This is a genomic window from Pseudoflavonifractor sp. BSD2780061688st1 E11 (genome assembly GCF_005844125.1).
GTDB lineage: Bacteria > Bacillota > Clostridia > Lachnospirales > Lachnospiraceae > Sellimonas > Sellimonas catena.
Genome location: NZ_SPHM01000009.1, coordinates 55,433 through 104,304, shown reverse-complemented (window position 1 = coordinate 104,304; position 48,872 = coordinate 55,433). Strand labels below are relative to the sequence as shown.

Here is a 48,872-nt window from a genome sequence, read left to right as displayed (position 1 = left end):
GAGATTGTATAATAGGCGTACCCATCCGCGTAAAAATTGGACGGCTCGCCGTTGGGTTCCAAGGACAGGGATACCGCACCCGGCATAGCCACCGGCGTCCCAAAGGTCACCTCCCCGTCATCATCTACTGTAATCAACGCGTAATGCACGTTGCAGATATTAAATTTTACCTTATTCTTCTTCGCAGACATTTCCTGCTCCCTCCATTTCCTTATCCGTCCTGCCCTGCGCTTTCCCCGCCTGCCGGCATCTCAAACATATACAGGACTTCATACAGCTTTTCGCTGTCGATCCAGGTCTCCGATTTCTCATAAAAAATACCGCAGGCATCCAAAGCATCTTCCAGCTTTCTCTCCGCGGCTAAGTCCTTCTGGTCCGTATATAATTCCACCCGCACCTCGCTGATCCGGTAATAAACCTTTCCATCCGCGGAAAAGTTATCGCTCCCCGGCAGCAGGTAACAGAGGAACGGCGGATCCGGCGCCTCCCCTTCCGCGAAATGGTCATAAGCATAGGGGAAGCCGGTGCTTTTCAAAATATCCAGAAGTTTATCCATGTCTCAGGCTCCTTTCGATCTCTTCTTCCAGCTGCCGGATTCCCTTCTCCTCCGCCGGGGCGATATGGGCTTTGCCCTCCACCCGTCCGCCGTCCCGTTTTGCATGGCCATACTCCAGCAGATGGGCCAGCTGATAGCGGTTTTTGGAATGGACAGTCAATGTCAGGCTGTTGGATGTCTCTTTTGTCTTTTTCACCGCCCAGCTTTTGGCGTAATCCCCGGTATCCTTCGGGGCGTTGGCACGGATCTCCTTCCTTACCGTCTCCCCGGCATCCCTGACCGCCTGCTTCACATCCTCGGCAGCCAGATCCGCGTATTCCTCCAAAGTCTCCATAACAGTGTCCGCCAATTCCCCGATCTGTACCGTCTGTCCCATGGTCACCGCCTCGCTTTCTCACACCGGAACTTCAGCGCTTTCTTCTTATAGTTCATGTGGTCCACAGCCGCGATGTTGTAGATTTCCCCTTGAAACAGGATACGGAAACCGTCCGCTGTCACCTCCGCCGCCCGTTTGCAGAAACGGATAGTAAAAGCAATGTCAGAATCTACGACCGTCAATCCGGCGGCAGCCTTTTCCCGCCCGCCTTCCCCGCTGACCGTGGCATGACAGGTATAATAATCCTCCCAGACATTTCTTCGGTTTCCGATATCGTCCGCAACGACGGAGTTTTTCTGGAAGGTCACTTTTACATTCAGAAGAGCGATCTCCATCAGAACGCCTCCTTCCGGCTGCCGAAGAGCAGAGAGCGCAGCGTCAGGACCAGGGCATGGTGGTCAGCTTCCTCCCGGTGTTCATACAGATAGGCCACGGTATACATCACCGCCGCTTTTCCGTTTTCTGCCTCCTGCAGGCCGCTTTCCTCGTCCGTCCGCAGGATATCCATGCACATCCGCTCCGCTGACGCCAAAAGCGTGGTGATCAGCCCATCGTCTTCATCGTCATCCACCCGGAGATAATTTTTCATTTCTTCCAGCGTCACCATCATCCCATTGCCCTCCTTCCTTACCAGCGGCGCCCCTACATAAAAAGACGCCGCCCGCTTTTTCCCATCAGAACTATCAAGCGCTGGCCTTCTGCGCCAGTACCTTCACCGCTTCAGACAGCACCAGCTTCCCATCCACCCTCTGGGATCCAAGGAAGCCCACCTGGCCGTTGGCGGCATACAGTTCATTCAGCCGCTTAAAGGAACGTCCCTGCCGGTCCGCGATCCAGTAATAGCTGAAATCGCCGAAGGCAATGGTCTTTGCCCCCGCCGCGATCACCGGCATATAGGCGGAGGTCTTCACCGGCCTGCCAAGGATCGTGTCCGGCGTACCGGCCGCAAGGGAAGGCTGCCACAGGTACTGCCCCGTGGAATCCTTCAGTTTCCGCACCGCCTTGATGGTGGAATCGTTCAGCACCCATACCGCCTTCTTCCGGTACGGGGATTTCAGGGAATAGAACAGGTCCATCAGCTCATCTGCTGTTACCGCCGTAGAAGACGCAGCTGTCACCCCGGTCTGGGCGCCGCCGGTGGCCGCAAGGATGCCCAAAGGCTTCCCGGAACCGTCCCCGCTAAAGAACGCCTCTTCCTCCTTCGCCCCGATCCGGCGGGCAAATTCCTTCGCGATATAGGATTCCAGGTCAAAGACGCTGTCGTTTAAAAGTTCCTCGGACACCTTGATCATGGTACCCACTTTGTATGCTCCGATAGATACCTGGCCAAAGGAATCATCACTCTCCGTATAGGCCCCTTCCTCATCAATCCAAGAGGCCGTCCCTTTCGTTGCCACCACCGGGATCTTCCGGTCGCCGCTGGAAGTGCGGATCACGTTTGCCAGCTGGCGGAACACGTTTTCCTCTTCCAGGGCTTCCACCAGAGTGCGCTCATACTCATCCGGCACCAGGTACCCGCCCTCGGAATCCGTTCCTTCCTCCAAAGCATTGACCACACTGGGAAGCGGCACCTTGGAGCGCATGGCGTTCCAGAAGTTGGCCTTGTATTCCTCCGAAGCCCTCCCTGTCTTTTCCTTTCCCGCGCCGCCGGATGCCGGACGCCCGGTCAGGGGCGTATTCACCGGCTGGGACAGTTCCCTCTCAAAGGCTTCCTGCCGCTCCATCCGGGCAATCTCTTTTCCCAGATCCGTGATTTCCTGCTCCATGCGGGTATAGGCGGCGTCATCCTCCGCAGACAGCACACCTTTTTCATTCCTGTGGGAATCCAGAAAGGCTTTCGCCGCCTCCCACGCCTTCGCCCTCTTTTCTCTCAGTTCTAAAATCGTCATCGTCATGTCCTCCTCTAATTCTTCAATAAATTAAGCCGCTCGTAGAGACTGTCTACGCTGCGGCCTGTCGGTTCGGTTTTCTGTTTTGTCCTGCACTTTGCCGCGATCTTATCCATTAAGGAATTGACCGCGGCGGCTTCGGAATAGAGCATGGATACCGCGGGCGGCTCCATGTCATCCGGAACTTCAGAACGTTTCAGGATCCCGTCGGCAAATCCCAGTTCTACTGCTTTTCCGGCATCCATCCAGGTTTCCGCGTCCATCATGTGGGACAGCTTTGTCCGGGATAGGCCGGTCTTGATCTCATAGGCGTTGATGATGGAATCCTTCACGCTTTCCAGCATCTCAATGGCCTTCTGCATTTCTCCGGAATCTCCCCAGGCGATCGTTGCCGGATTATGGATCATCAGCATCCCCACCGGCGAGATCAATACCTTTGTTCCTGCCATGGCGATCACGCTTGCGGCAGACGCCGCGATCCCATCAATCTTTACCGTGACATTTCCTTTATAATCCATCAGCATGTTGTAGATCTGCGCCGCGGCCACACAGTCCCCGCCGGGGCTGTTGATCCAAACCGTGATATCGCCGCTTCCCGCCATCAGCTCTTCCTTAAAAAGAACCGGCGTGACTTCATCGTCATACCAGCTCTCCTCCGCAATCGTCCCATTCAGGAACAGCACTCTCTCAACGTTCTCTTCGCCGGAATCCTGATCCCGGATCTTCCTGCTTTTCCAGTTCCAAAACTTCTTCATCGGATTTCTTCCTCCTCTTTATTTCCTGCTGCGAACAATCCGGCATCCGCAAGCTTCGTCATGTTCCCGTTGATCAGGTACAGATCCCCGCCCTGCTCCGCCGGGATCCGGTCCAGGTTTTCCAGTTCCCGGATATCATTGGCGCTCATCCAGCCGTTCTGCCTTGCCGTGGCGTAGCCGTTCATCCGGCTTTGGTAGTCCCCGCGAAGCAGGCCGTCCACGTTGAACTTAATGAAATACTGCTTTTTCTCTTCCCTGGACAGTAAAGAACGCACCATGGACTGCTCCCACCGGGACACCCAGGGATCCAAAGTATACTTCACGAATTCCAGGGACTGCTGCTCGATATTGTTGAAAGACGACTTTTCCAGATCCCCGATCATATGGGGCGGAACCCGGAAGATCCGGGCGATCTCATCCAACTGGAACTTCCTTGTTTCCAGGAACTGTGCCTGCTCCGGCGAGATGGAGATGGGCGTATACTTCATCCCTTCTTCCAGCACCGCCACCTTGTTGGCGTTCCCGGATCCGCCAAATGTCCTCTGCCAGCTTTCCCGCACCCGGCTGGGATCCTTGATGGTCCCCGGATGTTCCAGCACCCCGGAAGGCGCCGCGCCGTTGGCGAAAAACTTCGCCCCGTATTCCTCGCAGGCCATGGCCATGCCGATGGCGTTCTTCGCCATGGCGATGGGCGAATAGCCCACCAGCCCGTCAAAGCCCAGCCCTGGGATATGCAGCACCTCATAAGGGGAGAGCCGCACCACAGATCCCTTCATGGTCGGGGCGTCATCGGAACACAGCGTATATTCATAGTACAGCTGCCCTTTCTCATCTCTATCCACATACATCCGGTCCGCCATCAGGGGATATAAGGCCACCACCTCGCCCCTTCCATTCCGGATAATCTGGGCGTAGGCATTGCCCCACAGAAGCAGGTGCGTCATCAGCGTCTCCCGGAACACGAAGGACGTCATCTCCGGGTTCGGCTCGTCATGGAGCAAAAAATAAAGCGGATGTTCCACCGCTTTTTCTTTCCCGCCATCATCGGTATATCTATAGAATTGTAATGGCAGGCTGGCCACCGCCTCCGACAAAATCCTCACGCAGGAGTACACCGCCGTCATCTGCATGGCCGTCCGTTCATTCACCCGCTTCCCGGATGTGCTCCCTCCCATAAAGAAGGCATAGCCGCTGCCAGACGTCCGGTTCTCCGGCTTATCTCTGCTCCTTCCAAATCCAAACAAACTTAAAATTCCCATGAAAACCTCCTGATCCTGTCAAAACACCAGCAGTCCTCTGGTATCGTAAACAGATTCCCTGGTATCATTCCCGCACCGGATCGCCCGGTCCAGCCCCATGATCGCCGCAATCGCTCCATCGATCTTCTCCGTGGACTTTTCCTTATCCGCCTTGATGTTCCCCGCCGGATCCGTACGGATAAAAATGTTGTCCATCATCCACCGCAGTACCGGATGCCCGCCGTGGGCAATCCTTTGCTCCAATGTCAGCTTCATCAGTTCCTTGGTGGGCGGCGACATATCCTTAAATCCCTGGCCGAAGGGAACCACCGTGAATCCCATGCCTTCCAGGTTCTGGACCATCTGTACGGCACCCCACCGGTCAAAAGCGATCTCCCGGATATTGAACCGTTCCCCCAGGCGCTCAATGAATTTCTCAATATAGCCATAATGCACCACATTCCCCTCTGTGGTCTGCAGGAACCCCTGCCGCTCCCACACATCATAGGGGACATGATCCCTGCGCACCCGCAGATCCAGCGTCTCTTCCGGGATCCAGAAATACGGGAGCAGCTGGAATTTATCTTCCTCATCCAGGGGCGGGAATACCAGGACAAACGCCGTAATGTCCGTAGTGGAGGAAAGATCCAGACCGCCGTAGCAGACCCGCCCTTCCAGTTCCTCTTCATTGACCGCGAAAGCGCATTGATCCCATTTCTCCATAGGCATCCAGCGCACCGCCTGCTTCACCCACTGGTTCAGCCGCAGCTGCCGGAAGGAGTTTTCCTCTCCTGGATTCTGCTTTGCTGACTCGCAGGCTGCCCTCACCTTGTCCATCCCCACCGTGATGTCCAGAGACGGGTTGGCCTTCTTCCAGACCTTCGGATCAGTCCAGTCGTCACCCTCATCCGCCCCATAGATCACCGGGTAAAAAGTCGGGTCGATCTTCCGGCCTTCCAGGATATCCTTTGCCTTCTGGTGCGTCTCATAGCAGATGGAGTTGGTATCCGTCCCCGCTGTAGTGATATAAAAGAACAGGGGCTGCATCCTTGCGTCACCGCTGCCTTTTGTCATGACATCAAACAGTCTCCTGTCCGGAGCTGCGTGCAGTTCATCATAGACCACCCCATGGATGTTGAATCCATGCTTGGAATAGGCTTCCGAACTGAGTACCTGGTAAAAGGAATTGGTCGGCAGGTAGATGATCCGCTTCTGGGATGCCAGGATCTTTACCCGCTTGGAAAGCGCCGGACACATCCGCACCATATCCGCCGCGACATCAAACACAATCGTCGCCTGCTGCCGATCCGAAGCGCAGCCATATACTTCCGCACGCTCTTCCCCATCCCCGCAGGTCAGCAGCAGGGCCACTGCCGCTGCCAGTTCGGATTTCCCCTGCTTCTTAGGGATCTCAATGTATGCCTGATTGAACTGTCGGTACCCATTCTCTTTGATCGTCCCAAACAGGTCCCGGACAATCTGCTCCTGCCAGTCAATCAGTTCAAACTTCTTTCCTGCCCATTTCCCTTTCGTATGGCACAGGCTCTCAATAAACGCCACCGCGTAGTCCGCAGCCTCTTTGTCATAATGGGAACCCTTCGCCATGAACCTGGTCTGCTTATACTTCTTCAGTTTTCTCACGGCTGTACCATCCCCCCTTACACGTATTTCAGCCACTGCCTGTACACCTCATTGGCAATGTTCGCCATCATCACCGGCGGCACGCTCATCCCGCAGACATAATTGACTTCCTGATCCATGAAATCATAATCTTCCGGAAACGTCTGTGTCGCCACATAATCATGGACGGAATATTTTTCCCCGTCACAGAACCTGGTTACAATCGCGCAGGCGGTATTGGTCGGCGCCACCCGGCAGTCTTCCACAATGGCATTGTTGAACATGGACAGTTTTCCGCGTTCCCTAATGGAGATATCTGCGAAACAGGTATCCCCCTTCTTCCTTTTCGCCACCAGCTCCGTCATTAGCGCTTTCTGGTAGGGAATCCCATGCTCGCTCCGCACTTCTCCGAAGCGGATCGACTTCTCATGGAAATCCAGCTTCAGCTTCGGCAGGTCCAGGTCATTGCGATGGGCAATAAAAAAGACACGTCTCCTCCTCTGCGGAACCCCCATGGTATGGGCGTCCAGCAGGAAGATCTGTGTCGCATAGCCCGCCGCTTTAAAGGCTTTCAGCAGTTCATTCACATAGCCCCTGGCGTTGCCTTTCAGCAGGCCGGAAACATTTTCCGCGATCACTGCCTTAGGCTTTAAAATCTCTGCTGTCCGGATGAAATGCAGGAACAGATCATCCAGCCGCTGTTTCTTCTGTCCTTCCCGGAATGCCTTTTCCTTTCCCCATGCCTTCTCCCGGTCCCCGGCAGTGGAGAATACGGAGCAGGGCGGCGACCCGTCCAGGATATCCAGATGCCTCAATTCCTCCGGGTAGACCTGCAGCTGATTGAATTCCCGGATATCCATCAGATACGGATATTTCGGATGATGGTTCCGCCTGTACAGCTTCATCATCTCCGGGTCAATCTCACAGTTCCCCAGCACCGTATACCCGGCAAGCTTATATCCCATGGAAGAGCCTCCGCCGCAGGAGAAACAGCTGAATACTGTTTTTCCGTTCTTTGGAACGTCCTTCAAATCATCCATCCGCCATTTCCATGGGAACCTGTGGTCAGTTGAATTTAAAGCCGCATCTTGGGCATTCGTGCGCGAATTCCTCATCTCCAAACTCCCCCTCGTCATACTCCTTATTGCTTCCCGTATCGTCCGGGTCCTCACGTACCGCAAACAAGTCTGTCACCTCGTCCTCACGGAAACCGGTCAGGGATACGTCAAACTCCTCTCCCTGCAGGCTTTCAATCTCGATCCTCAGAAGTTCCTCGTCCCATCCGGCGTCCATAGCCATACGGTTGTCCGCCAAGATATACGCTTTCTTCTGGGCTTCGCTCAGATGGTCCGCCAGCACACAGGGAACTTTTTCCATCCCTTCCTCCTGCGCCGCCAGCACACGCCCATGCCCTGCGATAATCCCGCAGTCCCCATCAATGATTACCGGATTAAGGAACCCGAATTCCCGGATGGATGCCCGCAGCTTCGCGATCTGCGCCGGGGAATGGGTTCTTGCGTTGTTGATATACGGTACCAGCTTCGCGGTCTCCACCATCCGCATTTTATTTTCTGTCTTCACGTCAATTCCTCACTTTCAATTAATCCACTTAATCACCGGATCTCCGGAAAATCCTTTTTCCCATACAAACCATGCATAAGCGACAGCACTTGAGGATATTTTCCCAAACTCCCCGTTTATCGCGCATACCAGCCTGGACGCGCTTACATATACCGTCCTCGGCGGGTTGTCCAGAAAAAACTGTTTGCGGGTTTTCCCTTCCAGGAACTGCAGCTTCAGAAACATCGCCACCTTTCTTCCCGGTTTGACACTGTCCAGTGCCTTCCTGACAAAATCCAGCGCATATTTATACGGCGGGTTTGTAATGATATCCCCGTCAAATAGTTGATTCGTCTGCAAAAAATCAACAGGTTCCGGGAAACCGAATCCTCTGTAAACCAAATCTGTGCTGACTACATGGTATCCGTGCTTTTCCAATACCTTCGCCAAATGCCCTTCTCCGCAGGCGCATTCCCAAACAGAAGGGGCAAATCTTTCTTCATGGAGCAGAAGCTCCATGGCCTTTGGCTCCGTGGCATAGTAGTCATCCTTCTGCCTGACACCTGGACTGTGATTCGATGCTCCCAGAATGGTATAAATGCTTTTGCAGTTTCCAATCCAGTCTTTGTCTGCTTTTCCTCCTTTGCATTCTGCCTGCGTTCTGGCTCCCATCACAATCCACCCCTTGCCCGGAGCAGCCGCTCCATCACATCATCCTGGGGCGTAGACCCCTGCCACTCCACCGAGCAGTTCTCCTTCACCACCTGGTAGATCTGATACCAAATCTGGTTGACCTGCTTCATATACTGCTGGGACATGGAAACATACGGGGAAGCGATGGCGTTCCCGGTTGTTGGATGTTTTGCAAGGAAGCCATACTCTGAAATACATTCCTCGCACTGGATCCACCGGGATACGGACACCGCGTACTGCTCCACCAGCTGGATATTGACCAGCCTGTCACATCCCCGCTCCCTCAGCCATTTCCATGTCTCTTCATACATCTCTGCCGCGCAGAAGCTTTTTCCGCTTTTCTGCTTCGCTTTCAGGTAATCCTTCACCGGCGGCATTTCTTCCCCGGACATTTCCGAAGGCTCCGGCAGATCCAGGACCATTGCCGTGCCGCCGTCATTGATCCGGTCTGTCAGCGCTTTCTTTTTCCTTCCGGCGCCGACCCTTGCGCCGCCCCGGCCTGTCCCATCTCTGGCCATGGCCTTCACCTCTTTCCTTTCCGGGGGCAATACCCCCTTTGATTTCCATTTTTTGTACACGACACCCCCGCACCGTTCCCCAAGAGAAAGGCTGCGGAGATTTTGACCGCCCCTCCCCGGCTGAACTTTCACCGGTTATGCCAGCGGTCTCCATTCTCCGCGTGGATCTTCGCGTGGCAGGACCGGCACAGGGCGATCAGGTTGCTCCGCTCATGGGTGCCGCCTTGAGACAGCGGCAGCTTATGGTGGATCTCCTCGGTCTTCACATACCGCCCTTCCTTCAGGCACTGCTCGCACAGCGGATGCTCCGATGCGTATTTATCACGGATCCGTTTCCATGCCCGTCCGTATCTGCGGCGTACAGCAGGATCCCTGCCGTACTTCTCGTAGCGGCGGTTCTCTTCTTTCTGGTGTTCCTCACAAAACCTTCCCTCCGTCAGGTTCGGACATCCCGGCCAGGAACATGGCCGTTTCGGTTTTCTCGGCAATACTCCCACCTCCTTCGGGCATAAAGAAAGCCCTGGGGAATCGCTTCCTCAAGGCTCTCTCTTTTTATTTTCCGCATCTTAACAATATCACAAAGGCATACTGTAATGTACTTGATTTTACTGTATTGTTTCAGGAGTTTTGATTTCCGCAAGGGCTTTCCTGTGAAGCCGGAATACATTATCAATGCCATAGCCAAGCTCAATCGCGATTTCTTCCCATCTCATATAGGACAGGTACCGCAGTTCCAATACTACCTGAAGTTCCGCATTCTCCACAGCTTTTATTCTGCGGACAATTCCCTTCTTCAATTCCACCAGCTGAAGCATATCCTGGTTGATTTCTGATTCCAGGTCTATGATCCTGCAGACAGTATCTTCCATTCTGGAACCATCCCTGTTCGGACTCTTCGGCATATCTGAATAAGCCGCTGTGACCTTGGCCGCCAGATTATGAAGTTCCTCAATCTGATTCAGCTTGCTCTCAATCCGCTGGTTCAGCCCGAATGCCTGGGATAAATACTTCTTTGCTTCCTGCTGCTTTCTGTTCATAAGCCACCTCCGATTGAAATCTGTAAATAGTTCCCCTCGGATTGCCTCCCTTGATTGACTATGATGATCTTATCTCTGCCTGAAGTTTGCGGATCAAACACTCTCCATCCACAGAAGTTAGTGTCTGATACCAGCCGGAACGGAAAAAGCGCTCAATCCGCAAAGCTTCATTTACGGCATCCTTGTTTTTAGGGTGCGCTTTTATTTTCTTCAGCGCTGCTCTGTAATCCTCTGCCGCCTGCACAATGATCGCGTTCGCAAGATTCTCATAAGCATTCCCTGTCTGTTTGTTGACTGCTGCCACCTGCCATCACCTCCGCTCTCACAGCATCGATCAATGCCCTCTGTGTATGGTCTTTTGTTTCCAGCGCATGCATGATCTGCTCATCAATCGTCTTTGCCGCAAGGATGTGGATCACGGACACCGTCTTCTTCTGTCCCTGCCGCCAAAGCCTCGCCACCGTCTGCTGGTACAGTTCCAGGCTCCATGTAAGCCCGAACCACACCAGGATATTCCCGCCGCTCTGAAGGTTCAGGCCGTGTCCGGCGGATGCCGGATGGATCAGCCCCACAGGGACTTCCCCCTCATTCCACCGTCGGATATTCCGTTCCTGATCCAGTCTGGCGAAGCCGATCTTAAGTCCGGAAAGCCTGTCCTGGATCCGTTCCAGGTCATGCTGGTACCAATAGGCCGCAAGAACCGGTTTCCCGTTCGCCGCCTCAATGATATCCTCCAGGGCATCCAGCTTCCGGTCATGGATCTTCTCATAATCGCCGTCATCAGAATATACCGCCCCGTTTGCCATCTGGGACAGCTTCCCGGACAGCGCTGCCGCGTTCGCGGCTGTCACTTCCCCTTCCGGCAGCTGTAAAAGAAGGTTCCGCTTCATCCGCTCATATTTTTCAAGTTCCGGTTCATCCAGATGTACCATGTATCTGGAATTCACCAGTTCCGGCATCTTCAAATGATCCGCTGATTTCATGGAAATCGTGATATCAGAGATCCTGCCATAGATCGCTTCTTCCGCCCCCGGAAGGAGTTTATAGCTGTATACGACATGCCCGTTCGTCTTATCCGGCATGAAATACCGGCTCCGGTACTGCCCGATAAACCTTCCCAGCCTCTGCCCCATATCCAGAAGCTTATATTCCGCGAACAGGTCCATCAGCCCGTTGGAAGAAGGCGTCCCGGTCAGGCCAACAATCCGTTTCACCTTCGTCCGCACCTTCATCAGCGCTTTGAACCGCTTCGCCTGCCAGTTCTTAAAAGACGACAGCTCATCCACCACTACCATGTCATAATCAAACGGCAGGCCGCTCTTTTCCACCAGCCACTGGACATTTTCCCGGTTGATCAGGTAAAGATCTGCCCTTGCTTCCAATGCCGCCATCCGTTCTGTCTCTGTTCCCACTGCCACGCTGTAGCGGAGATCCGATATATGGTCCCATTTTTCGATCTCATCCGGCCAGCTCATTTTTGCCACCCGGATCGGCGCGATCACAAGCACCTTGCGAATCTCAAAACGGTCAAACATCAGGTCATAGATTGCCGTCAATGTAATGGATGTCTTCCCAAGCCCGCATTCCAGGAATACCGCCGCCGTCTCATGCTCCTTGATATATTCCGATGCGTAAACCTGGTAGTCATGCGGTTCGTATTTCATCAATGATCCCTCCAATCCGCTCCGGGTCATCCAGCACATACACCCGGTACCCTAAAGACCTCAGCAGCCCATGCCTGGACTCCTGCAATGGCCTTGCTTTCTTCCCCGGAGCCTTTACTTCCACAAATCCCATCCTCCCGCCCGGCAAAAGCACGATCCGATCCGGCAGGCCATCAAATCCAGGTGCCATCCATTTCGGGCAGATCCCGCCTGCTGCCTTCACTGCTTTTACCAGCTTCTGCTCCACTGTTTTCTCTCTCATATATCCTCCTCTCCCGAAACAACTGAACCAAAAATCCCTTACGCGCGTATATACATGCGCTGCACACGTCTTCTTTCTATCAAAAACACTATTTATTTGTACTATAAAGAAAAAGTTGTTTCGTTGTTTCATATCTGCTCCAAACCCTGCATGTTTCCATGTTTTTTCACTGAACAACCCGTTAGGAACGGAACAAGATGCTGTTCTGTTCCGACAGGTTGTTCACTAAAATCATTTCTCTCTTTTATAGATTCTCTGCCTTCCATAGATGGGAAGAATCTTTGCCTTCCCCGTTTTGCCCCAGCCAGCGATTCTCTCCATAATGGCGGAAATAGCGTAGCTGTCCGAAGGCTTCATATCCTCTTTCGCCTTTCCGAAGCATTCGCACCAAATCTCCATATTAGAGACTTCCATCCGGCGGACGATGCCGTCCGGCCGCATCGGGTCATCCGCGTCCCGGACATAGTCGCGCCGCTTATAGACATCCATAGAGTCCCAGGTATCCGGCAGGAGCATATCCAGGTATTCCTGCACCAGCCCTTCCCGGTCGTCCCGTTCCATCGCCGCCCGCTGCTCTTCTTTGGCATAAGCCTCCAGTTCCGGCGGAAGATACAGCTTCTCCCCGGCTTTGGCATATACCATGACCTCCGCCCAGACCTGCTTCACCGTATCCGCATCCATATCCCAGGGCTTGTACTTCCCGTTTCCCGGTACCTTCACATTCCAGTAACGCCTGTTGCCGGTAATGTCCCTGAGATACCCGTTCTGGCTGTTGGTGGTGCCGAAAAATACGCACTGCCTCGGATGGGGCGTTACCCTTCTCCCGAAGCTGGCCCGGTACTTATCATCCTGCCTGGAAATAAAAGCTTTTACCTTATCCAGGTCCGCTTTCCGCATCCCGGCAAGCTCCCCGATCTCCATGATCCAGTAGCCCTGCAGCTTCTCCGCCGCCGTCTTGTCATTCATGTCCGACAGGTTCAGGCTGTCCGAGTACCATTCACCGCCCAGCTTCGCGATCAGCGTGCTCTTTCCGATCCCCTGGTCCCCGTTCAGAACAATCATGCTGTCAAACTTGATTCCCGGATGGTACACCCGGCAGTAAGCCGCGCACAGCTCTTTCCTTGTAACTGCCCGTACATATGGAGTGTCCTCCGCCCCAAGATAATCGATCAGCAGCGTATCCACGCGCTCCACCCCGTCCCAATCAGGAAGCGTATCAAAGAACTCCCGGATCGGATGGTAGGACCGGTCATCCACGGCCTTCGTAACGGCGATATCATAATTCCTGGCAGAAAATGTCCCGTATGCCGCGTCCACATAGCAGATCAGCTGGGCGTCATCCGCGTCCCGCCAGAACTTGGCCGGATGCGGCCAGGGAACGTTTCCCCGGATCTCCATGCCGTCCGCCAGCTGGTTGAACACAATCCCCTTCAGGTTCTCATCATTCTCCAGGATCAGCATGAGGTTGTGCAGGTTATTCTTAAGTTCCATGCTCTTCTTTTCATACTGAAGCTGCTTCTTCCACGCGTCCGGATCCGCTTCGTCAAAATCCTCCGCTGCTGCCTGCCGCTTTTCCTCAAAGATACGGAGTTTCACCCGCTCATCCGCCACGGCGAATTCGGCCATGGCATTATAGGACTTTTTCGGGTCATCATCCGGGAACTTATGCACCCTCACCGCGTCAAAAGCGTTCAGCAGCTGCCCGCAGGCCGGATCCGTCGCGTGGAAGCTGTATGCAAACTTCTCATCGATGATGATGACGCCGGCGGAACTGTCTGCCGGGATATAGTCATATCTCCCTTCCATTGCCGACGGCGCGTAAACATCTGGCAAAAATTTTTCAATCGCTTCCCGGATCGGATAAGCACGGCAGAAAGCCCCCACCACGCCGGTCTTCGTAAGCGGATCCGCCTGCTGTTTCGCGGCTTTTTTCACCGCCTCCGATTCCCTGGACGATACCGGCCAGGTGGAAACGTCCCGCCAGTCATCGTACATTCCCAGGTAAGCGTCCGGATCCAGGATATCGCCGTCCATGACCCGGAACACATACTCCCCGTTTGAGGAAGTAGACGGCCAGTACATAAGCCGGTGCGGCTGGTATGTGGTATCATCAAACAGATCCATTCCAATCTCCTGAGCCACCTTGCGGGCAAGGGCCGGGTATTCCTCCTCGGACACATCCCGTTTCAGCGGGAAGATCAGCCGCAGCCGCGGCGCTTCCGGCGTATGCTTATGCGTAGAGTAGACACACATCTCATGGGAATGGAACAGGGAAAGCTCCTCCAGGATATCCGGCGTGCCGTGGTCCATGTCCAGCGTCAGCATGGACCGGCACAGAACCGTCCCGGTCTTTCTCCTGCCGCCCCGCAGGTGCCCGCCGACAAAACCGCCCACATCCTTGACAGCGTCCTGCTGGGGCTTTGTCATCTTCCTGTATTCCTCCACCGTTTCCGTGGTGGTCTGCGTGGTGCTCACCCTCCTGCAGAAATCATCCCAGGAGATCTCATTGTTCTTCCATCTCTTCTCCATACGGGAATTCCCATACGCGATCTTCATCCTGCCATCCCCTCCTTCTCCCGCAGGTCATCGGTAAAATACCGGATCTTCTTGCGCAGTTTCCTGGCCCTTTCAATCTCAGCGGCCATGCCTTCGGAGACCGTATCCCCGAACACCCAGACCTCTTCGCATTTCCCCATGAACACAATGCCCATCTTCAGCCCCAGCCACCGTTCTGTTTCCTCATCCAGGTACTGCGGGCAGAGAAGGTGCGGGGCAATCGGGATGCAGTGTCTCTCCACTGCGAACCTGGAAAATGCCCTTGCCCGGAACGTATTCTTCTCCACATCTCCCGCGTAAGGAGAACAGATATAGACCAAAGGGCGGTACGCGGCTGCCGCCCTAGCCGCGCGCTCTTCCGCCTCGATCCTGGTCAGCGCTTCATATACCACGGGATCGTAATACCCCTCGCTGTTATACTTGCTGATCCCCATGCTCAGTTCCCCCTTTCAATCAGCGGAAGGATTCCGTCCGCTTTCAGCAGGTCATAGATGAAAAGCCTTCCTTTCTGCGTCCAGTACGTATGCACCTTCGTATGCGTTGTCCCGTCATGCGCCGGATAAGCGTGTGTCTTCGTGCTGGTGTAGCCGCACCCGGCATATTTCTGGTACAAAAGCCAGATCTTTCCACCCTGCTTATACTGCACGCCTTTCTCATGCAGGTACTGGTTCATCCGCTTCGCGCTCCATCCATAATCTTTCGCGAATTCCGATACCGCCAGCAGGCTGGGGCTGTTCAGAACCACATCGTAATAGCTTGCCTTCGGCCTCATCTCCGCAAGCTGCTGCTTCTGCACGGCGGCCTCCTGTTCCAGCGCCACCCTCTTCAGCCGCTCGGCCTTAAACGCCTGCAGCGCTTCGATCAGAGCATCCGTGTTATTCACAATGTCATCCAGCGCAAATACTCCGTGCTTCCGGATCGCCGGAAGGACTTCAGAAGTCACCCACCTCTTGAAGCGTTTCGCGGACGGAAGCCTGCTGGAAAGGATCAGGCTGTAAAGACCGGATTCGTTGATAAGCACCGGCGTCTGCTCTCTTCCCATAGAGTCGCGAATCGCTACCCCATCCATTCTGTCCTCTGCATCCACATGCTTCGCAAGAGCATCCCTGGTATTTGCGTAACCAAGAATCTCCGCTACATCCTTACCAACAAAATACGGCTCGCCATTGACTGTGATACTGCGGACCGAGCCGAACTCCGCATTGCTGAATACCTGTAACTCACTCATGAATTACCCTCCTTGATATGAGATTTTTGAAGGGCCTGTTCCCTTCAAGTCACAGGCAGCAAAAAGGAGAGGATTTTTACCCTCTCCCGAAAAATTTCTAATCCTTTTTATAAAACTGGGTTTCGTACCCGTCCGCCCGGAGTAACAGCCCCTCCGCCCAGGGCGGCGTCCTTCCCATCTGCTCGCAGATCGCATCCAGGGAAGCATCCTTCCGGCACTCAATGATCAGTTCATCATGCACATGGGCGCAGATCCGGCAGTGTGACAGCGTCCCCATGGCGTAGCAGAGAATATCCCTGGATATGGCCTGCACGATGTTCTCCACAAACTTCGGGCCGTAGCTCTCGATCCGCTCCCACTTCTTTGTTCCTCCCACGCCTTCATAAGTCACAGATTCCCCGCCGAAACGGTTCTCACCGATCCTCGGCTTCACATAGGCAAGCCTTCTCCCGGAAGGCAGGGTAATGAACAGCATCCCGCTCCGGCACTCAAAACGGATCCCCCGCAGGACAGACGGTTCCCTCTGCTTCACTGCCTTTTTTACCGCCCGGTCCACATCCCACCAGAACCGGACGATATTGGGATTCGCCGTCCGCCAGGAATCCACCAGCGGCTGAAGTTCCTCTTCCTTAAGCCCCATCTCCAATGCGCCCATGGATTTCAGCGCGCCGACAGATCCGCTGTATCCCAAAGCCAATTCCGCGATCTTCCCCTTCTGCCGCAGTTCCGCGTTCCGTCCGTGTTTTTCCACCGCCACCCCGAACATCGCTGATGCTGACGCGCAGTAAATATCGCCATTCCCCGCAAACACTTCCATCCTCCACCGCTCCCCGGCAAGCCAGGACAGAACCCGCGCCTCGATGGATGAAAAATCCGCCACGCAGAACTTATATCCCGGCTGCGGCACAAATGCTGTGCGGATCAGTTCTGACAGAACCTCCGGTATATTCTCATACAGAAGTTCCAGCGCCTCATAGCCGCCGCACTTTACAAGGGATCGGGCTTCCGCCAAGTCAGGGATATGGTTCTGGGGCAGATTTTGCAGCTGTACAATGCGTCCCGAAAATCTTCCGGTTCTGTTGGCTCCGTAAAAAAAGAACATCCCGCGGCACCGGTCATCCTCACAAGCTGAATTTCTCATTGCCTGATATTTCTTTACGCTGCTCTTCGCAAGCTGCAGCCGAAGGGATAATACTTCCGCAATATCACCGGGAACCGTTTTTATCATAGCGGCCACTTCTTTTTTTCCAAGACTATCGGCCTCAATCCCGCGGTCCGCGAGATAACTTTTCAGCTGCTGAACCGAATTCGGATTGTCCAGTCCCGTCATTGCCTGTAATCTCGCCTTCAAATCAGATTTTGACTGCGCGTCTATCAAGAGCGCCTGATCCACCAATTGACGGTCGATCATAATGCCCCGGTCGTTGATCTCCTGGTCAAGGTGATATTCTTCCCAGACGCTTTCCGGTACCGGATAATTGGAGAGCCTGGCCTGAATGGCCATTTCCACTTCTACATCCCGGATATTGTATGTCTTAAATGCCTCCCACTTCTCCGGCGCGTCTGCCGGAAGGTTTCTGGTGCGTCCGCCATTGGACTTAGTCGGCGAGCAGGGCTGGCAGAAATACTTAATAAGGTTCTTTCCCTCCGTCAGCTTCTGCTTTTCCAGACCCAGCACGGTTCCAACGCCTTCCAGAGACAGCGGCAAACCCAGATAAGCCGCCCATACCATGGAGCAGCGCCAGGAGTCCGGCATCAGGTAATCCCCTGTCGGATAACCCAGATAGCGGGACAGGCAGACGCGCTCAAAGTTCGCATTGAAAGCCCATTTGGTGACCGTGTCATCCTCCAGGGCAGCGATGATCTCTGCCGGAATTTTCTCCCCGCAGGCAAGATCAACCTGCCGCACAGGACCGCCATCCACACTATAGGCAAAGAGAATCATTTCAAAATCCGGGGCGGAGGCATATTTATAAACGCCGCACTTGGTTAAATCCACATCCGAAAATGACTCAATATCAATTTCCAGGTTTTTTATTTCAGCCATGAAAAACTCCTCCCTGTCAATACTTTGCTGATTGTCTGGTGTGCCACTCCAAACATAAAACCAAGTTCCGTTGCAGAAATACCGCACCATGCGCCAAAACGGATCGCCTGTACATCATCCTCTGTTAATTTTCTCCAAGCTCTTCCTGAATGCAAAACATCCAGCACGTTTTCTGCCTGGGTATCGTACCGCAAATTTTCAAGTCGGTTATCCGCTGGGTTCCCATTGTTGTGACAGACTACCATTCCTGGAGGCCGTGCGCCTGCGAATGCCAGCATCACAAGCTGATGCACTAAACAGGATTTCCGGGGATCGTTTAAAACAACGCTAAGATGCCCCTCACGACTGTGTTGACCTGGCCTTAATACCCTCTCCTTTATTTGAAATTCAAACTCGCCATACTGATTTGAACTGTGAATTGTCCTGCTCAGACTCTTAACATTGCCCATGCTGCTCACCTGATATTTTCCTTCATATCCGGGTATGTCTTTCCAGATTTCCTCCATACCGCTTCACTCCCTCCTGACCTGAGGCGGCAGATTGCTCCGCCGCCCCAAAGCCCTTGAAATCAATCAAGAAAATCGTCCTCATCCGCTTCCGCGAAATCATCTTCCGCCCTGCTCTTGCCGCCAAGGGGCTCGCCGTCCCGGATCTTCTGCAGGTTGTTCAATCCGCAGGCAATCCCCTTGTTCCCGTTGCTGTTGAATGCGTAGAAATTGATGCTCGCCCTGCCGTACACCCCGGAATACACCTCGGAACGTTCCAGGATCGGGTTCCTGTCCGCATCCACGATTCCCGGCGCCGTGCCGCTGTTTGCGTTCACGAAATAAGAATTTGCGTAGGCCTCGTCATCCGGCCTTTCCGCATCGCCGTCACGCAGCGGTGTCTTCAGCGCGGAAAGCGCCGGTACGGATCTGCCGTTGCCTTTCAGCTTGCTCTGCCCTTCCTCGTAGGCCGCCTGGATCGCTGCCCGGATCTTTTCCAACGTCTTCGTGTCAGACTTCGGGATGATCAGGGACACGGAATATTTCGGCGCGCCGCCATTGATGGACTTCGGCTCCCACGCATTGACATAGCTCCATCTGGTATTGACTCCGGTAATTACTTTTGTAGGGTTATTAAACTTAGCCATAATTCTTTTCCTCCTTAATTTTCACTGAAATCTTCATATGCTGTATTGAGCGCCGGCCTCTTATCGGAATCCGGCACCAGCGCCGGCTTGCCCTGAGGCTTTACGATAAACGGGCCAAGCACTTCCTCAAACTTCTTTTTCCCCATAAGGGCAGTCATGGCGGTAATGCCGAGAAGTTTCTTCTCATAAGGATCATGTCCCGCAGATTCCGCCGCCGAAATGACTGCGGTCTCATCATTGTATTTCCGGTTCGACCTGCCTTCCACGACTTTGAACCCTTCATAATGCGTTCCGGATAGGGCTTGCTGCAGGGCATATTCCTTGACATCTGCCGCCCAGGATACCAGTTCATCGATCTTCGGCAGGATCGCCGCGATCTCGGTCTCTTCCAAAGCGGCAGGCATCTCAAAGTCATAACGGGCAAGTTCCAGGTTGTATTCCGCCCTCTTGCGGCATGCCGCTTTCACTTTGCAGAACCGGCAGTGTTCCCCTGCCTTGAATTCACCCTTGCCCTCATAAGCCAGGGCCGCCGTCGGCTTTAAGACTTCCTCCGCCCAGGCGAGCAGTTCTTCTTTTGCCATGGTACAGGTACTGACGTTCTCACGCCGGGGCTGGAAGATGGTCATGCGGACTTCTTTAATGTCATACAGGCCGTCAAACAATTCCAAAGCGCCCAGCGCGTAACACATCATCTGCGGGTTCTTCTCCGCGGATACAAGGACGCCTACCCCATGTTTATAGTCAATGACCTGCAGTGTCTCATCCGCCACGATCACACAGTCGCCGGTACCGAAACCGTCCTCCACCCATCGGGAAAAATCCAGTCTCTGCTCGATCAGCACCTGCGGATCCGGGCAATGCTTCTTTGCCGCCTCGATCTGTTCGTTGACATAAGAGCAATAGCTTTCCGCGCAGTCCCGCATCTCCTGATCGTAATAAGTAAGGTTTTCGGTCGGATCCGTCACATCCTTGCCCAGTGACTTTTCCACCAGATAAGCACAGAGTTCATGGCAGTCGGTACCCTGCTGCGCATAAGGGCTGGCTCTGTCTTCCTGCTCCGCGCACAGTTTCGCCGAAGGCGGGCATTCCAGCCATCTGTGGCTGGATGACGCCGATAAAAATGCGTGCTTTCCCATTATCCCAGCACCTCCGCTTCCGCCATCACCGCCGCGTATTCCCCTTTATCCAGCGCTGACAGCTTGTCCGCCCCGTGCGCTTCAAGGATCTTCCTGATCTCCGCGGTATGCCCTGCCCTGGACTTCTCCGCCAGGAATGCCCTTACCTCAGTAAAGGTATATTCCTTTGCCGACTCTGCGGGAGCTTCTGTCTTCTTTTCCCCTGTCTCAGAAAAAATCTCTGCCAGTTCATCTGCAATGTTCACCAGGCTCTCCCCGCACTTCTTCAATTCCTTAATCAGCAGGTTCAGTTCATTCATCTTTGACATGTTTCTGCTCCTCCTTCCTCAACTTCACGGATGTCTACGGATTCCACCGTCTGCCCCGGCGACAGGAGATACACCTGCGTAAACTCCCCAAACAGGAACTTAAGCAGCCTTGCCGGGAGTTTCACATCCGCGCCCTTCAGCACGTTCTCCTTACGCCCGCTGGAATCCGAGACGTTAATGACAATCTTATGTTTGACCGCCATTTTTTCTTCACCTCTCTTTCTGCAGGAAGCTGTCTTCCTTACATGTCACAGGCAAGAAAAAAGGGAGAGATTTTACCCTCTCCCGAAAAAACTTTAAAAATATTTCTTAATGCATTCGATCGCCTTATCATAATGGACCTTGGCCACCTTCACACTCACTCCCATAATCTTCGCCGCCTCTGTCCTGGAGTATCCTTCCAGGCCGATCAGCTGGTAAGCCTGTCTCTGCCGGTCCGTCATTTTAGTTGCCGCAATCTCGCGAAGCCTCAGCACCTCATCCGGCACATCCTCATCAAATGGATCATAACTGGCCCCGGCAAGCACGCTGCTCTTGTCCAGTTCCCCGTCATCCGTATCTCCGGCTATGTAATCCAGGGAAAGGTTCCAGTTCATATCAAACTTCTCTCCCGGATGCGCTTCTTCCCATTCTTTCTTCTCTGCCTTCTGCTCCGGCGCCAGTTTAGGATGCCCGTTTTTGACGTTATTAGCCACCTCGTTATCATCCATCCGGTGCAGATCCCGGATCCACACTTCAGTCACGCCGCCCTCGCCCGGTCTGACCACGTTATAAGATCTCCTGTAACCGCCTCGCCCGTCCGGAACATCCACCGAATACCTGTAAACACCTCTCTGATCCTGTCTCGTTTTTTTGACTCTCATAATTGCCTCCGTTCTGGCCTGGAGGCAGTGAGAGCAGGGTACCCGGTACGGACTTTTGACCAAAGTACCCGAAACCAACAAAATGCGCAGGAAAACAAGGGTACTTACACCCGTGTTCCGTCAGTTGTCTTTCTCACAACTGCTTTCCACGGTATGTCGTATCCTGCCTCACTGCGCACATGCGGCCGATATGAATTTTTATCTGAGCATCTTTGAGATACTCATCAGAACCGGCATCCAAAGATACAGGTTCTGGTCAATACCCAAAGTTTCTTTCTTCTTTCAGCCGGACCTTTTATCCCATCCTTTCCTAAGCGCCCTCGATGAAGACTTTTCCGGCCTGTCTATTTACTTCTTCTCCTTTTAAAAATGAAATTGTTCCATTTTTGTAAATCGCACAAAAAAAGAGCCTGACAAAATACAGATGTATTTTCACATCTATACTTCGTCAGGCTCTGGTCGCTATGATTGCTCATACGCCGATTCGCTCAGTACGAACCTTTTTTCTGTGGAAGCTGACCGCAATGACCGATTTGCAGATGGGGCATTTAATTTTGATGATGCCCTCTACTGTCTCCGGATCCGCGTCAAACAACCTTTTATTTTTACAACATGGACAAGCCACATGCACTTCCTGCATATCTTTTCGCCTCCCGCAAGAGGCCAGCCAAAAGGGAATGTCAAACTGACCGTTGGTAATTTTTTTTATTTTCCTCTGCACTGTTTGCCGTGACTTAAATCCTATGGCAGCGATAAATATAGTATATCGAACGTGTGTTCTGTTGTCAATAATTTTCGCGCTTCCAAGAAACCCTGACAAAGTTCTTATTCTGTTGAAATTTACATCGGGCGTTTATGATTCACAGTAAACCCATTCACAATTTGTGTTTTTATGATAACCATGGTATAATTTAGGATTGCCAAAGTGCATATGCTCTGCCCCTTTCCATGCCGCAAGTATAGCAATTTATCTTCTTAAAAATCAGGAAGTAACGGAAGCGGACGGAAGCAAACGGAAGTAGGTGATTTCATGACTTTTTCTGAGTATTTCAACGCTCTGTATCCATATCTGTCTGGCGGCGATAAACCTGTAGATTTTTTTGACAAAATGATTGAGCATTTTATACAAGTGGAGGCTTTGGAAACTTGCCACCTTCTGGATCGTCCACATGACACAAAGACTCGGTATATAAAAAAGAGCAAACCTAATAAAATCAAGCCTGAATATGCACAATACGTATACTCAAAACATAATCCGCAAAGATATCGTAAATGGCTTGACACCAGAATGTGCGCACAAGATACACATTACAAAATTGAAGAATGGCTGAATGATAAGGACATTGAGTTCTATGATGTCTGTGCCGCCTGTGATGATCTGCTGGAAAACATCTTCCTAAATATCGCTCACCCAGAAAACTCGGATGTTAAGCTTCCTGAAAAGGACATGGTAGAAGGCTCAGATACTTTGCAACTGTCAGATAATGATAAGGAGCTATTGAAGGATTTTCACATTGACTTCGACAGCATATTAGAGAAATGTGTCTCAAGTAACGAAGCGGAAGTCTGGTTCACCAACAACCTTGCCACAAAAATACATGGTCTGTACAACGAAAAGTGGAAAAACCGGATATCAGAATTTGAGGATCTCGGTCTTCAGTCAGATATTCTCAGTACCATTGCAACCCTGCAGGATTTCTGTAAAGCACTGGATCCTGACAGTGAATTAGTTCCAGGCTCTTCAGTGCGAAAGCTGAGAATAAAATTAAGAGATAACTACGTCAAACTTCACCCAGACAGCTACGCTGGTCTGTTCCCGTATGACGCATTTATTGACGACTGGAATGATAAAAATGAATTTGACATGTAAATACCAGAATAGAAACTTTTCCTGTTTCTGATTTGATTTGAAAGGACAGATACCTCATGCCTATAATCGATAATCAGATCAGGGTCATCGATGGGGCGATCTGTCGGTACCTTGATAATATAGACAATTCTACAAGAGCTGTAATATCGCAGGATATCCTTGCCCATCTGAAAAATCTGGTGGAGCATGTGATGTTAAAATACTACTCCCCTTACGCAGATATAGAAGATTCAGAAGAAAATATAGAAAAAGCGGCAGAGTACGCCCAGACAGATGGACATCTGAAGGTACTCTACCGCTTCAGGAATTATCTCGATATAGTTGCGTCGCACTACACCCTTGATGAGGATAGTTCCGAACGCTTAATGTTAAAATACTACGACTATATGCTTGAAACGCGGAATCTCCTGTACAGTGATTTCCGCATCGCTATCCTTCATAACCTGGATAAATTTCCGCTGAATCTGGATACTGCCCTGCAGGAGTATTATTCCAAAATCGCTGATAAGATCAGCCGATATAAATCACAGCTTGTCGGCGAAGGAGAAAAATACTATATACAGAAATTAAAGCCGTTCTATGTAAACGGTCGCAAATACTATGAGGTCACTTTCACGACCGCAAAAGACAGAGAGAATAAAGCCGGCCGCATAATTGCCTTCACCAGACTGCCGATCATAAGTAACTACGCCTCAAGGTTTTATCTGGTAAATGAAAATATAGAAATTCTTGGGAAAACCATGCCTGTACTTCTAATCACAGAATGGGAAGTGTCCATGCGCGGATGCGAATTCAAGAACTTTAATTCCATAATTACCGGTAGCAAGCGCGATATCCCATACGGAGAGCAAAAAACCGTTTGCCGCTACATAACAGAAAACCGCTTTACGCTCACTGAAATAATAGACTTTCCGGAATATGCCTATCAAAGGCTCATCAATTCCTGGCGTACCGAAAGTAAGACTGGCTACTTTTTTGATGCTTTGGACAGATGCCGCAGCATAATCAGAGGAAGGAGACCCGGTCAGAATATCCTTCGCTACCTTCTCTATGGAATGCATAACGCAATCATAAAGGATCAGCGGCAGGATGAAGCCAACAGTAACCTTTCCAATCTTTTTCTGAAAAACGGAAGTATTCCGTTTGACAAAATGCCATTTAATCAGTCGCCATTAAACCACAATCCCCGGCTTCATTCTTTATTTGAATGCATTCCGACTTATAACAGAAAGCATGAGCTTCTGGCACGGCAGCTTAGGAACAACACCGAGATTTCCGGCAGAATCTTCACTCCAGTTGAGGAGCTTACACACTACGGTGATATAAAGGGTCTTGCTAACACATATAACGCCACACTGTGGGTCGGTCATAAAGAAAGAAGCAAAATTGTCGTAAAAAACGATTATGCTTACATCAGAGAATACAAATTAGATACTTGCAGCATCATCAAAAAGCTGATTGAACTCAGTAAGATTGAGGATCCGGATTACTCCGGGGATGTTGAACTTTGGCTCATGCTTGATGATTATGAAGTTGACTGCCCGGAAAAGATAGACATCCTTACGCATATGTTTTCCAAATCAGCAGTCGCCGCAATCTACGGCTCCGCAGGAGTAGGAAAATCAACACTCGTAAATCATATCTCTCATTACTACGAGAATAAAGAAAAGTTATACCTTGCCCAGACAAATCCGGCAATCGATAATCTTAAGAGAAGAGTAACCGCTAATGAGGATTATTGCAAATTCTCAACCATCGCAAGCTTCCTTAAATACGGTTACGGCGACCCTGAGTACGATCTGGTTATAATAGATGAATGCAGCACCGTTAGCAACACCGATATGCAGAAACTCCTTGAAATGGTCAAGTTTAAGAAAATCCTTCTTGTAGGAGACACTTATCAGATCAACTCCATTCGTTTCGGGAATTGGTTCACGGCACTTCGTAGCTTTCTCCCTGAAACTTCAGTCTTTGAACTCACTACACCTTACCGGACGAAGAACCAGCGGCTCCTTATCCTTTGGTCAAAGGTGAGAGCTATGGATGACAATGTACAGGAGATCATTGATAAACAAAGCTGCTCCCTGAAGGTTGATGAATCCTTACTAACTGCTGCCGGAGATGACGAAGCCGTCCTTTGTCTCAATTACGATGGACTCTACGGTATCAATAACATTAACCGGTTTTTGCAGGAAAGCAATCCAAACCCAGCAGTTGAATGGGATGTCCAGCAATACAAGGTTGGAGACCCTGTTCTGTTTTTGGAAAACAACCGTTTTCACCCTGTCATCTATAACAATATGAGAGGCAGAATTGTAGGAATTGAAAAATTGGATGTGGGTAAACCGACAGAGCGAATCCAATTTGATATCGAGCTGAAAACGACTATAGATCCAACCGCCACCAGATTCATGCCACTGGAAGTGATTGAAAATCCTGATGGTAAAAACACCATCGTGCGTTTTTATGTTTATAGAGTCAAAAGCACCGATGATGACGATGACGGAAACACTGCCAGAACCATCGTGCCATTCCAGATTGCGTATGCCGTCTCTATCCATAAAGCACAGGGACTGGAATACAGTTCCGTAAAGATTGTCATCACGGATGAAGTGGACGAGCTTATCACACATAATATTTTTTACACCGCCATCACCAGAGCTCAGAAGGATCTGAAGATATACTGGACTCCGGAAGTGGAGAAAAAGGTTCTTGAGCGGATCCGTCCTCGGAATATTGATGCGGATGTTGAGATACTGAGAAATTTTATTAAAGAATCTAATTTAACTAATTAGCAATAATATTTTTCTTCAAACAACTGTAATTTCTATAACTATCCAGAGGTATACTCCAGATAGTACAGATTTTGTTGCTTATAGTCCGTTGTTCCAAACACCGTTTACCCTTATAATATTAAGTTGGAGGTAGGTGTGATGATTCAGGAAACACTCGGCAAACGAATACGTGAACTCAGGACCGGAAACACCGGTCTAAGCCAAGAAAAATTTGCCCATAAGATAGAAATGGACAGAACATACTTCGCTTCTGTCGAAGCCGGCAAGCGGAATATTTCAATATCAAACATCAAGAAGATTGCTGATGGTCTGGGGGTAACACTAAGTGAACTCTTCAACGGACTATAAAATGGAGGACGTATGTCAGAAATCATTACCCTTGACACAAACACCACATCGGTGCAGTACCTATGTGAAAGAGATAAAAGATTGGCCAAAGTCATCAGTATGGTCGGACCGATAACATATTCACCTCATGAAAACGATCCATATCGATTTCTGATACACGAAATAATAGAGCAGATGCTTTCTGTCAAAGCCGGCCAAAAGATATTCTCCCGTTTAGAAGAATTATGCGCCGGAGAAATAAATCCGGATAATATTTCTGCATTGACCAATGAACAAATACGTGGAACCGGAACCTCTAACGCTAAAGTGGCATATATTAGAAATCTGACAAACGCCCTTAAATCAGGCACCTTATCTTTTAGCAAGCTCGGCGAAATGCCTGACAATGACGTCATCTGCGAAATGACCCGGGTTCGAGGAATCGGAACATGGACAGCCAAAATGTATCTTATGTTTGTTCTCAATCGTCCAGATATACTTCCTGTAGAGGACGGTGCTTTTCTGCAGGTATATCGCTGGGCTTATAAGACAGATGACTGTAACCCGACGAATGTAGCAAAAAAATGTAAAAAGTGGAAACCATATTCCTCAATAGCCGCACGTTTTTTCTATCGCGCACTTGATATGGGAATAACAAAAGAGGCGTTCCACTTGTACAAATAAAGGAGGGAATCTAATGGGATTAAAAGAAACTGCAACAGACGTTCTCAATTCAGCATATGCAAAGGCATCTTCCGAACCAAATTCAAGCTGTGACCATAAGGAATTTATAGATTATGTGATTGACAATACCCATCTCACATATAAATATATTCTTTTCACAGCACTACTCTCAAAGGCTTCCGACAAGAACATTAATACACTTTGCCTTCAAAAACAGTCTGAACTTCCTGGGGCTTATGATGCAAGAACAGTGTGCCACAAGGTAATCGTTCCCTTTGAAATGGAAGTGTTAAAAAAGGCTCTTGGAGGATCAAATGAACCTTTTCTTAACAAGCCTGCCAGATTTCCTGAATTGAGTAAAACAAATGCTGTACGACGCGGTAACGATCAAGCAATCCTTGATTCTCTCTGTGATAACCTTCCAAAAATCGAATCATCTGACGATGCCTATAAGTGCCTTGTTTACTTATTGTGTAAGCTGATAAAAATACGTGACAAAAAAGAGCAACTTACGGTATTCTCCATTGAGGATGGCTCCAACCTTCCTTCAAAACTCATCCAATTTGTGAATGAAGCTCTTAAAATCAGTTGCGAAGGAGAAGTTCTCACATTGATGGTAGCTGGCATTTACCATCTCATGTATCTACATAACCCTGATGTTAATGTTGAGGTACATCCTGTGAATGAAAGTGGCGCTTCAAGCCGCGAAGTAAGCGATCTTGATATCTACATAAACGGAAAATTGATTTCTTCCAACGAATTGAAGGATAAAAACTATGCGGAAACAGATGTGCGTCATGCTGCCGATAAGGTTATGAATGCTGGTGGAAACCGTATGCTCTTTATTGAAGGGCCAAGGGGTTCCAGAGACAGCGATTTTGTTGAATCCATTCAGAGCGAATATATGTCAAGAAACTTTATGCTCCGAATCCTCTCGTATCAATTTTTCTTTTCGGGTATGATATCCTCATTAGAAACCATTGATTGCGAAGAATTCATACGTTTCATTCTAAAAACAGCACGAGACACTAAGTTTAAAGAAGAAACCATCTCTTACCTTGACGATCTTGCGCAGAAAATCTTTGGTTTAAAACATTAATATGTCATAGAGCCGTCAGTTCATTGGCGGCTCTGTTTGTAATAAAAAATATACTGCTGAATGATTCCGGCATGATTCCCATACAAATCGAACGGATCTTTTCCGTTGCAATCATCATTGATCGCACGAGATATCCAAACATCAACCGGAACACAGGCTGATCGCCCATATGAGAACAGTGCAACACAATTTGCCACCTTTTCTCCTACTCCACGAATACATTTCAAGTACTGAATCAATTCAGTATCTGGCAGTTGCGAAATCATGTTTAGATCCACCTCTCCGCTTGAAACTTTTGAGATTGCGTCCAGAATATATGCTGCCCGATAACCAACGCCACAACTTCGCATATCATCCTCAGATACATTAATCAGATCTGTAGCAGATGGAAATAAGTTCAATTTCTCATATTCCGTTTTCTGTACGGTTCCATACTTTTTCGCAATCAAGTCAACAGCTTTTTGAATTGCGGGAATACTTTTTCGCTGTGATATAATCGTGGACACTAATATTTCCCATGGATCCTGCCATAAGATCCTCAGACCACGTCCTGCGTTCATAGCTTTATCCACAAATGGATGCTTACCGTATTCTTTCTCAAATATATTTCTGTAGTTTCGATTCAAGTCAAAATATTTTACCCAAGTGTTCTGCCACTCATTGAATCCACAAGAGACGGAAAAGATTCCCTTTTCAGTCTCCTTCATATAAACTACATTATTACCGGTTACAAATCTGTAAATGTCATCATCAATCAGGGAAGCTCTAAAACATTGACCGCTCTCAACTATTTTTCTCAGGTTAAAATCATCTTGAATCTCAACACGCATTTCCCTTCAAATCGCCTCTTCTTTCTCTCTGAGATATGCTACAACGGCTTTTGCAACCGCTTCGGCAAGCTTACACGGAACAGCATTGCCAATCTGGGTATACACCATCCCTTTGTTTCCGCAGAACACATAATCGTCAGGAAATGTCTGGATTCTTGCCGCTTCTTTTACAGTAATACGTCGTAATCTTTCAGGAGCCTCCTTAAACTCAGGTACAATTGTTCCATCCATAAGCCCCTTATGATAATCTACTACCCAGTCGCTGGAAGCATTTCCATACAAATACTCTTCATCTACAAATGGCGTTTTGTTGCCACCCATCGAAGCTGGAAGCGTATTGGCATAACCATCAACATCTATCGGGCGGCCCTGACCATTAAAATACATTCCTGCATAAGGAGATTTACGCATTATGGGATGCGTAGCAAATGTAATCTTTGCCGTACAGGTATCAGGATTTTCTTCCGTACCGGCTTTTCCCAGAGATTTTAACAAAACACGAATTATCGGCGCTTCATTTTTCTGTGCCTCTATCAGTTCTCCAATACGATCCTGAAAAAAAGCATCTCCCTTGATTCCAATAAAGAAGACTCTTTCACGCTTCTGCGATACACCGTACTCTGTTGCATTAAGAATATAGGGAAAGCATACATATCCAAGTTCATTTGCTCTTGTTAAATATTTACTTCTAATAGCCCCCCACTTTTCTAATGCTCCCAATGCCTTAACATTCTCCATAACGAATGCCTTAGGTTGAATGCGTTCCACAGCATCAAGGAATGTAAAAATCAGCTTGCTGCGTTCATCATTCGGATCCATTTTCCCAGCCACTGAAAACCCTTGGCATGGCGGACCGCCAAACACAAGATCCACTCCCTTATACTTTGTTAAACTGTCAAGAACATTTTTTATGTCATCGTTAACCATCACTCCGCCAGGATGATTCGCCTTATAAGTATCTGCAGCGTCTTTCATCAGTTCATTTGCAAAAAGCACTTTAACGCCTGCATTTTCAAAGCCAACATCCATTCCGCCAGCCCCCGAAAACAACGATACAGCTGTTATTTCCTTACTCATCCTTAGCACCTCCATCTTCTTCCTTATGGACACGGAGAACCAACGATTCATGGTCAGGACTCATGTATATGTCAAATTTGGTACTTCCCTTTTCTACAGCCATATTGGAGAGAATTGCTTTAGGCATTCTTATTCTCATATCTTGCTGTAGTAAATAGGTGTCCAAATATGTTCCATCACTCATTCTAATCTTTCCTCCAATCGCTTTTGGGACTAATTGTACCCTAATTTTAGACTAAAATCAATCCGGTTTTGAAGCAATATCATGAAGTCATTCCATATTGTTGACTATCACCTTTTCCCTTTCATCTGCCATCGGTCATGCCCCTGTATGCTCCGCACCGCCTGCCGCAGCGTATTCGCCCTGCCATGCTGATGATACGGATGTGATGCCTTATGCTTATGAAAAATAATACAGCTGCCTTTCCCCGGATACTCCGGATTGTGGATATACCAGTAATGCCCCGTATTCCGGGACATTACCGTTACATCATATTCATCCGCAACGATGACAGCAAAATATTTCGTATCCAAGCTTTTCAATTCCTCTTTACTGAACAATATCCGCCGCCTCCTTCCGGAACCACGCTTCCAGTGCTTTTTCCACAATATCTGCCGCTTCTTTTGCCTTCCGGTCCGCAAAATACTTCTGGTACACTTTCATCGGAAGCTTGATACTGACCGCATCTTTTTTCTTCTGACTGGTCCCTGAATCTGCAATTTCCCGTATCTTCTTCTGCGTAATATTTCCAGACTCTGCCCTGATCGCCGCCGCATTTTTCGGATTCAGCTTCACCTTATCCTCTGACGCCGCAGCAGCAACAGCCTTCTGTTCTTTCTCCGATAAATAAGACAGATCCACGGCAGCAACAAGAGACAATGATCCATTATCCAGTTCCTCTTTAAATTCAGGGATCAGCTTATCCACCCTCATATATCTTGCGATATTCCTTCCCGTCATGCCATACTCGTTTCCCAGTTCATCCCGGCTCCTGGACTTGTGGACATCATGTCCACAAGTTCCTTCCTGCCCGTTCAGAGCCGCAATCTCCTGGAGGATATCATTGCGCTTGCCCTGGCTGCTGATCTTTTCATACCGCACCGCCAGGACAGCCGCTTTTTCTGACGGGAGCAGTTCCGAAAAAGACCTCTGGATCATATTGGTTTCAATCACATAGACAATCGCGTCTTCATCTGAAAGGTTTTCTTTCACAATGGCAGGGATTTTGTCAATTCCCGCAAGTATCGCCGCTTTCTGCCGGTTATGGCCGGAGAGCATCTCATACCCGTCTTCCTGTTTCCGGACGATCACCGGATTCAAAACTCCATGCTCCCGGATGCTCTGGACCATGTCTTCCAGCCGCTCCCCTTCATACATCCGAAAGGGATGGCCACGAAACGGACGGATACTTTCTGCCGGCAGCATCCGAACCGCATTCTCCGGAACCGCCTCGGCTTCTTCCATCTGATCCAGCAAATCAATCGCGTCATTAAAAATCTTTCTCTTTGCCCCATTAGCTTTCAATAGAAATCAACTCCTCCGCAAATTTTCTGTATGCAATGCCTGCACTTGCCTTCGAGCTGTACCGTTCCACCGGCATGCTGTAATAAATGCTTTCCCCCACCTTCACGGTATGGGGGATCCTCGTATCAAATATCCGGATCTGCCCCTGGAAACTTTCTGTCACCTGCTCCGTCAATGTCCTGCACAGGTTCGTCCTCGTCTCGCACATGGTCATCAGGATACCCGCGATCTTGAGTTTGGGATTGATCCGGCACCGGATCTTTGTCACCGTCCTCAGATAATCCTGCAGTCCCATCATCGCCAGAAGCTGCGGATTCACCGCGATAATGACCTCATCAGCTGCCGCAAGGGCATTGATGGTCAGCATTCCCAGGGAAGGGCAGGTATCGATCAGAATATAATCATATTTCTCCCTGAGCGGATCCAGGATCTCCGACAGGATCTTTTCCGCTCCCATTTCCAGCCGCAGCTTTGCGTCCGCCACAGACAGATAAATAGAAGAAGGGATAAAATCTACGCCGTCCTCTGTCCGGATGCACTTCTTCATAGCCGGAAGTTTTTCATCCTCTATCGCTGCCATCATCAGATGGCCTATGGTATTTTCCAGTTCCCCTGTATTTTCAATCCCATAACAGGCCGTCAGATTCGCCTGACTGTCAAAATCTACAACCAGCACTTTCTTCCCCTGTTTCCGCAGTGCGTATGCAAGGTTCAGGGTGGAGGTGGTTTTCCCCACCCCGCCTTTCTGTGATCCGATAACATAAATCTTTCCCATCATCAATACCGTCCTTTCTTTTCCGCAACCTTATCCGCCGTTTCCCTGCCGCTTTCCTCAAAAGCATTCACATAGCTTGCTTCCTCTCTTGGAACAATCACCAGCCGCCCCTCCTCACAAGTGACAGTGATAGATGTCCCGCAGTCAAATCCAGCTTCACGGAGCCATTGCCCTTTCAGCATGATGGCTGGTGTAGATTTATACTGATATCCGCTCTGCTCATAGACTTTCATATTTCTGAATTTTTTCATTGCCATAGATGTGCCTCCTTAAACCGTAAAATGAATATTTACTTTAGAAATGCCTTTGTCTTCCAGTCACTGGCCGTCAATCCAACGGCACCACCTCCCTTAAATCCGCTGCAACGCAAAAACAGCTGCCAATGCATTCACGCATCAGCAGCTGCCGATTTAAGTTCTGTGTATTATTTATTTGACTGTTTCTCCTGATCCTTGATCCTGTAATAGTCTTCCATATCCAGGGTCAGATCCACATGAGTATCAGGCTTTGATTTTCGGTTGCTCAAGAGGCACACAGTCTCCACATGGCTCGAGAGGACAGAATGAATGTCATTTGAGCGTATCCGTTCTCGGAAACATATCCACTACGTTTTTGGCACTATCGGTAGGCGGGAACATATCGACCTTCAACTATCACACCATTAAATGTGTTTAGTTAATAATATCGCCTTTGTTTTTAGCTAAATTTTCATGCCATTCTCGTCGCTTAGTAGCTGTCGGTTTCGTCCACTCTGTTTCTTCACCAATAATTTTTAAAGGTTCTTGTGAGCGATAAGAACGCGTTAAGTTACCAGGGAACTTTTTGTCAGTAACATTTGGGTCGTTTTCAAATTCACCTGTAGGTTCTACTATATAAACGCGTTCTCTTCCTTTTCCTTTTGCTAATGCTGCTGCAAGACCTGCCCCATTGACATTAGCAGTGAAATAAATATGGTTCATTTTAAGCCCAGGTTTGTAATTTGAATTTCCACCCGCTATCAGAAAATCACCAACTTTCAAATCTGCCTTTGTCCCATGGTAAAATGGGCCTTTATCTGTTAGTGCACCATTATATGATTTGGCCAATTCATAATTTCTAGTTGCCTGTTCAGAATCACCCAACTCCTCATAACAGTTGGCAATGTTTATATACAACGTGGAGTAAGCACTCTTAACGTTATCATCATCTATATTTTGTGCACACTGTAAGGATGTTTCCATCCATTTTAATTTATCTGTAATATTTTCTTGTATACGAGCTAAATGATAAGCTGCGATAAATCTTTCATAGTCATCCGTTGCTTCGTGCCATGCTTTATGAAACATCGCAATCGCACCCTCACTGTTTCCACAGTCCTCCAATCCCATCCCACTCATGCAGATTTTAATAATAACGTTATTTGGATCAAATTTTTTATTCATCTAATCTTACCTCCAAATTAATTGAATGTTATGATGAGTCAAAATCTCCGCCAGAATGTCCATTTTGTGGTATAATAATAATACCTCATTAAGTTTTAATTTTATTAAGTTTATTAGTATAGCAGCACCAGACTCGTTTTGGAGCTGCTCGTTTTTTTGACACCCATATGGAGGTGATTATTATGTTTAACTTGCCAATCATACCACACAATCTCAATCCTTATCTTGCCTACGTTTTCAGGTGGAAGCATATTCGGATTACCCAAAGGCCTTATTGTGCCCTTCGGTTTCTGATGCTGAAGATAAGTGGAAAGAATTGTGGGCGAGACTTCGCAAGGGAATTGTTCTCTCTCTTTAACAATCCCCCGGATAAAATCAAGGGGATGGAAATGAGAGCAACAACCCATGAAGGAATGCTTCAGCAACTTAAAAAGCTGGAGAAACGAGGATTAATAGAAATCCTCAACGTCAAAGAAGAAAGACAGCGTCTCTTCCTTTTAGAATTTCTTTTAATAGGGAATCGGAAAGAGGCTTTTAGGAGAAAAGGAGCTTATCAGGTTGTTTTTAAAACGACCGTATAGGCTCTTTTTTATGGAGAAGTATACAAAAGATGACATGAGGTATTATATGTTACTGGAAAACCACCTCCAAAGTAAATACCAATCGATTCCTGTGTAGATTTATTTGCCTCGGCATTAGAAATAAAATAAAAAAGATTCCGGATTCTAAAAAAGGATTGCTATTGATGAGTACATTAGCAGTCCTTTATATTAAATATCTATTTAATTTTAATGCTTCTGATTTCATTTAATCCCTCTTCATACCAATCCATATAACCATATTCCTTTCCATAGATAATCTTTTCGAACGACCAGTATTTTTCTTTCATCCTATATTTTTCCAAAACTGTCGGTATATCCTTATGTTTGTAATGGTTCAATATTTTTGATACAAATTCCATGCCGTATTCTTCATCATCTTCCATCAAACTTATAAAATCATTGTCGGGATCAGAAATAGCTGCATCTCCAAAATCGATTATTCCACAAATAGTATTTTTTTCGGTATCAAATAAAATATGATCACTGCTAAAATCGTTATGAATAAGACAAGGATAGTATTTGAAGTAGATTTCGTTCTCTAGAATATCCCTGTAAAAATCATCCACTTTCTTCATCTGGGGACCCTTTAATTCCCTGGATAGTAACTTTTTGATTTTTTTATTATCTTCATTTATCTTCTCTCGAAAATCTAATACCAGATTACTTTTGAATCCAGAGATGTTTATGCTGTGAAGTTCACTTAGAAATCGGGCCAGGTCCTTAGCTGCCTGATTTTGAGATTGCTTCGGCAGATTATTGAGTAGAAGAGGTGTCAATGGTACTCCTTTAATTTTTGTAAAACCTGCGAAAGACATTTGGTACGTTTCTGATGGCATTCCTGTAAAAACCACCTCCGGAATGGGGAGGGGTAATTTATTGTGGATTCTTTTGAGTATATTTACTTCATTAAAAAGATTAGTAGATCCTCTTGAATGCTTTGGAAATTTAAAAATGAAATCCCTGTTTATTTCATATGCAATACAGTCATTGCCTTCTCCTGAAATCTCTATTGTATTGATAGTAAAATCAGGATATAACTGCTCTATTGCCTTTTCTACCTGGTCGAAAGTATAAGTTCTCATGACTTCTCTACTCCTTTTAATCAAAAATCTGATTGACTGTAAATAAGAATTTAGTAATTATAGTTAATTCATTTTTGTTTCATGCTATTTCCATATAAAAATCTTGCATAACCTATCTCTGCAGCATTTTTCATTAACTCTGCATTTAACCAAAGTGCAGTATCTGCAAAGTTCCTCTCATCTAATGGCCATTTAGCATTGTGTTTCATTAAAAGTTCCCCATCGGATAACTCACTTAATTTAGATACCCATTTCTCGTGCAGGGATTCTATGACTTCTTTAGCGTTTTCTATACTTCCAGGCCATGTGATATCTTCTTTTTTTATCGATCCATTTCCAAAGTTGTAATCTAATGCAGTGGACCACCAATATATGATATGCCACATTAACCAGGCTATACTCATCGGTCCCATTTCATAGCTCTCACTTTCCGGCCAGTCTATGATCCAACCATCATTTACCTTTCGTACCTGAAGGCTTTCGAAGCTGTACGCCCAGTATGCTTCTGCTTCTTCCAGATTTTCCGTATGGTATTTATAGAGCTGCCAGCACATGTCTAACTGAAATAAGATGCTATCTCTTATCTGAAAGCTTTTCATTACTAATTTCCCCTTTTAAATTGTCATTATAGACAAAAAGTCCATGATCTATACAATAAACATACAATTTACCACTCTTGAGAAGTGGGACTCTTAAAACTGGACTTTGTACCGGATATAATTTCACCTTCCATCATCTGTTTTATGTCTGCTCCCAAAATAGCAGAAAGTTTAGGCGAGACTAATGATCGTTCCTTATCAGTCAGGTGCCTGTCTGACGAGAGATTAAATGTATCTTTCATATTAATAACACCCAATTCCTCTGAAATGAGGTTTATTCACAAACTTTTTTTGTTCTGAATCCTATAAATAAAGCATTTATTAAATACCTAAATTCCACGTTGTTTTACGAAAACCATTAAAAATCGATATTTTCGCTGAACCTACGAAGAATTCAAGTAGTTACTCCTACATTTTAACATTATTCACACCCCTTCCTCAACACATTTGAATAAGATATACCCATTATTCTCAATTAAGTTGCAAATATCACAATTCTAGGTTCAATTAATAAACCACTCGATTCATTCAAGCGATTCAAGCGCCAATTTATCAATCGTTACGACTCTAAGCAGATACATTTTTTATACACCTCTTGATAAGGATATTTGCTTGAGAGCTTCATAATCACAGACCTAGCTGTTTTGATAATTTTGGCCGCAAGAAAAACGTATTTCAAGCGAAATGTCTTTATCTGCTGCCTATATTCACAATATGGAAACATTCATAATAAAGACATAGTTAAATAAAGGTATAGTTAAATGACCTATATCCTCACCGTAACTAATGAATGCTCAATATCGTATAAATAAGCACAACAAAAAAGCCTATCATCGGGGATAGATTCTGCTTTTTTTATTGCCAGCTTATCTTAAACGCATTGAGGCTGTCATAGTTTCGGTTCCTCCTAAATTCTTATTTGTATCAGCGTATATTTTAACACAACAAGTCGTTTTAAGCAACTTTAAAATTAAAAAAATCCAATATTAACCGCCAAAGGGTGCTAGCCCCTAATTGGCGGTTAATATTCTATATCTCTTCGTCAATCTCAATCCCAGACTTGAATTCAACAGTGAGCTTATCATCAAATACCGTAACTTTTTCAATAAGCCGCCTTACTAATTGCTCATCATATTCCTCCAACTCGCAGGATTGTTCATTTAAGAAATCAGTCATTTCAGCGATTCGTTGCCTTTTTCCTTCACGCTCTGCATTCTCTGCAAGTGCATTTTGCTTCAATTCTCGAAGGCGGTAAATTTCATCAGCCACATCTTCATAGTCATTCTTGGACTTTGCTTGTATAAGAAGCTGTTGTTGTAATTCTTCCAATTTGCCATCAATATCATCGGTGGCATTATCATTTTCTTCATTAAATACAGTAGCTATGTTTTTCTGCAAAGTTGAGAGGAAGGGTTCTTTGTTAGCCAAAAGCTCGTTAATAGCCTTGACCACTGCTGTCTGCAATGTTTCCTCGTTTATGGTAGGGGCAGTGCATTCAGACCCTTTTTCCTCCAATCGGCTAACACATCTCCAAACAATAGACTTGTAGCCTCTGTTATTCCAATGTACCCGTCGGTAAATATCGCCGCAGTGTCCGCAGTAAACAATACTCGATAAAGCATACTTGCTGCTATAGACTCGCTTTTTACCGCCTTTGCGGCCACGAAGATTTGCTCTTCGAACCATCTCTTCTTGAACCTGCATATAAAGGTCTCGAGGAATAATCGGCTCATGGCTGTTTTCTACATAATACTGAGGAACGATGCCGTTATTCTTTACTCGTTTTTTAGAAAGGAAATCAACTGTGTATGTCTTTTGTAGGAGGGCATCACCGATATACTTTTCATTCTGCAGTATTTTTTTCAGTGTTTCTGGTCTCCATTTGGCTTTGCCTGCCGCTGTTAGAATACCGTCTGCTTCTAGTCCTCTTGCTATCTGCAAAAGGCTGGCTCCCTCTAGGTACTCCCTATAAATCCGTTTAACAACTTTAGCACCCTCTGGTTCAATCACTAATTGCTTGTTTTCATCCTTGGTGTAACCAAGGAAACGCTTGTGGTTGACCTGGACTTCACCTTGTTGATATCGATACTGAATGCCCAGCTTAACGTTCTGACTTAAGGATTGGCTTTCCTGTTGGGCAAGGGAAGCCATAATAGTCAGCATAATTTCACCCTTGGAATCCATGGTGTTGATATTTTCTTTTTCAAAGAATACAGCGATGTTTTTATCTTTTAACTGACGGATGTATTTAAGGCAGTCTAACGTGTTTCTGGCAAATCGGCTGATGGATTTTGTAATGATCATGTCTATTTTTCCTGCCATACATTCCTCAATCATGCGGTTGAACTCTTCACGCTTTTTGGTATTTGTACCTGTGATACCATCATCGGCATAGATCCCTGCCAGCTCCCATTCTGGATTCTTCTGGATAAATTGCGTATAATGCGCCACCTGCACCTCATAGCTGGATGCCTGCTCCTCACTGTCCGTGGATACCCGGCAGTAAGCAGCGACTTTCAGCTTTGGCCGCTTCCCAACTGCGGCGGTATTTCCTACCCGCTTTCTGGCTGGGATCACGGTAATATTCCTACTTAGCTCCATCCCCATCTACCTCGCTCTCAATCAAACTGTATGCATACGCCGCCTGTTCAAAGGGATCGTCAGAAACCTTTTTCACTGCAGGTATGGTAAAGCTGGTAGGGAAGAAGATGTCCTTCTTTCCTTCCAGTTCCCACACTCGCCCCAGTGCCTTTGCCCGGCCCATGCGAATTTCTTCTGCTCTATCAAAGGTTTCTTTATCGATAATGGCAGGATAGTAATCATCTCCAAGATACTTCTTATTCCGGAGCATTCTGCCGGCGCTCCCGTGGTACAGCTTTAATCCGGCCTTCTCAGCGGCAGGCATCAGCGCCATGCCGGAAATATAGTTCTGAAAAAATTCCCGCACCGTAGCAGCCTGTTCTTCATCAATGACCGCCCGGCCGTTTTCAATCCGGTATCCATACGGAATGTGTCTCATGGTTCCACCAGCCTTTCTCTCAGGGACAATCCGCATTTTAATTCAAAAGCAACTTCTTTTCTGGACAGCACGGTGACCCGCTCCACAAAGGAAAGGAAAAACGCATCGTCAAATTCTGTGAGCATGGTCCCTTTGGATGTAAACCGGAGCAGCCGCTGCAATTCTTCCACTTTGACCATATCCCCATTGACAGAGCGCATAAGCCCTTCCTTTTCCTGACGCAGGGTTTCCGCTTCCGCCGCAAGCTCATTGCTTTCCTTATTAAAAAGAGCAGGCTCCAAATAGCCGCTTGCCATCAGGTTCGTCAGCACCTGTTTCTGCTCCCTGTTTTTCTCGATGGCTGTTTCCAGTTCCTCAATTTTAAGCAGACGGGACTGATCATTCAGCCCCCGCAGGCTTTGCAAAAGAGGACGCAGCACCATCTGCTGTCCGAAAACCAGCTTGTTCATCATGGTGACAAAAGCCAGTTTCAAGGCATCATCCGTGATGTATTTCTGGGAACAACGCTCCTTGTCTGCCAGATGGGTAACACAGGTCCATGCGGCATATTGGCCGCTGGGTTTATAATGCAGCCGCCTTTTATATTTGCTGCCGCATTCCCCGCAATAGATCCGGCCGGAAAAGCCGTACCGGTTCTGATATCTCCCGGTGTCATGGCCATTCCCTTTTTCCCGTCCACGCTGTTTCAAAACCGCATTGGCACGTTCAAACTCTTCCCGGCTGATGATTGCCTCATGGTGGTCCTGCATGAGATACTGGTCAACTTCTCCCCGGTTCTGATGGCGGTTAAAGCTGTTATCTGTATAGGTCTTCTGGAACAGGACATCACCGGTATATTTCTCATTCCCAATGATGCCGTTGATGGTACCCGGTGTCCAGCGCCCGCCCTTCTTGGTGACAACGCCCTGCTCATTCAGCCCTTTTGCAATCTCATGGGTGCTTTTCCCCGCAAGCGTATCCGCAAAGATCTGTTTCACAATCTCTGCCTGCTCCGGCACAATCATCATTTCCCCATCCACGTTGGCATAGCCGTATGGGGGATAGGAAATAATGAAGGTGCCATTCTGGAACCGCCGCCTGATACCCCACTTCTCATTCTCAGAAATAGACACAGACTCACTTTCTGCCAGGCCGCTTAGGATAGAAAGCATCAATTCGCTTTCCATGGAGCCCGTGTTTATATTTTCCTTTTCAAAATAAATGTAAATATTTAAGTCCAGCAGCTTCCGCACCAGTTCCAGACAGTCCGTGGTATTTCTGGCAAACCGGCTGATGGACTTGGTAATGACGAAGTCAATCGTTCCTCTCTCGCAGGCGGCAACCATCGCCAGCAACCCATCTCGCTTTTCTTTTTTCGTGCCAGAGATGCCTTCGTCATAATAAAGTCCGGCAAATTCCCACCCGTCATTGGATTTGATATAGTTCTCATAGTGGGCTTTCTGCGCTGCCAGGCTGACAAGCTGTTCCTCACTGGCTGTAGACACCCGGCAGTAGGCAGCCACTCTGATTTTCTTCTTTCCAAGGGATGCATTCTCCACAATCTTTGTGATCCGTTTCATCCTCTCACCTCTCTTTCGGTACGGACATATTCGCTCTGACGCCTGCAAATAGCAAGTCATTTAGGGCATAATCCGAGCCAGATAGGGAGAGAAAGATTGGCGGTTTTTCGCCGTGATTTTGTCCAATTCTTCCTTGGTAATCAGGCCTGCCTCCCGCAGATTTTTCAACAGTTTCTGCGCCATGTAATAGTCAAATTCCTTTTGCAGTTCCTCGTCTGTGAAGCGTTTTCTCTCTGCCGTCTGGTTCTGAAAACCATCCGTTACCTTTGTCACCTGCATGGTATTCCTCCCATCCGAAGGATGCCTCCTTCAGAATACGGAGATTTTCCCAGTGCTTTGAGGGGGTATCGCAGGCAAAAAAATAAGGCCCGCAGGCCATGCAACTATCGCGCAGCCCACGGGCAAGCCCATTCTTCCTCTTTTCTTTACTTAAAGACGCTTACAGTAATCCAGGGAAATCCAACCAGCGCCGCTCTTGAGTTTCCCCCAGCCTGCGGTGGACCCTGTGCCGGATTTTACCTCAGTAATCGTGAATACGCCTTTCCCCGTATACTTGCCGGTCTTGGCATAATTCGTACCGGGGCCTTTGCGGATATTCAGGTCGGTTGCTGTTACCTGTACCAGGAAGGAACCAGTGGAACTTCCAGAGCCGGTTTGCTTTCCGGTGTAAACAACTTTTCCGCTCTCATCATACACGGAATATCCCGCATTGGAATCCGCACATCTCTTGGCGTTATCCAGATTGTTAAAAGCTCCCTTCTGGCTCTTGGCGTCCGACCAGTTTTTACGGACACGGTATAAGGCCGAAGTCGCAGATCCAGAAGAGGAACCTCCCAGTGCCGCCGTTACCTTGGATGCCAGATCCCCAAGGCGGGAATACAGCCAGTCCCCCGGACAGGACTTGTTAGCGAACCAGCGATGGACGGTCAGCACCATCTCATCAGACTTCGGCGAGTAATTCAGCGTCTTATTCTTATCCCCCAGCCAGAGCAGTTTCTTCTTCCCATTCCGCTTGCAGATGTCCGTACACAGTTTTACAAGGGAATTGTAAACGGCGGTGGTCATTGCGTAGGGATGATTCAAATCGCTGGCACACTCGATAGTGACAGCCCTCTGGTCGTTGGCGTTACTGGAAGAACACCAGGAGCGGTTCTTTTCCTCCACGCAAAGGGCGATCTTCCCATCCTTTCCGATACCATAATTACAGCTGGCCTCTCTGGACGGGCTGGTAAAGCATCCGCAGATGCTCTCTGCCGTCAGCTGGCCGACCACGCAATGGGGCGTGATCCGGTCAATGGAATGTGTCCTCTGCCCGGAGTGGTTGGGGCTGAGTTTTGTGTAAGATACAAGGGAACTGTTTGTGTAAGCCATTATTCATTACCTTCCTTTCCGTTTTCTGCTCTGTCATGGAGCTGCTCTAATACCGTTTTGATCTTTTCCGGGATTGGAAGTCCCAGATGTCCCGCATTCTCCAGCAGGCTCACGCCTTCATTGGAGATGTAGAAAAAGATCACCGCTGTCCGTAAAACCGCCCCGGTTCCGATCACCTGCACATCGATGATGTTCGCAATCCCGACCAGCAGGAAGATCAGTACCTTGCGGAAGATTCCCTTAAAGCCGACTTCGCTGGATAACTGTTTATTGATGATGGCGCACATCACACCTGTGATGTAGTCGATCACCACGAAGGCAATGAGGGCATAAAGCAAACCGTCACAGCCTCCAAGAAAATATCCCAGCCAGCCGCCCACAGCGGAAAAGATGAGTTGGATGGTGTTCCAGAATTCTTTCATGGTGCGTTCCTCCTTTGAAATGTTGATATGAAAAAAGCGGCTGCTCCGAAGAGTAGTCGCTGATTCCCAGAAAATATAAAGTTATGCTGTCCGCTTCCACATATAGCAGACGATATAGGGCTGCAGGTTATTATGGGCGCTGCCGGAACCTGCAGCCGCAGTGGAGCCGGAAATGGTGTGCGTATGCGCCCCTCCGGAGGTCGTGGTCTTATTGGTGACTGCCGTATACCCGGACGTGGCATCAATAAGAACCCTGTTCCCGCTGTTCGTACCCCATGCGGCTTTCTGGTTCTGTATATTGTGCGTGTGCGCCCCGGCAGTCGCTGTAGCCAGTGAACCTTTGGCATGGGAGTGGCTTGGCATCTGCGCTGTAGTCAATGCCACCGTAGAGGCGCCTCCGGTTTTCTCCACCGTATTAAAGTTGCTGTCCGATGTGTTAATTCCCACCGGCACCCGGCCGCTGCCCCAAGCCACCCATGTACCTCCAAAGTAGGTGGAGGGGTTGGTAGATTTGGTACTCATATAGATACTACCTACCGGATACATCGTTTTTGCAAATTGCTGGATGTATTCCTTCAGCAGCATCCCATAGACTTTCACATCCCAGTTCTCGGCCACCTCAAAGGTATTATCCCTTTCCGACACCTTCCCGATGGCTACCCCTTTGCCGCCGCTCTTAAAGTCCATGACCACGGCAGCTGTGGAGACGATCTCCTGCACGGAGATGGTGGAAAACGCATCCTCCAAGGTGTAGCGCACATCATAGGAGGTCTCCGTAGAGATCTGTCCTTTGCCGTAAGTGAAAGCTGTATTTGAGGCAAAGGTCACCCCGGCGTCCGTCCACTGCTCCGCAGACACCTGCTTGTACTGGACGGAAGTCTTGAGAGTATTCTTCCCGCTGCAGGTGGAATAGCCAAAGGATACCATCGCATGGATGTATGTCCCGTCATCATCCAGCGTCCCATTGTTTAGACACCTCTGGGACAGGGAGGAATTAAAGTACGGCGGGGAATAGGCCGTCACCGTAATCGAAACGGAAGCCTCCGCCGATACCCGTCCTCTGGAATCGGTTACCGTTGCTTTAAAGGTAATGGTGCCGGAATTGTTGAGGAAACCTGTGGTCAGCGTAGAGGCTGAACCGCTGTACCCGCCGCCCGTAATGGAATAGGACTTGATGGTGGAGCCATAACTTCCCGCCGCCCCGTTGATGGTCAGCTTGACTTTTGATTTGGTCTGCACATAAAGTCCCCATGTACTTGGCACCTCCCCGTCAATCCGGGAGGCAGAAAGGCTGGAGATGGTGGGTTTCACGCTTGCCGGGACACTTAAACTGAACGTACAGGTCTTGGAGCCGATATTCGTATTCCCGTTGTAAGTCGTACAGGTAATGGTGCAGGTACCGCTGGTCGCATTCGGGATCTGGCTGGCGAGAGAAAGGGCTGGCGTCCATGATACGGAAGTAGCCGTTGTCTTGGTCGCAATCGTTCCGCTGGTATTTCCAAAAGAATAGGTCAGCGTATGCGTAAATGACGAGGAAGCACGGCTGATATTGATCTTTCCGGCTGTCCCCATCGTCATATTCGCGGCGGATACACTGGAGGCACGTGGGATGCTGTCCAGCGTGATGTTGGCGCTGGCTGAGATTGTCCCATAGTACGTCCCACTTAAGGTAGCCCGGATCTGGAACACTGCGGAAATCGTTAAAGACTTTCCACCATCGCTGGCATGATTGACCGTTCTCGATACGGTTCCCAGAAGGTGTGTCCCTGTGCTACTGATCGCCGGAGAAGAAAACGTCTGCGCTGATCCGTCAATGGTACAGGTATTGTCGCTTCTCCCACTGATATTTAAACTCCAGTCATTCACCAGATACAGCTTACAGGTAATCGTAGACGTATTGGCAGAGACATTCTTGCTCTGCGACCAGTCCACCCGCAGCTTATAGTGGCCATCCCGGATGGAACCGGAAAAACTGCCGCTGGATGCCATCGTTCTCACCCCTTCCCATCATCAGCGTTTTAAACCGGGCCTCTCCATTTGATCGAAAGGTTCCCGTTGTTTCTCGGTATAAAATCAAACCATCCCCGGCTTTCGTTGCCGAGGGACAGTTTGTTGCGGATCTCCGCATTGGTAATCACAAGGCTCTGGTTGGAGATATAGGCGATCTTCTGCCCATTCTCTTTAAAGGCCAGTTCCTCGTTGGATAGTTCGGCCGTGAAGGCGTTCCCGACCTTCCCCAGTTCAATGAGCGCCCCTTTAAACCGGATATACTCCTCCAAGAGCAGCTGGTTCGTAGAGACGTTTTCTTTAATCTCATCCGTAATGGCCGTGAAATCCATCCGGATCTCTGTGCTGTTCTGGGTGATACTGGTTTCAAAATCCTTTTGGATGGTCTCCAGTTCCGAGCGGGAAATGAATTCTTCCCGCACGGACATGTTGATCTGCTCTGAGGTTTTCGTGATCTCGGAGTAGCATTCCCGGATGTTTTCCTCCAAGGAAGCAATATCATCCTCATAACCGGAGAAGTTCTGGAAGGTAGCCTGACAGCTGGTGATGAGCGCCATGCGATCACCTCCAGTTAATTCGATACATCACACTGCAGCGTCAGGATGCTGTCGATGTCCGCAGCGGAAAGGTAGATCACCTTCCCGGTCTTATCAAACTCCGCCGCATGGCCGTCCTTGTCCTGCGCATACCATGTGTAGGTGAGCGACTGCTTTTCTGTAGCAGCCGCCCAAGCCGTACCGGTATACTTCATCAGGGTCACCGTCTGGCTGGAGTGATCCACCTGATACCAGAAGTCACCTTCCTCTGGATTGGACGGAACCGTCTCCGAGATACTGCCGAGCAGCGGATCGACTTCCTTCTGGTTGGTACGGACGATCACATAAGGCACCACACCGCCGAGATTGTTCTTGACCGTAAAACCTCCGATGGAAAGCATCTCCGATACATAAGGGTCGGATTTATCTTCTACCGTGATCACATCCTCATAGGTATTACCCTTATAGGTCATGGTACAGCGGTAGGACTGGATGTTCACGATATCCGCCCCTGATACCGACAGGGTGGAGGACGTTTCTCCTGTGATATTCTCCCACTCACCACCTATGTATTTCGCCCACTGGTAGGTAGCTCCCGTGGTAATCTCTGAAGCGCCGTCATAGCCAACTGCCGCCAACGCAAGGCTGCCGGACTGGTTAATGACAACAGTGCCTTCCGGCGCATACACAGAGAATACGATTGCATTGGCACCGCTGGCTCCGTTGCTGCCCTTATTTGACTTTGTCCATGCAAACTTCTTTACCACGGAGGCCCCGGAGATTGTAAAGGTCAGGTCTATCGTACCATTCAGAACGGTTGCACCGCCGAGGGTCGCATTGGCAGCAAAAGACAGTACCACCGATCCGGCCTTGGAAGCGGTCGCAGCGGTATTGCTTTTCACCGTCACCCCAGATGGCAGCGTTCCTACTGTACAGCTGCAGGCAGTCTGATTGATGCCCAAGTAACCCATAAAGGGAATGGTCACCTCCGTAGCCGCCGCTACCAGACCGCCGGAAGTGCAAGCGATATTCTGGGCCTCATTTCCAAGGATGACGGAAAGCCCGCCCGTTCCTGCCGCACCCGGCTCCCCCTGAGAACCGTCATAGATCTTTGTCAGGGAAGTGGTATCATACACATCCGGGTCATCGGTGGCCAGCTTGATCTGGGCTACTCCGTTAAAGAACACCGCATGTTCTGGTTTGACCACCAAAGTGCCGCCGGAAATGCTGGCGTTGTCTGATGTGGTGGGATAATCCTTCCATGCCCCGGTGCTGTCCTTATACTGCCATGCTGTAATGGTGACTCCCTGCACCTGCGCCGTCAGGGTAGCCTGCTTGGCCCCAACCAGAGAGGAATTGGAATCATACTTAAACACGTAGGTGTCCGCAGACAGATAGGCCAGCTTGGCGTTCTGTGCGTTGCGGATCAGCGTATAGGTGATATCAGCGGAGATATTGACCGTGTTCTTCGTCTCCGAGTCGTAATAGCTGATATAGCAAAGGTAGGTGAGCATCCCGGAAGTGGCTGCCGCCAGCTTATTGGCATTGACCGTCAGGACGCCTTTGGAAACGCTTTCCCCGGAGGTCAGAGCCGCTTCCGCTCCATTTCCTTCCTTTCGTTTCCACGAGATCGTTAGCCCCGATGCGTCCAGCGCCAGATTGGTCTGGTCAAGGAACACCACCGGGGTAAGGGTCAAAGGTGTGCTGGCCCAGTCCGGCGCATAGGTATGGGGCAGCACGTTAGGGTCTTCAATCTGCGACTTCGGCAGATTGGATGTGATATAGGCCGACAGTTTCCTCTGGTCTGTGATATCCACAAAGGTCTGCTGGCTGGAAGTCAAAATTGCCATGTTCGTCTCCTCCTGTTTAAATCGTGATTTCACAATAAAATGATGCGTTGTCCGTCACATCTTCCGTGGTGACTGTGATGGATTTCATGCCCGTATGGGAACTGTCCCAGTCGGCATCAAGGTCTTCCCGGCCGGAATTCCGGTGCCAGACAAAGCTGCTGGCCGGAAGGGTATCCGTGATCTCCTTATCCCACGAATACACCCGGCAGCGAAGGATGCTTTTCTGTCCCTTATCCCGGAAGATGTTCACCCCATCCACCACCAGTTCTGTCCGGTACATCTTCTGGGCATTGATCTGATCCACTTTCCCCGTAATCACCTCGATCTTGGAAGTCTGCCCCAGCAGGTCATCCTCAATGGAAGTGATGTTCTGGTCTTGCTTCGCAGACTGGGAAGTCAGCCGGACGCCTGCCGCCCCGATGGTGATGGTATTGCCGGAAGGGTCAAGATAATCCCGTGTCCGGCTCAGGCACAGGTATGTCCCGTCAATCCCGTGTGGCTTGGAAATACACCGGACATACATCCTTGCCCGGATGTCCCCGATATCCGCACCCGTATCGGACTCGTCCACGATGGTCAGTTCCATGCTGGTGACGCCTTTGGCCAGTTCTGCGATCCGGGCCTTGGCTTTGCGCAGCAGGTTTCCCGCCAGTGTCACATCCTCCCAGACTTCGGTCGTCCAGATCCAGCCGATCTCTTTCACTGCTTCTTCATCGTACACGTAGTTTTTTCCATCGTTCACCGCTGTAATATCCAGCCGGGTGTCCGTCTCGGTTTCGTTGCCCTCCTCATCCGTCTCCGTCAGCTTCGCCCCCAGCGGGATCAGCGCCGTTACCCGCTCCGTGTGGTCACGGGTGATCTTCACATCCGTCAGGTTCTTGCCAAACTCCACGGTCTGCAGCGACCGGTCTGGAAAGTCCTCCAGATAATCCAGCACCTTCCCATTCTCGGTATAACGCACCTGCAGGTAGCCTCCGTGTGTCTTGACCAGCTTGTCCTGTATGGCATCCATTGTTACCGAATAGTCGGAATTGCTGTAGCTGATATAATCGTTGTTATCCGTCACTGTCACCGTGCCAAGGGTGAACTGCTTTTTTTCTTCCACCGCAGCGTTATGCACAGAGAGGAACTGCTCCAGCAGCCCACGGAGCGGCCCCTGATAGGAAAATGGAGGCTGCATGGTGTCCTTCAGATACGCAAGGCAGGACTCGCACGTCCATGTGTGGGTGTTATAAAAATCCGTGCCGTCATCCAAAGCCCTCCCCTCAAAGACCGTGAGATCATCCTTCTTACAGACAATGGTCGAAGCCATCGGCTGAATGGAAGAAAGATAGGGATGGTTGAACGGGGCAGAAAGGGTCAGGCTGTCGATATTCTCCGCATCCTCCTGCACCTTCGCCTCCGTGATGGAAAGCTGGGACAGGTGTGGGTGGTAAAATAACTGGTCATCTACAAAAACTCGGAATAAGCTCATAAGCGTCCCTCCCGGTACCGGAAGGTGACCGTTCCTTCTCCCGTAATGCTGAGCGAGTTCTGCCCTTCCTGCAGTTCCAGTTCCGGGAACGTCCATGTCCCGGCGCTGACGGATTTGCGGAAGGTATCAGAGCCAATGCTCCAGCTCAGTGCTGTTTCCGCTGTCGTTACTACCGTGGGTACGACAGGCATGTAGTCATTGTTCAGGATCACCGTGCCGCCTCCGGTAATGGAGACCTCCGTTTCTTCTGTGTGATACCGGTAGGAATCTCCGTCCGAGCAGGACAGCATCATCTGCCCCTTTCCGGTGAGGGGATCATAGGCGGGTTCCAGTTCCAAGGTACCAACGGCATATAGCTCCGGCTCCTCACTAAGAATCACGTGGCACAGCTGTCCGGCATAGAGATTGGCGAGAATATCTTTCCTCTGATTAAACTTTTCCCGGCTCCCCAACATGGATAAGGTAATCGAAAAGCTCCGGGGCTGGTAGGACACCCGCCCAAGCGCCTCC

The 48,872-nt window shown here is 49.1% G+C and carries 55 protein-coding genes and 2 pseudogenes (1 of these 57 cut by a window edge); 6 read left to right on the top strand and 51 right to left on the bottom strand.

Going from position 1 to position 48,872, the window contains the following annotated elements:
* The 29 genes and pseudogenes from FGQ85_RS06165 to FGQ85_RS18310 all read right to left on the bottom strand — a co-directional run.
* Window positions 1-191 (bottom strand): major tail protein (locus tag FGQ85_RS06165; protein ID WP_347563057.1); only part of this gene is annotated, 191 nt, incomplete at its 3' end.
* Between the two features lie 20 nt (window positions 192-211).
* The gene (locus tag FGQ85_RS06160) at window positions 212-556 is read right to left on the bottom strand and encodes a hypothetical protein (protein WP_138372952.1); all 345 of its coding nucleotides are present in this window, start codon (window positions 554-556) and stop codon (window positions 212-214) included.
* The gene (locus tag FGQ85_RS06155) at window positions 549-932 is read right to left on the bottom strand and encodes an HK97 gp10 family phage protein (RefSeq protein ID WP_138372951.1); all 384 of its coding nucleotides are present in this window, start codon (window positions 930-932) and stop codon (window positions 549-551) included. The genes FGQ85_RS06160 and FGQ85_RS06155 overlap by 8 nt, the downstream gene beginning before the upstream one ends.
* Before the next feature lie 2 nt (window positions 933-934).
* Window positions 935-1,267, bottom strand: coding sequence for a phage head closure protein (locus FGQ85_RS06150; protein ID WP_138372950.1), 333 nt, complete (start codon window positions 1,265-1,267; stop codon window positions 935-937).
* Entirely contained in the window at window positions 1,267-1,542 is a 276-nt protein-coding gene (locus tag FGQ85_RS06145) for a head-tail connector protein (RefSeq protein WP_138372949.1), read from the bottom strand. Before FGQ85_RS06145 ends, FGQ85_RS06150 begins: the two co-directional genes overlap by 1 nt.
* 73 nt (window positions 1,543-1,615) lie before the next feature.
* Complete coding sequence (locus FGQ85_RS06140) at window positions 1,616-2,821, bottom strand: phage major capsid protein (RefSeq protein ID WP_138372948.1); 1,206 nt, start codon at window positions 2,819-2,821, stop codon at window positions 1,616-1,618.
* Between the two features lie 14 nt (window positions 2,822-2,835).
* Window positions 2,836-3,576, bottom strand: coding sequence for a head maturation protease, ClpP-related (locus FGQ85_RS06135; RefSeq protein ID WP_138372947.1), 741 nt, complete (start codon window positions 3,574-3,576; stop codon window positions 2,836-2,838).
* Window positions 3,573-4,835, bottom strand: coding sequence for a phage portal protein (locus FGQ85_RS06130; protein ID WP_138372946.1), 1,263 nt, complete (start codon window positions 4,833-4,835; stop codon window positions 3,573-3,575). The genes FGQ85_RS06135 and FGQ85_RS06130 overlap by 4 nt, the downstream gene beginning before the upstream one ends.
* Before the next feature lie 18 nt (window positions 4,836-4,853).
* Window positions 4,854-6,455: a terminase TerL endonuclease subunit gene (locus FGQ85_RS06125; RefSeq protein WP_171027898.1), complete on the bottom strand. Its 1,602-nt coding sequence runs from the start codon at window positions 6,453-6,455 to the stop codon at window positions 4,854-4,856.
* Between the two features lie 17 nt (window positions 6,456-6,472).
* On the bottom strand, window positions 6,473-7,474 hold the full coding sequence (locus FGQ85_RS06120) for a DNA cytosine methyltransferase (protein WP_207670225.1): 1,002 nt from the start codon (window positions 7,472-7,474) through the stop codon (window positions 6,473-6,475).
* 139 nt (window positions 7,475-7,613) lie between these two features.
* Window positions 7,614-8,015: pseudogene (locus FGQ85_RS06115) on the bottom strand (ParB/Srx family N-terminal domain-containing protein); the annotation flags it as partial.
* 15 nt (window positions 8,016-8,030) lie between these two features.
* Entirely contained in the window at window positions 8,031-8,666 is a 636-nt protein-coding gene (locus tag FGQ85_RS06110; RefSeq protein WP_243128492.1) for an NAD(P)-dependent oxidoreductase, read from the bottom strand.
* Entirely contained in the window at window positions 8,666-9,205 is a 540-nt protein-coding gene (locus FGQ85_RS06105) for a P27 family phage terminase small subunit (RefSeq protein ID WP_138372944.1), read from the bottom strand. Before FGQ85_RS06105 ends, FGQ85_RS06110 begins: the two co-directional genes overlap by 1 nt.
* A 128-nt stretch (window positions 9,206-9,333) precedes the next feature.
* The gene (locus tag FGQ85_RS06100; RefSeq protein WP_138372943.1) at window positions 9,334-9,693 is read right to left on the bottom strand and encodes an HNH endonuclease signature motif containing protein; all 360 of its coding nucleotides are present in this window, start codon (window positions 9,691-9,693) and stop codon (window positions 9,334-9,336) included.
* A 117-nt stretch (window positions 9,694-9,810) separates the two neighbouring features.
* Entirely contained in the window at window positions 9,811-10,242 is a 432-nt protein-coding gene (locus FGQ85_RS06095) for a DUF1492 domain-containing protein (protein ID WP_138372942.1), read from the bottom strand.
* 58 nt (window positions 10,243-10,300) lie between these two features.
* Window positions 10,301-10,546 (bottom strand): hypothetical protein, encoded by a 246-nt coding sequence (locus tag FGQ85_RS06090; RefSeq protein ID WP_138372941.1) that lies wholly within the window; start codon window positions 10,544-10,546, stop codon window positions 10,301-10,303.
* Window positions 10,509-11,906 (bottom strand): DEAD/DEAH box helicase, encoded by a 1,398-nt coding sequence (locus FGQ85_RS06085; RefSeq protein ID WP_138372940.1) that lies wholly within the window; start codon window positions 11,904-11,906, stop codon window positions 10,509-10,511. The genes FGQ85_RS06090 and FGQ85_RS06085 overlap by 38 nt, the downstream gene beginning before the upstream one ends.
* Window positions 11,887-12,168, bottom strand: coding sequence for a VRR-NUC domain-containing protein (locus FGQ85_RS06080; RefSeq protein WP_138372939.1), 282 nt, complete (start codon window positions 12,166-12,168; stop codon window positions 11,887-11,889). Before FGQ85_RS06080 ends, FGQ85_RS06085 begins: the two co-directional genes overlap by 20 nt.
* Before the next feature lie 231 nt (window positions 12,169-12,399).
* Window positions 12,400-14,724: a virulence-associated E family protein gene (locus FGQ85_RS06075; protein WP_138372938.1), complete on the bottom strand. Its 2,325-nt coding sequence runs from the start codon at window positions 14,722-14,724 to the stop codon at window positions 12,400-12,402.
* Window positions 14,721-15,158, bottom strand: a complete 438-nt coding sequence (locus tag FGQ85_RS06070; protein WP_138372937.1) for a DUF4406 domain-containing protein — start codon at window positions 15,156-15,158, stop codon at window positions 14,721-14,723. Before FGQ85_RS06070 ends, FGQ85_RS06075 begins: the two co-directional genes overlap by 4 nt.
* Window positions 15,159-15,160: 2 nt before the next feature.
* Window positions 15,161-15,952, bottom strand: a complete 792-nt coding sequence (locus FGQ85_RS06065; RefSeq protein WP_138372936.1) for a phage antirepressor KilAC domain-containing protein — start codon at window positions 15,950-15,952, stop codon at window positions 15,161-15,163.
* A 97-nt stretch (window positions 15,953-16,049) separates the two neighbouring features.
* Window positions 16,050-17,990, bottom strand: coding sequence for a DNA polymerase (locus FGQ85_RS06060; protein ID WP_171027899.1), 1,941 nt, complete (start codon window positions 17,988-17,990; stop codon window positions 16,050-16,052).
* Window positions 17,987-18,505 carry an NUMOD4 motif-containing HNH endonuclease gene (locus FGQ85_RS06055; protein WP_138372934.1) on the bottom strand — a complete coding sequence of 173 codons (519 nt, stop codon included), beginning with the start codon at window positions 18,503-18,505 and terminating at the stop codon, window positions 17,987-17,989. Before FGQ85_RS06055 ends, FGQ85_RS06060 begins: the two co-directional genes overlap by 4 nt.
* Before the next feature lie 62 nt (window positions 18,506-18,567).
* Window positions 18,568-19,131 carry a DUF2815 family protein gene (locus FGQ85_RS06050; RefSeq protein ID WP_138372933.1) on the bottom strand — a complete coding sequence of 188 codons (564 nt, stop codon included), beginning with the start codon at window positions 19,129-19,131 and terminating at the stop codon, window positions 18,568-18,570.
* Window positions 19,132-19,145: 14 nt separating this feature from the next.
* Window positions 19,146-20,267, bottom strand: a complete 1,122-nt coding sequence (locus FGQ85_RS06045; protein ID WP_138372932.1) for a DUF2800 domain-containing protein — start codon at window positions 20,265-20,267, stop codon at window positions 19,146-19,148.
* Window positions 20,267-20,575 carry a DNA ligase gene (locus FGQ85_RS06040; RefSeq protein ID WP_138372931.1) on the bottom strand — a complete coding sequence of 103 codons (309 nt, stop codon included), beginning with the start codon at window positions 20,573-20,575 and terminating at the stop codon, window positions 20,267-20,269. Before FGQ85_RS06040 ends, FGQ85_RS06045 begins: the two co-directional genes overlap by 1 nt.
* Window positions 20,563-20,778 carry a hypothetical protein gene (locus FGQ85_RS06035; protein ID WP_138372930.1) on the bottom strand — a complete coding sequence of 72 codons (216 nt, stop codon included), beginning with the start codon at window positions 20,776-20,778 and terminating at the stop codon, window positions 20,563-20,565. Before FGQ85_RS06035 ends, FGQ85_RS06040 begins: the two co-directional genes overlap by 13 nt.
* Window positions 20,779-20,871: 93 nt before the next feature.
* Entirely contained in the window at window positions 20,872-21,438 is a 567-nt protein-coding gene (locus FGQ85_RS06030) for a sigma factor-like helix-turn-helix DNA-binding protein (RefSeq protein ID WP_138372929.1), read from the bottom strand.
* Window positions 21,439-21,910: 472 nt separating this feature from the next.
* A complete protein-coding gene (locus FGQ85_RS18310) occupies window positions 21,911-22,078 on the bottom strand; it encodes a hypothetical protein (RefSeq protein ID WP_171027897.1) in 168 nt (55 codons plus the stop codon).
* A 390-nt stretch (window positions 22,079-22,468) separates the two neighbouring features.
* Between FGQ85_RS18310 and FGQ85_RS06025 the strand changes: the two genes are divergently transcribed.
* From FGQ85_RS06025 to FGQ85_RS06005, 5 genes are all read left to right on the top strand, one after another.
* The gene (locus FGQ85_RS06025) at window positions 22,469-23,308 is read left to right on the top strand and encodes a hypothetical protein (protein WP_138372928.1); all 840 of its coding nucleotides are present in this window, start codon (window positions 22,469-22,471) and stop codon (window positions 23,306-23,308) included.
* 56 nt (window positions 23,309-23,364) lie between these two features.
* Window positions 23,365-26,103 (top strand): ATP-dependent RecD-like DNA helicase, encoded by a 2,739-nt coding sequence (locus tag FGQ85_RS06020; RefSeq protein WP_138372927.1) that lies wholly within the window; start codon window positions 23,365-23,367, stop codon window positions 26,101-26,103.
* A 138-nt stretch (window positions 26,104-26,241) separates the two neighbouring features.
* The gene (locus tag FGQ85_RS06015) at window positions 26,242-26,451 is read left to right on the top strand and encodes a helix-turn-helix transcriptional regulator (RefSeq protein ID WP_138372926.1); all 210 of its coding nucleotides are present in this window, start codon (window positions 26,242-26,244) and stop codon (window positions 26,449-26,451) included.
* Window positions 26,452-26,463: 12 nt separating this feature from the next.
* Complete coding sequence (locus FGQ85_RS06010; RefSeq protein WP_138372925.1) at window positions 26,464-27,114, top strand: DNA-3-methyladenine glycosylase; 651 nt, start codon at window positions 26,464-26,466, stop codon at window positions 27,112-27,114.
* Window positions 27,115-27,127: 13 nt separating this feature from the next.
* Entirely contained in the window at window positions 27,128-28,213 is a 1,086-nt protein-coding gene (locus FGQ85_RS06005; protein ID WP_138372924.1) for a restriction endonuclease, SacI family, read from the top strand.
* A 20-nt stretch (window positions 28,214-28,233) separates the two neighbouring features.
* Here the strand turns inward: FGQ85_RS06005 and FGQ85_RS06000 are convergent, their stop codons facing one another.
* The 8 genes from FGQ85_RS06000 to arr all read right to left on the bottom strand — a co-directional run bounded on the left by FGQ85_RS06000 (window position 28,234) and on the right by arr (window position 33,505).
* Entirely contained in the window at window positions 28,234-29,043 is an 810-nt protein-coding gene (locus FGQ85_RS06000; RefSeq protein ID WP_138372923.1) for a DNA glycosylase, read from the bottom strand.
* 6 nt (window positions 29,044-29,049) lie between these two features.
* Entirely contained in the window at window positions 29,050-30,120 is a 1,071-nt protein-coding gene (locus FGQ85_RS05995) for a DNA cytosine methyltransferase (RefSeq protein ID WP_138372922.1), read from the bottom strand.
* Entirely contained in the window at window positions 30,113-30,304 is a 192-nt protein-coding gene (locus FGQ85_RS05990; protein ID WP_138372921.1) for a sucrose-6-phosphate hydrolase, read from the bottom strand. The genes FGQ85_RS05995 and FGQ85_RS05990 overlap by 8 nt, the downstream gene beginning before the upstream one ends.
* Window positions 30,305-30,411: 107 nt before the next feature.
* A complete protein-coding gene (locus FGQ85_RS05985; protein WP_138372920.1) occupies window positions 30,412-30,681 on the bottom strand; it encodes a hypothetical protein in 270 nt (89 codons plus the stop codon).
* Window positions 30,671-31,645, bottom strand: coding sequence for a ParB N-terminal domain-containing protein (locus FGQ85_RS05980; protein ID WP_138372919.1), 975 nt, complete (start codon window positions 31,643-31,645; stop codon window positions 30,671-30,673). The genes FGQ85_RS05985 and FGQ85_RS05980 overlap by 11 nt, the downstream gene beginning before the upstream one ends.
* A complete protein-coding gene (locus FGQ85_RS05975; RefSeq protein ID WP_347563055.1) occupies window positions 31,635-32,423 on the bottom strand; it encodes an AAA family ATPase in 789 nt (262 codons plus the stop codon). The genes FGQ85_RS05980 and FGQ85_RS05975 overlap by 11 nt, the downstream gene beginning before the upstream one ends.
* Window positions 32,423-32,677, bottom strand: coding sequence for a SymE family type I addiction module toxin (locus FGQ85_RS05970; protein WP_138372918.1), 255 nt, complete (start codon window positions 32,675-32,677; stop codon window positions 32,423-32,425). The genes FGQ85_RS05975 and FGQ85_RS05970 overlap by 1 nt, the downstream gene beginning before the upstream one ends.
* Before the next feature lie 414 nt (window positions 32,678-33,091).
* Window positions 33,092-33,505, bottom strand: a complete 414-nt coding sequence (arr, locus tag FGQ85_RS19130) for an NAD(+)--rifampin ADP-ribosyltransferase (RefSeq protein ID WP_069955805.1) — start codon at window positions 33,503-33,505, stop codon at window positions 33,092-33,094.
* A gap of 518 nt (window positions 33,506-34,023) precedes the next feature.
* On the opposite strand from arr, the gene FGQ85_RS05960 reads away from it, so the two are divergent.
* Entirely contained in the window at window positions 34,024-34,422 is a 399-nt protein-coding gene (locus tag FGQ85_RS05960) for a hypothetical protein (RefSeq protein WP_021401123.1), read from the top strand.
* A gap of 197 nt (window positions 34,423-34,619) precedes the next feature.
* Here FGQ85_RS05960 and FGQ85_RS05955 read toward each other — a convergent pair whose 3' ends face one another.
* The 14 genes and pseudogenes from FGQ85_RS05955 to FGQ85_RS05890 all read right to left on the bottom strand — a co-directional run.
* Window positions 34,620-35,525, bottom strand: a complete 906-nt coding sequence (locus tag FGQ85_RS05955) for an aminoglycoside O-phosphotransferase APH(2'')-IVa (protein WP_021401024.1) — start codon at window positions 35,523-35,525, stop codon at window positions 34,620-34,622.
* Window positions 35,526-35,593: 68 nt separating this feature from the next.
* Window positions 35,594-36,124: a DinB family protein gene (locus tag FGQ85_RS05950; protein ID WP_021400993.1), complete on the bottom strand. Its 531-nt coding sequence runs from the start codon at window positions 36,122-36,124 to the stop codon at window positions 35,594-35,596.
* A 559-nt stretch (window positions 36,125-36,683) separates the two neighbouring features.
* Window positions 36,684-36,833 (bottom strand): annotated as a pseudogene (locus tag FGQ85_RS05945) (IS1380 family transposase); the annotation flags it as partial.
* Between the two features lie 320 nt (window positions 36,834-37,153).
* Window positions 37,154-38,725 carry a recombinase family protein gene (locus FGQ85_RS05940; RefSeq protein ID WP_138372957.1) on the bottom strand — a complete coding sequence of 524 codons (1,572 nt, stop codon included), beginning with the start codon at window positions 38,723-38,725 and terminating at the stop codon, window positions 37,154-37,156.
* Complete coding sequence (locus FGQ85_RS05935) at window positions 38,712-39,143, bottom strand: recombinase (RefSeq protein WP_138372917.1); 432 nt, start codon at window positions 39,141-39,143, stop codon at window positions 38,712-38,714. The genes FGQ85_RS05940 and FGQ85_RS05935 overlap by 14 nt, the downstream gene beginning before the upstream one ends.
* Window positions 39,140-40,702: a recombinase family protein gene (locus tag FGQ85_RS05930; RefSeq protein WP_138372916.1), complete on the bottom strand. Its 1,563-nt coding sequence runs from the start codon at window positions 40,700-40,702 to the stop codon at window positions 39,140-39,142. The genes FGQ85_RS05935 and FGQ85_RS05930 overlap by 4 nt, the downstream gene beginning before the upstream one ends.
* Before the next feature lie 60 nt (window positions 40,703-40,762).
* Complete coding sequence (locus FGQ85_RS05925) at window positions 40,763-40,981, bottom strand: SHOCT domain-containing protein (RefSeq protein WP_138372915.1); 219 nt, start codon at window positions 40,979-40,981, stop codon at window positions 40,763-40,765.
* 150 nt (window positions 40,982-41,131) lie between these two features.
* Window positions 41,132-42,073, bottom strand: coding sequence for an N-acetylmuramoyl-L-alanine amidase (locus tag FGQ85_RS05920; RefSeq protein WP_138372914.1), 942 nt, complete (start codon window positions 42,071-42,073; stop codon window positions 41,132-41,134).
* Complete coding sequence (locus FGQ85_RS05915; RefSeq protein WP_022335486.1) at window positions 42,073-42,495, bottom strand: phage holin family protein; 423 nt, start codon at window positions 42,493-42,495, stop codon at window positions 42,073-42,075. The genes FGQ85_RS05920 and FGQ85_RS05915 overlap by 1 nt, the downstream gene beginning before the upstream one ends.
* A gap of 81 nt (window positions 42,496-42,576) precedes the next feature.
* Complete coding sequence (locus tag FGQ85_RS05910; protein ID WP_138372913.1) at window positions 42,577-44,484, bottom strand: DUF859 family phage minor structural protein; 1,908 nt, start codon at window positions 44,482-44,484, stop codon at window positions 42,577-42,579.
* A gap of 29 nt (window positions 44,485-44,513) precedes the next feature.
* Window positions 44,514-45,059, bottom strand: coding sequence for a hypothetical protein (locus tag FGQ85_RS05905; protein WP_138372912.1), 546 nt, complete (start codon window positions 45,057-45,059; stop codon window positions 44,514-44,516).
* A gap of 14 nt (window positions 45,060-45,073) precedes the next feature.
* Complete coding sequence (locus tag FGQ85_RS05900) at window positions 45,074-46,888, bottom strand: hypothetical protein (protein ID WP_138372911.1); 1,815 nt, start codon at window positions 46,886-46,888, stop codon at window positions 45,074-45,076.
* A 16-nt stretch (window positions 46,889-46,904) separates the two neighbouring features.
* Window positions 46,905-48,362, bottom strand: a complete 1,458-nt coding sequence (locus tag FGQ85_RS05895; RefSeq protein WP_138372910.1) for a phage tail spike protein — start codon at window positions 48,360-48,362, stop codon at window positions 46,905-46,907.
* Window positions 48,359-48,872, bottom strand: partial view of a hypothetical protein gene (locus FGQ85_RS05890; RefSeq protein ID WP_138372909.1) — the 3' portion only. Its footprint extends 137 nt past the window's final position; only the last 514 of its 651 coding nucleotides appear in the window; its start codon lies beyond the right edge, outside the window; its stop codon occupies window positions 48,359-48,361. Before FGQ85_RS05890 ends, FGQ85_RS05895 begins: the two co-directional genes overlap by 4 nt.

Excerpts from the sequence above, each read along its gene's own strand:
- FGQ85_RS06135 (WP_138372947.1), bottom strand. The coding sequence starts at position 3,576 with ATGAAGAAGTTTTGGAACTGGAAAAGCAGGAAGATCCGGGATCAGGAT.
- FGQ85_RS06020 (WP_138372927.1), top strand. The coding sequence starts at position 23,365 with ATGCCTATAATCGATAATCAGATCAGGGTCATCGATGGGGCGATCTGT.
- FGQ85_RS05995 (WP_138372922.1), bottom strand. The coding sequence starts at position 30,120 with ATGAGTAAGGAAATAACAGCTGTATCGTTGTTTTCGGGGGCTGGCGGA.
- FGQ85_RS06015 (WP_138372926.1), top strand. The coding sequence starts at position 26,242 with ATGATTCAGGAAACACTCGGCAAACGAATACGTGAACTCAGGACCGGA.
- FGQ85_RS06085 (WP_138372940.1), bottom strand. The coding sequence starts at position 11,906 with ATGAAATACGAACCGCATGACTACCAGGTTTACGCATCGGAATATATC.
- FGQ85_RS06065 (WP_138372936.1), bottom strand. The coding sequence starts at position 15,952 with ATGAGTGAGTTACAGGTATTCAGCAATGCGGAGTTCGGCTCGGTCCGC.
- FGQ85_RS06130 (WP_138372946.1), bottom strand. The coding sequence starts at position 4,835 with ATGGGAATTTTAAGTTTGTTTGGATTTGGAAGGAGCAGAGATAAGCCG.
- FGQ85_RS05935 (WP_138372917.1), bottom strand. The coding sequence starts at position 39,143 with ATGAGACACATTCCGTATGGATACCGGATTGAAAACGGCCGGGCGGTC.
- FGQ85_RS06160 (WP_138372952.1), bottom strand. The coding sequence starts at position 556 with ATGGATAAACTTCTGGATATTTTGAAAAGCACCGGCTTCCCCTATGCT.
- FGQ85_RS06120 (WP_207670225.1), bottom strand. The coding sequence starts at position 7,474 with ATGGATGATTTGAAGGACGTTCCAAAGAACGGAAAAACAGTATTCAGC.
- FGQ85_RS05955 (WP_021401024.1), bottom strand. The coding sequence starts at position 35,525 with ATGAGAACTTATACTTTCGACCAGGTAGAAAAGGCAATAGAGCAGTTA.
- FGQ85_RS05895 (WP_138372910.1), bottom strand. The coding sequence starts at position 48,362 with ATGAGCTTATTCCGAGTTTTTGTAGATGACCAGTTATTTTACCACCCA.
- FGQ85_RS06000 (WP_138372923.1), bottom strand. The coding sequence starts at position 29,043 with ATGCGTGTTGAGATTCAAGATGATTTTAACCTGAGAAAAATAGTTGAG.
- FGQ85_RS06150 (WP_138372950.1), bottom strand. The coding sequence starts at position 1,267 with ATGGAGATCGCTCTTCTGAATGTAAAAGTGACCTTCCAGAAAAACTCC.
- FGQ85_RS06155 (WP_138372951.1), bottom strand. The coding sequence starts at position 932 with ATGGGACAGACGGTACAGATCGGGGAATTGGCGGACACTGTTATGGAG.
- FGQ85_RS06070 (WP_138372937.1), bottom strand. The coding sequence starts at position 15,158 with ATGGGGATCAGCAAGTATAACAGCGAGGGGTATTACGATCCCGTGGTA.
- FGQ85_RS06035 (WP_138372930.1), bottom strand. The coding sequence starts at position 20,778 with ATGGCGGTCAAACATAAGATTGTCATTAACGTCTCGGATTCCAGCGGG.
- FGQ85_RS05940 (WP_138372957.1), bottom strand. The coding sequence starts at position 38,725 with ATGGAGCTAAGTAGGAATATTACCGTGATCCCAGCCAGAAAGCGGGTA.
- FGQ85_RS06055 (WP_138372934.1), bottom strand. The coding sequence starts at position 18,505 with ATGGAGGAAATCTGGAAAGACATACCCGGATATGAAGGAAAATATCAG.
- FGQ85_RS05920 (WP_138372914.1), bottom strand. The coding sequence starts at position 42,073 with ATGGCTTACACAAACAGTTCCCTTGTATCTTACACAAAACTCAGCCCC.
- FGQ85_RS05900 (WP_138372911.1), bottom strand. The coding sequence starts at position 46,888 with ATGGCAATTTTGACTTCCAGCCAGCAGACCTTTGTGGATATCACAGAC.
- FGQ85_RS06010 (WP_138372925.1), top strand. The coding sequence starts at position 26,464 with ATGTCAGAAATCATTACCCTTGACACAAACACCACATCGGTGCAGTAC.
- FGQ85_RS05915 (WP_022335486.1), bottom strand. The coding sequence starts at position 42,495 with ATGAAAGAATTCTGGAACACCATCCAACTCATCTTTTCCGCTGTGGGC.
- FGQ85_RS06025 (WP_138372928.1), top strand. The coding sequence starts at position 22,469 with ATGACTTTTTCTGAGTATTTCAACGCTCTGTATCCATATCTGTCTGGC.
- FGQ85_RS05905 (WP_138372912.1), bottom strand. The coding sequence starts at position 45,059 with ATGGCGCTCATCACCAGCTGTCAGGCTACCTTCCAGAACTTCTCCGGT.
- FGQ85_RS05990 (WP_138372921.1), bottom strand. The coding sequence starts at position 30,304 with ATGAGTGATGGAACATATTTGGACACCTATTTACTACAGCAAGATATG.
- FGQ85_RS05925 (WP_138372915.1), bottom strand. The coding sequence starts at position 40,981 with ATGCAGGTGACAAAGGTAACGGATGGTTTTCAGAACCAGACGGCAGAG.
- FGQ85_RS06045 (WP_138372932.1), bottom strand. The coding sequence starts at position 20,267 with ATGGGAAAGCACGCATTTTTATCGGCGTCATCCAGCCACAGATGGCTG.
- FGQ85_RS18310 (WP_171027897.1), bottom strand. The coding sequence starts at position 22,078 with ATGCAGGAAGTGCATGTGGCTTGTCCATGTTGTAAAAATAAAAGGTTG.
- FGQ85_RS06095 (WP_138372942.1), bottom strand. The coding sequence starts at position 10,242 with ATGAACAGAAAGCAGCAGGAAGCAAAGAAGTATTTATCCCAGGCATTC.
- FGQ85_RS06080 (WP_138372939.1), bottom strand. The coding sequence starts at position 12,168 with ATGAGAGAGAAAACAGTGGAGCAGAAGCTGGTAAAAGCAGTGAAGGCA.
- FGQ85_RS06040 (WP_138372931.1), bottom strand. The coding sequence starts at position 20,575 with ATGTCAAAGATGAATGAACTGAACCTGCTGATTAAGGAATTGAAGAAG.
- FGQ85_RS06050 (WP_138372933.1), bottom strand. The coding sequence starts at position 19,131 with ATGGCTAAGTTTAATAACCCTACAAAAGTAATTACCGGAGTCAATACC.
- FGQ85_RS06030 (WP_138372929.1), bottom strand. The coding sequence starts at position 21,438 with ATGAGAGTCAAAAAAACGAGACAGGATCAGAGAGGTGTTTACAGGTAT.
- FGQ85_RS05970 (WP_138372918.1), bottom strand. The coding sequence starts at position 32,677 with ATGGCAATGAAAAAATTCAGAAATATGAAAGTCTATGAGCAGAGCGGA.
- FGQ85_RS05930 (WP_138372916.1), bottom strand. The coding sequence starts at position 40,702 with ATGAAACGGATCACAAAGATTGTGGAGAATGCATCCCTTGGAAAGAAG.
- FGQ85_RS06145 (WP_138372949.1), bottom strand. The coding sequence starts at position 1,542 with ATGATGGTGACGCTGGAAGAAATGAAAAATTATCTCCGGGTGGATGAC.
- FGQ85_RS06140 (WP_138372948.1), bottom strand. The coding sequence starts at position 2,821 with ATGACGATTTTAGAACTGAGAGAAAAGAGGGCGAAGGCGTGGGAGGCG.
- FGQ85_RS05960 (WP_021401123.1), top strand. The coding sequence starts at position 34,024 with ATGTTTAACTTGCCAATCATACCACACAATCTCAATCCTTATCTTGCC.
- FGQ85_RS06075 (WP_138372938.1), bottom strand. The coding sequence starts at position 14,724 with ATGAAGATCGCGTATGGGAATTCCCGTATGGAGAAGAGATGGAAGAAC.
- FGQ85_RS05910 (WP_138372913.1), bottom strand. The coding sequence starts at position 44,484 with ATGGCATCCAGCGGCAGTTTTTCCGGTTCCATCCGGGATGGCCACTAT.
- FGQ85_RS05975 (WP_347563055.1), bottom strand. The coding sequence starts at position 32,423 with ATGATGGGAAAGATTTATGTTATCGGATCACAGAAAGGCGGGGTGGGG.
- FGQ85_RS06105 (WP_138372944.1), bottom strand. The coding sequence starts at position 9,205 with ATGGCCAGAGATGGGACAGGCCGGGGCGGCGCAAGGGTCGGCGCCGGA.
- FGQ85_RS06005 (WP_138372924.1), top strand. The coding sequence starts at position 27,128 with ATGGGATTAAAAGAAACTGCAACAGACGTTCTCAATTCAGCATATGCA.
- FGQ85_RS06110 (WP_243128492.1), bottom strand. The coding sequence starts at position 8,666 with ATGGGAGCCAGAACGCAGGCAGAATGCAAAGGAGGAAAAGCAGACAAA.
- FGQ85_RS05950 (WP_021400993.1), bottom strand. The coding sequence starts at position 36,124 with ATGAAAAGCTTTCAGATAAGAGATAGCATCTTATTTCAGTTAGACATG.